Raw genomic sequence first — 57,671 nt, forward strand, 5'->3', positions numbered from 1 at the left:
GCTCATCCTGCGCCTGTACGGAACGGCCCGCGCCTACCACGAACAGGATGAAGCCTGGAAAGAGTACATCGGCCTGTTCCCCGCCATGACCGGTGCCCGCCAGCTCTTCGATATCGAGGTGGATTTGGTGCAAACCTCCTGTGGGATGGCCGTACCCTATATGGACTACGTGGAAGAACGGAATATGCTCAACGATTGGGCGGATAAGCGAGGGCGGGAAGGCGTCCGCGAATACTGGGAGCAGAAAAATCAGCTTAGCCTGGATGGACAACCGACGGGTATTTTTAGTCACCAGGCGGCCGATCGGGAATCCTGATCCCGTCGGCAAAACCTACCCTTATGATCTATCTTACCCAGCTGATCTACATTTATCCGGGGCGGGAAGCTATCCTGGATGAATTCGAAGCCCGGGCGATCCCGCTGATCGCTCACTACAACGGAAAACTCGAATTTCGAATCCGGCCGGATGCAGCTTCGGTCATCGAAGCGGGAGGAGAAGTACCCTATGAGGTCCACCTGGTCAGCTTCCCTTCGGATGCGGATTTTCAGCGCTTCGTGCAGGATAAGACCCGGCAGCAATTTCTGCATTTAAAAGAACAGGCCATCCGGACCAGTTTGCTGGTTAAAGGACAGTTGGTCGGGTAGGGGAAAAGAGCCGAAATGTCCTGGCGGCGTTACTTCAGGGCATTTTTTACCGGAGTTTGCTGCGAATTCAGCGATCGGTCACAACTATTGTTGCCCGGTCCGCTGTTCATTAGCGTAAAGCAAACACCCTGAACTATGAAGTCTCCATACTTTTCTTTTTTGTTTCTACTGGCCTTCGCGGCCTGTAATTCCTCCGCCGATAGCGCGCAGACAGCAAACGCAGACGATGCGTCTAACGCCAATCCCGGCAAAGCGCTGGTACGGGAAATGGTGGCGGCCATGGGCGGCCTGGATAAATGGCACTCCCTGCAGGATATCGAGTATACTTATACCTACCGGAATCCGGCTACGGGCCGGCAGGACGTTTCCACCGAGCGCTACGTTTACGACGGTGAATTGTCCTGGGCCCGATACACGGAGCACACCCAGTCGCTGATGCCCGATCAGCCGGGCGAGGTGATCCAGGGATTCGACGGCGAAACGGCCTGGCTGACCTACAAAGATTCTCTGATGACGGAGCCCCAATACGTGAACCGGGCGATGTTCTCCCGGAAAACGAACTTCTACTGGCTCAATATGATGTACAAATTGCTGGACCCCGGTGTGCATTACGAGCAGATGGAAGACCAGACCCTGCGAGGCAATAATTATCACCGCGTCAAGATCACTTTTGGTGACAATGTGGGCGATGCCCAGGATATCTACCTCCTCTACATCAATCCGGATACCAAACTGGTGGATTATTTCCTCTTCACCGTCATGGCCTACGGGCGTAGCGAACCGTTGCTGACGGAGGTGACTTACGAAACGATCGACGGACTGAAATTTCCGGCGATGCGTCGTTATGCTCCCGCCGACTGGGAGGGAACCGTAGCGGCGGATGCCAACTGGATGGAGGCCATTGTGCGGGATATCAAGACCAATTCCGGCTTCGAAACGGCGATGTTTGATCCCCCGGCTTCCTAAAGCCCGGCGGGCCTGCATTCGGCCGGTAAAACGGTCTCCAATATCTGACGGATTTTTTTTAGCTTCAGGCCATGAAGCTGACCCTTATCCTGTCTAAGATCCTTTTCCTGTGGATACTGCTGCTGCCGGCTCGTACGGGCCTGGCCCAGCCCCAGGAAGTACGTACCGGAATTTACCTGATCAACGTCTACGATCTGGACATCAATCAGCATTCCTATTACGTGGATTGCTACATCTGGTTCAAATGGAAAGGGGAACTGGATCCGATGAATATCGAGTTCGTCAACGCCGTGGAGAAATGGGGCGCTACGGTGGTCCCGTTCTACGAAGAGCCGCAAGTACTGGAAGACGGTTATTTCTACAACGGTATGCGCTACGAGGGCCGCTTTTACCACGCCTTTGATCTGGAGCGATTCCCGTTGGATCAGCACGCGCTGGATGTGCAGATCGAGAATATAGATTATTCCCAGGACTCGCTGGTGTACGTGGCGGAAGAGAACCCCACCTACGTTCGCGAAGACCTGGTCCTGCCGGGCTGGACTATTTTGGGCACCGAGGTGGAGAACCGGACCCACCGCTACCCGATCAATTTCGGCGAGACCGGAAAACCGGAAGCCATCTTCAGCAATTTCGTATTCGAGCTGCAATTGCGCCGGCCCTTCAATTATTTCCTGCTTAAACTGCTGTTGCCGCTCCTGATCGTGATCTGTGTCAGTCTGGGTGCATTGCTGATCAATCCGGTAAGCATCGACGCCCGGATCTCCCTGCCGATCGGTGGCCTATTGTCCGCCGTATTCCTGCAACAATCTTACAGTTCTGCACTTCCCGATGTCGGATACATGGTCCTGATGGACAAGATCTATCTGCTGGTATATGCCCTGATCGCGGCAATCCTGCTGCGCGTGGTCCTGATGGGCAACCGGGTCATCATCCGGAAAGAAGCGCTGGATATTGAGCAGGTACGCAAAAGCGACCGTCGGCGGATCGTGATCCTGACGGTTTTGCTGATTGCGGGGATCGGGCTGTTGCTGCTCTGATAGACCGGCCGTTGGTATTCGGTAGGTAAGTGGGTGCGATCGTTTTTGGGAAAGTACCCTTAAAGCTTTCCTTCTCAGACTCCTGTCGTCTAAATTGCCGACCCCGATAGTGGTAATTTGGGAATTTAAACTAACTTTACTAAGTCCTGCTTCCGCAGTTCGGAAGCGGCTTGCCGCCGCTCTGATGTTCCGGCCGGAAACCGGAAAGAAAATGAAAAACCAACCTATGCACCCTATTTACAAGTTATTGATAATTGGGGCTCTTCTGATGTCCAGTGTATTGCTCCCCGCCCAAAACCTGGAAGATCTCAAGATAACCGCTACTTTTGAAGCTACTCCCACCGCTGAGGTACTAAGTACCATTCAGGCAACCCATCCCGTGGCTTTTTACTTCCGGTCGGAGGATCTGCCGTCCGCGCCGGTGAGCATTACCTTTCAGGAAACTCCGCTTCCGGAGGTGATGAATCGCTTGCTGGCCCCCGGCGGGCTGGAATACCTGATCTATCGGGATTACGGTATTGTGATCTTTCCCGCAAATTACCTGACCGCAAATTATACCGCCGATTTCTATCAGGCCCTGGACCAGCAGTTGTCCGGTGGTGCGGACCCGGGCAATCAGGATCCGGACCGGACCATCGGTAGCCTGGAGACCATGCGGCCGTCCGGACGGGCCCGGATCAGCGGGCAGATCCTGGACAATCAGACCGAAGAACCCATTATCGGCGCTACCTTGTTCTTTACCGATATCAATGCCGGTACGGCTACGGATGTGGACGGCAATTTTCAGATCGAAGTCCCCAGCGGACGCCACGATCTGAGTATTGAATACGTAGGGTATCAGAAGATCATCGAATCCGTAGCCGTGCTGGGGGATGGTGAATTACGGGTCCGTTTGGAAAAAGAAGCGGTCAATCTGGAGGAAGTGCTGGTAAAAGCCGAAGCGCTCGACGTCAACGTGGAAAGCACCCAGATCGGGGTAGAGCAGCTGGATGTAAAATCCATTAATAAATTACCCAGTTTCCTGGGGGAGGTCGATGTAGTCAAAAGCCTGCTCCTACAGCCCGGGGTAAGCACCATCGGAGAAGGAGCCATCGGCTTCAACGTTCGGGGTGGAGAAGTGGATCAGAACCTCATTATGCAGGATGACGGCATGCTGTTCAGCTCTTCGCACGCGCTTGGATTTTTCAGCTCTTTCAATACGGAACTGATCAGTTTCGTGACTCTCTATAAGGGCAACCTGCCGGCGCAGTTCGGCGGACGCCTGGCCTCGGTACTGAATGTGGAGATGCGCGACGGTAGTTTCCGGGATTATCGCCTCAAAGGCGGAGTGGGCCTGGTATCCACGAAGGTGAGTTTTGAAGGGCCGGTCGTTAAGGAAAAAAGTTCTTTTATCACGGGCTTCCGGAGCAGCTATTCGGATTGGGTACTGAATTTTGTAAAACTACCCGAAATCCGCCGGAGTTCCGCCAAGTTTTACGATCTCAATTTTCGCTACACCCACCGGCTGGATGAGAAAAACACCCTCTCGCTGGCGGCCTACTCCTCCCACGACCGCTTTACCTACAACGAGCTTTTCGGTTTCGACTACAATACCCTGATGGGTCAGGCGATCTACAAAAAGATCTTTTCGGACGATCTCTTTTCCAAACTGTCCTTTACCGCCAGTCGTTACGAAAGCACCCAGCTGGACCTGGACGGCGCAGATGCTTCCGAACTGGACAACAATATTACTTACTACAAGATCCGGGAACAACTGACCTATACGCCTTCGCGCGAATTGCAGTGGGACGCCGGCATTTCCTCCATCCTCTACCAGGTAGAACCCGGTGCGATCAGTCCGTTGGGCAATCTCTCCCAGGTCATTCCCGGTGAACTGGAAAAAGAACAGGGCCTGGAATCGGCGGCTTTCCTCAACGGCAACTGGACGCTGAGTCCGGCCTTTTCCATCTCCGGCGGTCTGCGTTTTGCGGCCTATCAGTTTCTCGGCCCGAAAACGGTATTTGAATACGCTGATCCGGAAAATCCCAGCGGGGAGAATGTCGTAACGACCACCCGCTACAATAACGGCAAAGTGATCGCGGCCTACACCAGCCTCGAGCCGCGCCTGTCCATGCGCTACCGCCTGGGCCCCAGCGCTTCGGTAAAAGCCGGATACAGCCGCACTTCCCAATTTATCAACCTGATCGCGAATACCAATACGCCGACTCCGAACAGTCTCTGGCAGTTAAGCACCGATTACATCCGCCCGCTGCGCTCCCACAACTTTTCTGTCGGTTATTTCAAGAATTTCGATAACAACAACTGGGAAACCTCCCTGGAGACTTACGGCCGCCTGATCGACGATCTGTTCGATTACAAGGACTTTGCCGATCTGACGATGAACGACCAGCTGGAAACAGAGTTACTGGGCGGTATCGGCCGGGCTTACGGTCTGGAAATGAGCGTGCGGAAGCGGGAAGGTATTGTCAACGGTTCGTTGAGTTATACGTTGTCCCGGACCGAAAGGCAGGTGGAGGGGATCAACGAAGGCAACTGGTTTCCCAGCAACTTTGACAAGCCGCACGATTTGAGCATGGTCTTTAATTTTCAGCCCAACCAGCGCTATACCCTGACTTTCAACTTTATTTACGGTACCGGTCGGCCCACAACAGCACCGATCGGTTCGTACGTGGAGGTGAACGATCTGGTGGTGCCGATCTACTCGGATCGCAATCAGCTACGGGTACCCGATTATCACCGGCTGGATCTGGCCTTTACCATGGGACAGAGCCATAAAGTGAACAAAAAGGTCAAGACGAGCTGGACCATTTCGCTTTATAACATATACGGTCGGGCCAATGCCTTTTCGGTATTTTTCACCCAGCGGCCATTCAATACCCCCCGGGCCAATAAACTATCGGTGCTGGGCAATGTATTCCCGGCCCTGACCTTCAATTTTGAAACGATATGAGGGCGATGCAAGGGAGTGGGAACAGGGGTAGCTGGTGGATACTGCTGCTGGGCGCCTTACTGTTAGTGGCCGGTTGCCTGAGTGAAATAGACCTGGAAGTACCCGAAGCTGCTGATACCAGCATCGCCATCCGGGGCCGCCTGAACGTTGGAGAAATGCCCCGGGTGTCTATCCGGATCACGGATCTGGCCGGATTTAATGCCTCCAGTATTCCCCAGCCGGTTTCGGGAGCCTCCGTGGTGCTGATCGATGAATTTGACCGCGGTGTGGATGTGCCTATGGTTCGCCCCGGTATCTACGAGCTGGATCTGTCAACGGGTACCTCCGGCGTGGAAGTGCGTCCGGGTAGGGCCTACCGTTTATCGGTTTCCACCGCAGCGGGTGAAAATTTTGTGTCGGATTTCGAAACCCTGTACCCGGCGCCCGAGCCCGCAGAATTGCGCTACATCAGTACCCGGCGGGATGTGCTCAATGAGGTGAATAATATAGTGAACCGGGAATTTGTCCGCTTTTTGCTGACCACTCCGGTTGTGGCGGCGGGAAGCAACGATCGATCCTATCTCAAATGGGAATTTACCGGCACCTACAAATTTCCGGAATCCGTAGTGGCGAGCCCATTTCCTCCCGGTGCCAGAACCTGTTACATAACGGAGCGACTGCAGTTGGAGGATGTGGTAACGTTTGACGGCAGCCGGATCGACGGCAATGTACTACGGGATTTCTTTATACTGGAAGAACCTTTTGACTATCGCTTTTCGAATGGATTCTACCTGACGGTGCGGCAGCAGTCGTTGAGTGAACGCGCTTTCCGGTACTGGCAGGAAGTGGGGAAAGTGGTAGACTTATCCGGCAATTTTTTTGAAACGCCACCGGGAAAGGTCAAGGGGAATTTTCAAAATGTAGACGAGCCGGAAAAAGAAGTGTTCGGCTTTTTCTATGCCTACAGCGAAACCATCGTACGGCTGTATGTAGATCCGGGGAATGAACCGCCGATGCCCTTTTGTCCGCTGACGACAGCCAGTATCTCCAGTGTGGATACAACCTGTCTGAATTGTTTACTGCGGTCAGGGAGTACCCTGATCCGTCCGGCATTCTGGGAAGAATAAATGTATACTGCCCGGCAGCCCATTGGAGGGATATTGGGAAAGCAACTGCGTATTCAATACCCTTCACGGTGTTAGTTGATGAATTGAACGAAAAAATGAACATACATGTCATCTGAAAAATTTGTGTGCCCTTACCGGGCACTGGCCTGGGGACTTTGGCTTTTGTCCGCATTTTTAGGAAGCTGCCTGAGTGAGATCGAGCTGGAGGTGCCGGATAATGAAGGTGATCAAATTGCGATACGGGGTGTCGTCGTCGCTGCAGATACTTCGGAAACTTCCTACGTGGAAGTGAAGGTAAGTTATGTTTCCAGTTTCGAGGATACGGATGGTCCGGATTTCCTGGAAGGGGTAAGTGTCAGTCTGATGGACGATCTGGGCCACGAAGTAGATATTCCCCAAAGGGAAGCCGGAGGATTTTATCTGAGCTTTCGCGAGGCCCAAAACGGCCTGTTGCCGGAACCCGGAAGGTCCTATCGTATTCGGGTAGTTACTGCCAGCAGTACCTATCTTTCCGACTGGGATCTGTTACATCCGGTGCCCAAACCGACGGGGGTTACCCAATCGAGTGAGATCCGGAATGTGCTGAACGATGTCGGCAATCTGGTGGAACGCGAATTCCTGAGCTTTCAGCTCAGCACCCCGATCACCAGTGAAGGGGAAGGCGCTTACCTCAAATGGAGTTTTTCCGGAACCTACCAGTTTACGGAATCAAAGGACCTGCCGCGGATCTGCTTTATCTCCGAACCGCTTAACCTGGAAAAAGTAGTCGTGTTTAACGGAGCGGCCGCCCGGGAAGAAGAACTGACTGACTTTTTACTTCTGGAGAAACTGTATGATTACCGGTTCTTCGAGGGCTACTATCTGACGGTACGGCAGCAGTCCCTGAGCCGGGAAGCATTTCAGTACTGGGAGCGGATCGGAGAGGTAGTGAATCGCACCGGAAATCTTTTTGAAGCACCGGCGGGTAAAGTCCGGGGCAACATTCACCATACGGAGAATAAAGACGAAGAGGTTTTCGGCTATTTCTACGCCGTCGAGGAAGCACTGATTCACTATCGGGCCGGTCCCGGACAAACGACTCTGTACTACCTCTGTTCACCCCAGGTGTCACCGATGCATGATGCCTGCCTGGACTGTACGGCGCATCCGCGTGCAAGTCTACAGCAGCCGGCTTACTGGAAATAGCAGTTGAATCCAACAAATGCCTGGAATGAACAACTTTTTGCGTCGGCGCGTCCTGACCCTGGTGGAAAGATCGATCGATTACCACTAAAAATATTGAATATGCATTGTCCAACCTTTCTGAAATCGTTTATCCGGGTAGTGAGCGTGCTGCTACTCGGACAATGGGGATTGTTGGGATGCCTGACCGAGATCGACCTGGAAGCACCCGAATCGGTCACCGCCCGTACCGCTATAAGGGGCAAACTGGTCGCTTCCGATCAGCCATACGTACTGGTGGAGATCACGAATGTTTCCGATTACCGGGCTGCGGATATTCCCGAAGCGGTCATCGGCGCTGAGGTACTGCTGACGACGGATGCCGGTGAAGCCGTGCTGCTGCCCATGCGCAGGAACGGAGAATATTATCTGGACCTCAACCAACCGGGACCCCTGAGCCCGGATATCGGTGAAAATTTTCAGCTGACGGTTACCACTCCGGAAGGGCGGACCTATCAGTCGGATTGGGAACCGCTGCGACCGGTTCCCACCCCGGCCGGTATAACCCAGGTGAGTGAGACCAGAATGGTGCTGAATAATGTGGGTAATACCGTAGAGCAGGAGTTCCTGCGGTTTTTGGTTAATACGCCCATTACCAACCCGGAGGACGGGACGGGGGCTTTCTTAAAGTGGGAATTCTCGGGGGTATTCCGCATTACCGAATCCACTCTGGATCTGCCGATACCGCCCCAGGCCAAGATCTGCTATATCCGGGAAGTAGTCAACCTGGAAAACGTGGTGGTATTTAACGGCAATGCCGGCCGAACCGAACAACTGGAATCCTTTTTCCTGCTGGAAGAACCTTACGATTACCGCTTTTACGAAGGATATTATCTGACGGTGCGCCAGCAATCGCTCAGCGAAAATGCTCATCAGTACTGGGCAAAGATCAGTGAAGTGGTTAATCGATCCGGTAATTTTTTTGAATCGCCGGCCGGCAAGGTGACCGGCAATTTTCGGAACGTGGTCGATACGGAAGAGGAAGTGTTCGGCTATTTCTACGCAACGGAAGAGATCACCCTGCACTACCGGGTACAGCGGGGAGAGAAACGCATCTTTCCCCTGTGTCCCACGCTGGTCAAACCGGACGCGGACGGGGTAAATTATCTGTGTTTTAACTGCCTCGACCACCCGAAGAGCAGCGAAGAGAAACCGGCATTTTGGATAGATTAAAATGAACAAAATGAAAATCAAATACCTATTTGCGGCTCTTTTGCTATGGTCGCTGGCTCCATCTCTGAACGCCCAGATACCGGTCTTTCATCTGGATAAGCCCCTCTACGTAACCGGAGATATACTGCGGTATCGCCTTTATTTACCGCCGGCCTTTAGCGGACAGGACGTAGCGCTGAAGACGGCTCTGGTGGATGCCGGGGGTGAGCCGGTAGGCGCTTTCCACCAGCAAACCGGAGGAGCAACTGCGCTGGACGGTTATCTGAAGCTGCCCTACGATCTTCGTTCCCAGGTTTATCACCTGCTGGTACTGGGCACCGGACAGGAAAGCCGAAAAAAGATAAAACTGGCCGAGATCCTCGTACCGGTCTACAATGACCTCGGAGAGGAATCCCCTCCCGCCGCCGGACCGATCCCGGAGACCGGCGCGATGGCCGAACAACTGCAGGTCACTATTGAGCAGTCCGGGGGACCATTCCAAAAGCAGGAAGAGATACCCGTTCAGGTTCGGGTTACGGATCGCAACGGGCAATCCGTACCGGCTGATCTATCCGTTTCGGTGATCGATGCGGGGCTTTTTGGCGGGCGATCCAATGGACTGAGTACCCCGGTCAGCAGCACTCCGGCTCCAGCCAACGACCTCAGTGATCGAATGTACCTGAACGGGCGGATAACGGATGAGCTCGGGCGTCCGAGGGCGGAGATCAGCTTCGGCGCTTACGTGCACGATCTGGGCGAAACAATCATCGGAGAAACGGATGCATCCGGTGATTTTGCTTTGGAACTACCGACACTGACCGGATCGGCAGATATCCAGTTTGTCGATCTGCGTAACGACAGCCTCCGGGTGGTACTGGATGACGGGATCGAACTGAGCCCCACACCGCCAATCCCGTTTAACGAAAAGATTGAATCCTATCTTAAGTGGAGCCGCAGCCGGAAGGTGATTTATCAGCTCTACAATACGCTCGAGATGAATCTGGAGCAGACCTTGCCGGAGCGTCGCCCGAAACCGGTGGAACCCGACCAACGCATCGTGCCTTCTGAATATACGGCCTTCAAGGATATGGCGACTTTTTTTACAGAGGTAAGTACGCCCCTGAAATTTCGGATCGGTAAAGAAGGAAATCTTATCGCCCAAATGTTTAACCCCAATCCGCGAATGCGGGCCTTCTACCAGGGGACTCCCATCTTTCTGGTGGACGGCAAAATGACCCGTGATGTTGATTTTGTCCAGCAACTCGAACTGAGCCGGATCGATACGATCGATCTCTATTTCGACTTTTTAAATCTGAACCGGTATTTCGGGAAGGTCGGCAGCAACGGGATCGCGGTGCTGAAGACCAGTATTCCTAATCTACAGGTACCGCAGCCGGACGAAAACAGCATTTTTCGAATTGACGGATTACTGGCATCCGCCCGGGAACCGGCTTCCGACCAGGCGACCGACCGACGGCCGGATTTCCGGTCTAATTTATACTGGAATCCTACCTTGCCGGCTGCCAACGGAACTGCCGGTCTGCGTTTTACCCAGTCGGACGATCTGGGAACCTTTTTGATCCGGGTGGTGGCCCGAACGGCCGACGGTCGTACCGGTACGGCGGTCCAAACCTACGAAGTGCAATGGTGACCAGTGTACCCGAAGAACTGATCCAGCTCCGGCGGGACCTGCATCGTCACCCGGAGCTGTCGGGAGCGGAAGTGGAAACGGCCGGTCGTATCCGGCAGTTCCTGGCTGCTTACCCGCCCGATACGCTGGTGGAAAGGGTAGGGAGGCACGGTCTTCTGGCGGTTTATGAATTCGGCGAGCCCGGACCCTGTATTGTGATCCGCTGCGAGCTGGATGCTTTGCCGATCGATGAACCGAATGATCTGGCGTATCGTTCCCGCCGGTCGGGTGTATCCCATAAGTGTGGTCACGACGGGCATATGACCATCGTGGCGGGACTGGCCCCGTGGTTGCGACGTTGTCGGTTAAGCCGGGGAAAAGTGGTCTTGCTGTTCCAGCCGGCCGAAGAGAACGGTCAGGGAGCCAAAGCGATGCTGGAGGATCCTAAATTCGGGGCATTGCAACCCGATTACGTTTTTGCGCTCCACAACATTCCCGGTTTTCCCCTTCACCAGGTGATCCGGGTGGAAGGACAGTTTTCCGCCAGTGTGATCAGTGTGGCAATTCGATTCCGGGGACTGCAGGCCCATGCCGCTGAACCGGAAAACGGCCGCAATCCGGCCTGGGCGATGGCCGAGATCACCAACCGGATCCGGGAATGGATCGTGCCGGACCCGGCGCATCCGGACTTTACGCTGGTCACGCCCGTCTACACCACGATGGGCCAACCGGATTACGGGATCTCGGCGGGAGCGGGCGAGTTGCATTTCACCCTGCGTACCTGGACCGTGCAAAAGATGGATGAACTGGTTCGGAAACTGGAGCAACTGGTGGCCGGGATCGCCGGAGACTATGGCCTGGAAACAACTCTTGATTATTTCGATCACTTTCCGGCCAGCCCGAACAACGCAGAAGCCAATGATCTGATCGTGAACGCGGCCCTGGCCGGCGGCCTGGATCTGATCCGCAAGCATGTCCCTTTTAAATTTGGAGAGGATTTTGGCTGGTTTGCCCAAAAATACCGGGGAGCGATGTTCGGTTTGGGAGCCGGAATGGATACGCCGGTGCTCCATAATCCCAATTATGACTTTCCGGAAGCCCTGATCAGTAGTGGAATTTCCCTTTTTAAGGAACTTATCCGGGCCGTTTTAAATGACTGAAATCCTGTCTTTTAGGCCAAAATCAATAAAAAATAATTTTTTTTTGCGAGAAATGGCTGATAAAATAAAATTTTTCATCAACATTTTAAGGTTGTTAAAGTATTGATTTTTATGAAATTATGAATTTTAATCAATAAAAAATGGCAATGTTTTTTCAACAAATCCCAATTATTGTCTTTTGTTCTAAGTGGAAAGGGGTGCATATTTGTATTGTCAGAAGGAAATAACGAGGATGTGAGAAACAAAAACAAAAGGTCATCCCAAAAACCGATTTTTTAAAATTGATACTAAACCCACAGTTAAAGATAAAGAATTAGGTCGTCTTATTTTTTCATGAGATTATGATTTGTTAAAAGGCCCCCGACGGGGGCTTTTTTTTTTGCCCTGATTTTAGAGAGCGACCTGTACCCGCCGATTTCATCCACCAGCTAGTTTCAAGTTCGATCTTCCCTACTGTGGTCCATTACTTTCTTCCCATACTTTCATTTCATCCCGAAGAAAAGCCCGGGTATTTTCCAGTTCCCGAAGTAGTTCCTGCTGCAGTTCCGGCAATTGTGTCCAATCTCCATTCTGGTAAACTTCACGCGTCATTTGTAAAACTTCCCGCAGCCGGTCCGCTTTAAAAAGTTGCAGAGAGGTTTTGGTTTTGTGCGCGGCATCCCGGAAGGTCTGGTAATCCCGCAATGCTGCGGCCCGTTCGAGCTCAGTGGTCATTTCCCCGAGTTCCTGCAGAAAGGCCCGGTAGTACTTGAGCAGGCTCCTGCGGTCATTTTCGAATAGTTCCCTAATGTAGTCGGAGTTCAAGATGGAGTTGATTTAGAGGTTGTATAGATTTGGCATTCAGAAAGTCTTTTGTTTCAGTCGGGAAATGATCTGCCCGTTGATCTTATCTTCATTCAGCGGTTTTTCGAGGTAGCAGCTAATGGCGGGGTGGCTGTCTGCCCGTTCGGTATCCTGGGACCGGATGGAAGAGCTACACAAAAAAAATAGCATGCTGGGATTTTGGGAGAAGTACTTGTCCTGGAAGGCATCGGCAAATTGAAAACCGTCCATCAGCGGCATTTTGATATCGGAGATGATAGCGTCCGGCCACTCTTCTTTGGATTTGGCTTCCAGAGCCTCCAGGGCCGACATCGGATTGAAAAAGGTCTCTACCTCCAGAGGCAGTTTTTTGATACGTACCAGTAGTTTAAAAAACATTTGTTCCGTACTGCTGTCATCAACGAAAAAAATGCGGTGCATAGTGTCTATTTTTCAGTGTCGTATGGTTTGAGAAAAACGTGAAAAGTGCTCCCGCGGTTCGGTAAACTCTCCACTTCAATGTGCCCGCCGTTCTTGCTGACCACATTGTTGATGATACTCAGACCAATACCCGTTCCCTGGCGCTGAGCGGTAAGCCGGCGAAAGGGCTCGAAGAGAAAATGTCCGTAGTTCTCGAGATCCATTCCGATCCCGTTATCACTGACTGTGAACCGGATCAGATCGTCGTCGGTTTCCACGGCGCTTACCTTAATTTCCAGCGGGCGGTCTACCGAGCGGTATTTGATGGCATTGTGCACCAGATTGTAGACAATGCTGTGCAAATAGGCTTCAATATAATTGATGGTGATCCCGGCCGGGATCTGCTTGGTGATGTTTCCTCCGGATTTGATCAGGTGGGGGCTGAGGTCCGCAATCGTCTGATTAACGAGTTTCTTCAGATGGATCAGTTTGGGTTTGGGCCCTCCCTTACGTAAAAACTCGATGAGTTCGACCAGGCCGCCCAGTACCCTTTCCATGCGGGAAGCCGCCTGGTTGAGTTCGACGTAAATGGACTGCAGTTCTTCCGGGTTTTCCACTTCCGGTAATAATTCCAGAAATCCCTGGATATTGAGCAAAGGTGAGCGGAGGTCGTGGGCGGCACCGTGCACAAAACTATCCATGAAGCCGTTCATATTTTCGAGCTCCTTATTTTTCCGCTGCAGTTCGCGCCCGTTTTCTTCGATCAGGGCCTCAAGTTGCAGGTTGTCCCGCTTGAGTTCTGACTCCAGTCTTTTGGAATCTCCAATGTCCCTGGAAATGAGAATGATGCGCTCGATCCGGTTGTTCTCGAATACGGGAGTCATGATATTGTGGTACCAGTAACGCGTGCCGTCCTCTGCCACGAAAGTGGTTTCGTAAGAGGTAAAGTTGGAGCCGTTCTGAATTTTTCGCAGTTCTTTTTCGGCCTGTTCTTTCCCCCCTTCCGCTGCGATCTCCGTTATATTCTTTCCCAGGATCTCGGATTTGTTATATCCGGCATCCGTGAAATTGATGTCGAGGATCTCTCCTTCCGTCGAAAGAATAATGATATGCTCGTTGGCGTACCGGAAGATATTGGAAAAGATAGCAGCGCTCAGGCGAATATTCCTCTCAATTTCCCTGATCTGGGTAATATCCTTGGAAACACCCAGGATCCGAACGGCCTTTCCATCTTCCAGAATGGGCACCATACTGTTGGTGTAGTGCCGGATACTGCCGGTAGGATCGGGAATGGAAAAATCGAAATCGACGACCTGTTTGGTTTCCAGGCTTTTATTAAATGCCGACTGGGCTTTGGCTCTACCGGCTTTGGGTACCGCGATTTCGAAAAAATTATCCCCGATCATTTTTTGCTGGGTCATCCCTTCCGGGGCCCGGTTAATATCCTGTAAAATGCCATCCGGGGAGATCACACTGATAAAACTGTCCGAGCTCTGAAAGATCGCTTTGAACTGTTGGGCGGTCGTCTTTTGCTTGGAAGAAGCTTCCTTCATCTGATCTATATTGATGAAAGTAGCAACGGCGCCATCCACCTTCCCATCCACCAGATAAGGAGTCAGGCGCATTAGATAGACTTTATCATCCTTACTGACGACTTCTTCTTCCAGGTATTCGTTGTGCCGCATCACCCACTCCATCTTTTCTACGAAGTCGACATGCTTCAATAAACTGACGAAGGCCGTGATGGGACGCCCCAGGTCCTGCTCCTGCAACTGGAACTGATTAGCAATAGCCGGCGTAAATTTCCGGATCCGCAGCGTACGATCGATAAAAATGGTACCGATGTCCGTGCTGCGGAAGAGGTTGTCCATGTCATTGTTGATCTCGGTGAGTTCAATGACCTTGGCCTGCAGTTCGGCGTTGACGGTATAGAGTTCCTCATTGACGGATTGGAGTTCCTCGTTGGTGCTTTGCATCTCCTCGTTCGCCGCAATGAGTTCCTCGTTGGAGGCCTGCAGTTCTTCGTTGGTGGTTTCGAGGCGTTCTACCAGTAGGTTGCGCTCGTGGCGGGTCTGTTGTAATTCGATCTGGAGCGTCCGTAACTGATCCTCAAAGAAATTGTCCTTATCCGCTACGACGACCTGTTGCGTTTTTTCGTCTGCTTCTTCCTTTCTTAGAAACTCGATCACGTATACCGGTTCCGCGCGGCCCGGATCATGTGCACTGTCGAAGCGCAGGTCTACCGTGTACTGTTTGTCCTTCTTCCGAAAACTCACATCCTTAAAAAGAATCGATTCGCCGGCGTCCTTTATGCGGTGGATCCCGTTCTTGAAAAAGAGCACTTCTTCATTACCCGTCATATTTTCCAGGTTGAAGAGTTGCGGGCTCCGCGGAAACTGGAGCAGGTCCTCAAAATCGCCGTTGGCGTAGAGCAGATTGAGTTCCTGATCGATCACCAGGCTGGTCGGGACATAGCGGTCGAGCAACATGTCCACCAGACTTTCATTGGTCGGTGGTGAGCTTACGGGTTGTTGCTTCTGGATCTTTTGCGGTAAATTATGCCGCAGCGGGGAGCCGACTTTACCCACCAGGCCTCCCTTCATTTGCAAGGAGCTGGCCTTGCCATGGCTCAGATTTTTAAAGAGACTGATCCCCTCCTGGACCTGTTTGAAGGAATTGGAGATCTGCCCCAGAGCTTCGCTCGGACCCAACAACAAAAATCCTTTAAAGACCAGTGCGAACTGAAAATTCTGGAGCAGCCGTTGCTGAACGGGTGGTTCCAGATAGATCATCAGATTACGGCAGGATATGAGATCCATATTGATAAAGGGCGGATCGTGTAATACATCGTGTACGGTAAATACGATGTGTTTCCTTACCTGTTTGACGATCCGGAAACGCCCGTTATCCAAATGCTCAAAATACCGGCTCAGGTACTGTGCCGGGACGTCATTCCGGATCTGCGACGGAAAAGTTCCCCGGTTAGCGGTACGGATCGCATTTTGATCCAGGTCGCTGGCGAAGATTTTAAATTCCCGCCGAAGATTGTGGGTCTCCAGATAATCTTCCATAAGAATGGCCAGCGAATAGGCCTCTTCACCGGTGGAGCATCCGGCTACCCACACGCGTACACTCTCGGAATTTTTACGATCGGCAAAGATCCGGGGAATGATCTCTTCTTTCAGGTATTCAAACACCTCGGGGTCCCGGAAGAACTTGGTAACTCCGATCAGGAATTCCCTGGCGAGAATTTCCATCTCTTCCTTGTTCTTGCGGAGATACGCAGCGTATTGTTGCAGATTGGGCTGCTGGGCCAGCAGCATGCGCTTTTCAATGCGGCGAAAGATAGTCGTTTTGCGGTAGGGCAAAAAGTTGAATCCCTGTTCCCGGAGTATATCCCGCAGGATATCATTTACGATCTCTTCCGAAGATTCATTCCGGGGGAGGGGAGGATCGACACTGGCGTGGATCCTGGTGGACAGGTCGGACAGGGCGCTTACTATTTTTTTCGGGGAGAGGATGTTGTCTACCAGACCGGTATCAATGGCGGCTTTTGGCATCCCGTCGAAACGCGCAGATTTTAGCGATTGGACGAAGATAAGGCCTCCATTTTCCTTAACCGTCCGGATGCCCCGGCTGCCGTCCGTTCCGGTACCGGAAAGGATAATGGCAATGCCGTATTTCTGACGATCGGTGGCCAGTGAATGGAAAAATTCATCAATGGGCATATTGACCTGGGTACGGTCTACCCGGCCCACGGGCTTTAAAACTTTGTTCTTGATGATGATATTACTGCCACGATCAATCAGGTAGATATGATTGGGTCGGACGGGGGTATCTTCCTTAACAACCTGAATGGGCATTTTGGTGTGCTTGGCCAGCAGTTCGTCCATCAGGCTTTCGAAATCGGGTGAAAGGTGCTGGATCAGCACAAAGGCCATTCCGGTATCCGGTGGCATATTATCAAAAAAATCATTGATCGCTTCCAGTCCACCGGCGGAGGCACCTATGCCAACGACTATCTGATCCCTGTTCATTTTTTTAACTTAAAAATGTGATACCAAAAGTAAGCTGATAAAATCTCTTCTCTGCCCGGTCAGAGCCTCTACCTATTATTTAATTCCTTGCTCAAGCTGTCCATTATATCCGCCTGCAAGCGCCCCCAAGGAGCCCTCTGTACTAAGGTTAAGATCGCATCAGGTCAGGCAGCCACCTTGCGGAAGAAAATGCCGGTAGTGCCGCGGTCAACGACCATTAAGCAATAAAATATAGGGTTAGGTAATAGCTGACGGTGACGGGAGAACAGGCCGAAAATGAATAATTTTAATTGGCCAACTCGCTGGAATACAAAGGCCGTAGCTCAGGTCCCAGGCGTTGGCATTTTCGCGCTCAATAGCTCCATTTCACAATGCCACTATCTGCTACAAAATATTTTAGTGGGGATTAAATCCCCAGGGGATGGGGCCCATTTAAGCAGGCATCATAGTTGAATCCTGATATATTGGGGCAAAAAAGAGCAGCAAAATACGGCATTTCGGCCATTTCCAGCAAAAAATAAAGTGAGAAAATGATGAATTGCCCGCTTACTCTTCCGGTTGGTATTTCTTTCTACTGATCACAAATGGCTTCCAGATGAAACGCATTTTCCCTTTTTTGTAGCGGGCTTCGATCAGGATATTGATGAGATGGAAGCGTTTGGAATCGCCTTCCTGCATCTCTTCCAGAGAAACGTGCCGGTTGAAGAGGTTACCGATCGGCAGGGTGAACAGTACCCGGGTATTTTTATCTGCGCCGAGGCTGTAACGACCGATGGCCTTAAAATCGAAAGGACTGGAGTGGAGGTAGAAATTATCCACGTAAACGTCACTGCCGCGGATATGCGCGTTGAGTTCCAGCGTATCGAGAATGACGTGTTCCATTTTTCGTTTGCGGAACAGAAAGCCCGAGAGTTTGTCAAAAAGTTTCAGATCCACCAGTTCGCCGCCGGCGAGTTTGACTTTCATATCCCCGCTGATGCTTTCCGGCAGGATGGAATAGTTGGAGTTCACGTCAGCCTGGATGTCGAGGTTGGCGGAGATCAGCCCTTCCAGGTTTTTATAGCCCAGCTCTTTCTGGCCGAAGTTATCGAACTGGCGGAAGATCTCGCGAACGTTGTTCTCATCCATTTCGATGGAGACTTCCATCTTCGGTTCGTGGCGGACGATATTGGAGATGAGCCCCGCGATACTGAAGGTGCCGTCGGCGACGTCCATCTGCAGATTGTGCAACTGAACACTGTCCGGTGCGAGCGAAATGCGACCCCCGACCCGGTGGGCCGAAAAGTTTTCGTAAATCACTTCCTGAAAGTCGGTGCTCATTTCAACGGTACCCCGGTCGAGTAACTGGTCGATGTAGCCGACGGTTTGCTTGAGGGTATTGGTGGTGTCGGGCGTTTGCACCCCTGTGATCTGCGGTGCCAGCAATTTAGAGGCTTTGCGCAGCGTGCGCAGGGTGTCTTTGCCCAGGCCATGCGGAGCGGTGAAGCCACCAAAATCAAATCGGGGCGAACGGACGTCCAGAGCGATATGCGCCTGCTGGTCGGGAAGGACAAAGAAGGAGAAAAATTCGTTGGATCTCCCACTCGCGACGAGTTGGTTGCCGTTCACTTCCAGTGCGAGCTTTTTGATGTAGAGCGCCTTTTGATCGAAATGGAAATCGCCGGTCAGGTTCTTAAAGGAGAAATCGCGGTAGTTGTAAAATAACTCGCCGTTGACCAGTTGGGCGTTCCCGTCAATATTGGCCTCAAGCAGATAATTTTTGGCGTTCAGGGTATCGTAGAGTGGGGATTGGTATTGCAGGTCCATTAGGAATTCCCCGGACCTCATTTCGATATATTTGGAGGGAAGCAGTTGACCCAATTGGTGGAAATCCAGGCGGGCATCTACCCGGGCGGTGATCACCGGCTCGTCCGGGTGTTCGATCACGGCGCTGCCTTTGAAATAGTTATTTGCTTCCAAACCCAGGTTAAAACTGTCTACCCGGAACTGGTATTGATCCGGTCCGGCGGCGTCCGGGAGGATACGGCCGGTGACCTGAAAGGGCTGGATGGTACGTTGATCCGTCAATACCTGATTCAGATCCAGATGAACGGCTCCCGTCCCGTAATCGTATATTTTTTCCAATGACCGGAACAGTTCGGGCGGAGAGAGCATCTTGCTGCTACCCTTTGTAGTCGATGCGTTAGCTGAGCTCCCTTTACGCAGGTCAAGGGATCGTCCGTTCATCCGGAGGTCTATGGTTGCTTTTTGATCTGCGGCCCGGATGAAGGGGGCATAGTCCCGAATCGTGCCCGTCAAGGTGAACGGTTCGCCCCGGTAGTCAAACAGGATGTCCTCCAGCAGCAGTTGTTCACTGTCGAATCGGATGGGGCCGGAAATGCTCCGGACCTGTTCGGACCAGTCAGATTTGGCCAGTTCGATGCCGGTCAGAACGATATTGCCTTCGTAACGCAGGTCATTCGGTAATTGCTGTTGCTCAAATATCGAGCGCAGCGGCACCCGGGCCACCAGATCAGCTCTGGCCCGCCCCGCGGTGATCTTCATTTCCGGAGGCAGGAACTGGTTGGCAGCCCGCACGGCGATCGGTAACTCAACAATGGCTTCCACCTCCGGAGTCGCTTCCCGCGATACCTTCAGGCTGGCGAATATAGGGGCAGTGCCCATGAAATTGGCCCGCAGACTATCCATCCGGACCATCGATGAATCCGCATAGTCCTCCCGGCGGAGCGTAAACAGGCGGAACCGGGTGGTCAGATCGGTGAGGTATAAAGTATCATAGATCAATTTATCGATCCGCAGATGCATGCTTCCGTTGACGTTATTCGCGAGCTGCCGGGCAATTTCTTCCATGCGTTGCCCGTCGGGTGCCGGGCTTTTTTTGCCGGTGGATTGGGACGTGCCGGTCCGGGAAAAGCGGTTCAGGTCGAGCTGGTCAAAATGCAGTCCCAGGTTACTGATGAGGGTTTGGTCATCGTAAAAGAAAAACTCCGGCAGATTGCTGATCTGGCCGCTGAGCTGGATATTGGCCCCCATCCATTTCAGGTCGATATCTTCCAGAAGGGTCTGGCGCTGATCGAAAGAAAGGTAACCGGACAAGGAAGGCGAACTGATGCTGCGATCGGCGGTGGCCAGGGTGATCTCGTTGAAAATAGCGTCTCCTTCCACCCGCACATTGCGGTCTTCAAAGGGGGCGTCGATGGCGCTGAGCAGGGAACCATCGTAACGAAAGTTCACGATGGCCTGACCGGAGGCAAACGTTGCTTTGTTCTTTTCGGCAAGCAGCACGTTGAGGCGCGGCAGGTCAATGTCCATGCGGCCGGCCGCTTCCACCTGCGGATCTTCCATATTGTTGATCACGCCCTGCAGTTGGGTAGGCAGCACTCCGAATATATCTCCGTCCACCTGGTGCAGATTGATGCAGCTGGTGACCGGGTCGCCCAGGCCGTCCTGATCGCAATCATTGGAAAAAGTACCGCTGACGGCGGCCGAGGTCAGGTCCGTGCCCTGGTACCGGATGGTAGCGTCCCGCGTAAGGAATTCCACTTCAATAGCTTCTTTCCGATCCGGAACGATCAGATTAAATAAAGAAAAGTCCGTGCGAACGGGTTGATCCACCTGAATGCCACCCAGAGTGGTGTTGAGCTTGTCGGAGAGCAGCGGCAGCGCTTCGTCTACCATAATGCCGTCGGTGCTGATCTGCAACTGGATCTGGTTGGTATCCGCCCAGTGGTACTGTCCCCGGAGGTTAAAGGTATTGCGACCTACGGTTAGTTTCGAATTTTCCCACTGCAGCGTATGTCCGTCGTCAGTCACCGCAAATTCCATTTCCATACGGGCGGGCGTATCCATCAGGAAGCCGCCGTCGGCTTCTTTGAATACCAGGCCTTCAAAATGGCTGTCGGTTTTTACATACAGCCACCATTCGTCTTTTTCATTGGGCCGCGGTTCCATCTGTAAGCGGCTGAACTTTACCCATTGCCACTTGTGGCGGTAATTGTCTTCGCGGTGAAAATCCAGATAGTTGGCGCTGATCGCCGGCAGCTCGCTGAGCTCAAAGCTCACCCCCTGGCCGCCACGCGGGCGTTCCAGTTTTTCGTACTCCTGTTGTTGTAGAGAGTCATTGTACAAATGGACCCACGCGCTATCCAGTTTGAACGGATGAGCCTGGAAATCACCGGTTATCAGATCCCAGGGATTGAATTCCGACATGGCGCGGTTGATCCGCAACGTTTCTATCTTCGGGTTTCTTTTGGAAGCGATGCTCAGGCCGCGTAATTGAAAGCGAATGAGCGGGTAGGGACTGGCCCATTCCAGGCGGTAACCTTCCAGCTGGAGGTGGATATCAAAATAGGACAGGGCAGTTTCCTGGACTTTACGAATGACGAACTTATGGTCGGATCGCAGGATATGCCAGCCGATGACCAGCAATAAAAAAATGGCCGTCACAATGACCAGTATTATCCTGGACAGGCGTCTGAATCTGTAATTTGAACTCTGTTCGTCTTCGACCATAAGGCGGTTTACTCCATTCGGGCTGATTCCCAATTTATTGAACGCATTTGAAGTAGCAAATGATCGGTCCCCGGTGAAAATAAATATAAGATGGCAATGTAGAGGACCAGAGTACACATTTATTTAGCTAAAGTCGTGATCCTGTGGAACATATGGATATAGTTCTTTATGTGTTTTCTGCTCAGCAAGTTTTGCGGAACACTATCCGCTTACTTTGCCGACGCTAGATGGCCCGTCGCTGCATCCGGCGGAGGTGGGCATGCTGTTGGTGGATCTTTTTTCCGGCGAAGATCGCGGCTAAGTAGTCAGGTGAGCAAGACTAATTTTACAAATCCGCCAAAAAATTCTAATTTCCCAAAGTATTACACGGGAGCCCCATCTCAACGAAAGTGAATGGTAAATCAATCTTAATGCAGCTTATTGCTCGTCAGATGCTCTGCGTGTCTTTACTTTTCCTGCCGTTTTGGTCGGGGAACCTTCCAGCCCAAATACCAGTGGACTTGGGACCGTCTTCCAGAGGGGCAGCCGCACTGTACACCTATTTCCACAATCCGGTCACCTACAGCCAACAAAACGGATATCCGCTGGAAAGTACCAGCGTTGTGGTCAAAGATGACTACGGTTTTATGTGGATCGGCGGCCGGGGCGGTTTGCTGCGTTTCGACGGGGCTGCCTTTACGCGGATCCCTTTGTGCGTCGACGGAGACGAGGTCGAATCTGTTCGTGATATTTGGCTGGACGGGGATCGACAGGTACTATGGCTGGCTACCTGGGGATACGGCATCCTGCAATTGGACCTCGAAACCTACACTTGTTCGACCTTTGCGGGCGGAGAAGGACACTTCAACCGACATGTCAACTGGTTGCAGGTCGATACCGAAGGCTTATGGATGGGTAGGGGGTAGGATTGGCTTTCCGACCGTTTGAGCGGGATACCTTACTGCAATTAACCTATACGATCCTCCCGGAAGAAAAGGAGCAGGTCGGCGTGCAGCGGGTGAACACCCTGCTTTCCCGTAGAAAGGATATTCATAACGATTCCATACTCTGGATCGGAAGCATTTCCGGTCTGCTGCGCTTCAATGTGATCACTCATGAATTTCGCCGTTTCTTTTTTGACCTGGGAGCAAATCTGAATAATGCGGTCAACAGTATCCGTACGATCTATCAGCACCCCACGGGATTTTTACTGCTGGGTACCTGGGGTGGGGGAGTGGTGCGTTTTGATCCGGAACTTCAGACCTTTTCCCAGCCGGCCGGTCTGCTCAAGGATCGCCACCACGGCCTGATCGACGCCATTGTCCCCGTAGACGAAAAGACGCTGTGGATAACGAGTGCGGGAGGTATCCAAAAACTACATCTGGATAGCTGGACTTTGGGGAAGTATCTGGAAAATGACTACCAGAGCTTCCTGATCTACGGTTGTAAATATGTCGATGATCAGGGGCGCATCTATACCTGGTCCCAGGATATTTTTACTTTTTTTGATCCCCTTTTGCAGCAATTTACCGAACATCAACTCCCGCCGGATCTGATCCCGGAATTGGGTGGTGACGTAAAATCGATCGCACGGGATGAAAAAAGGAACGCGCTTTGGTTAGCGGTCTATGGAGGGAAAGGTATTTACCGTTATGACGAAAAGGAGAGGGATTGGTCCGTATTCGAAATTCCGGCTCTGGAAGAGTCCGGTCGTATCTTTCCAACTTCCCTGCATCCCCTGAGTAACGGAAAGATTCTTTTATTGACCAATCAACACCGCCTGCACTTATTTGACCCGGGGAGCCACAAAATGGAATCTCTGGATATCTGGCCGGATCCGCGGGTAAGCGCCGATGTATTTCTGGAACACTCGGATGGTTCCTATTGGTTCAGTTCCCGTGATCACGGTCTGATCCGGTGGACGTCGACTGGGAAGATCCGTTACGTCGAGGAACTACAGGATACACTGTATCCCGATCATTACATCAGTCTGAGCCATCTGGTTGAAGATCGGCGCGGAAATGTGTGGATCAATTCGATTACTGGTTTCAGTGTGTACGACTACGCACGCGATACGATCTACAATTATCCCTGGGCCCTGCAGGATACTGCTACCATCATTGATTTTGTAGACGTACTGGAGGATGCGAACGGGCGGGTGTGGTTCCTCAGTGATCACCACGGTTTGATGGAAGTTTCTCCTGACCATCCGGAAGCCGGCATTGTACAGGTAATTGATCTGCCGTGGGGAAACCAGTTATGGAGCGGTGCCGCCGATCAGCGGGGAAACCTCTGGCTGCGTAGTATTACGGGGCTATCCTGTTTCAACCCCCAGACCCGGAGTTTTCGAACTTTTGATAAAACCTACGGACTTTCCGACCGGGCCGTTAGCTTAAATGGACTGGACGACGGCCGTATGTATTTTGGCGAACCCGGAGCCTTTCAGCTTTTTCATCCCGATTCGCTTTTGCTGAATGAACAGCTTCCCGCTCCTTATCTCGAAGGCTTTGCCGTATTTGACCGGCCCCTGGCGACGGAAGCGCCTTTACACCTCCTGTCGCAGATCGACCTGGCTCCCCAGGAGAATTTCTTCTCGATCCGGTTCTCGAATATTAACTTCACCCTGCCGATGCAAGACTCCTTCGCCTATCAACTGGAAGGCGTTGATCCGGACTGGGTCTACACTCAGGACCGGAGGGAAGTGTTTTACACGAATGTGCCCAGCGGGGATTATACTTTTAAACTGAGATCCGCCAATAATGAAGGACAGTGGAATCCCGAAATACTCACCTTTGATCTTAACATTGCCACCCCCTGGTGGAAAACGGGCTGGGCTATTCTCATCTATATTTTGCTGGCCACTTATCTGCTGTATGCGCTATATCGTTTTCACCTTTCCCGCCAATTGGCCCGGGAGGAAGCGAGAAGGTTGCAGGAACTGGATGCTTTTAAATCGCGCTTTTACGCGAATATCACCCACGAGTTTCGTACACCGATCACGGTGATCCTGGGGATGTCGGAGACGATACAATCCACGAATGAAGACCGGCCGAAAACGCTCCACGCTGCCGAAATGATCAAACGCAACGGAGCAAGTCTTTTAAAGCTGGTCAATGAACTGCTGGAACTGGATAAATTAAGACACGGCAAAATGCACTTGCAGTTCGTGCAGATGGACATTGTTCCCTACATCAAATACGTTTGTGAAAGTTTCCAGTCCCTGGCGAAGTCGCAGCGAATCGATTTTTGTGTCGATTCGGAAATTGACACGCTGGTTATGGATGTCGACAGTGAAAAGATAGCCATCATTTTGTCGAACCTGATTTCCAATGCGATCAAGTTTACGCCGGAAAACGGGAAGGTGAGCGTTCGTTTCCGACTAGCCCGGGAACTGGAAAAGTCGTTTTTATACCTGGAAGTAAAAGATACCGGGATCGGCCTTTCTACCCAGGAACAGGAAGCTGTTTTTGAACGCTTTTATCAGGTCCAATCGACCGAAGAGTCGACCATTGGCGGTACTGGTATCGGGCTGACGCTCACCAAAGAACTGGTGGAGCAAATGGGAGGGCGGATCGGTGTCGATAGTCAGGCCGGCCGGGGCAGTACATTTTGGGTTCAAATACCGAAAACCCGTAAGGCCCCCATGCTCAGTAAGCAAATTCCTGTTTTAAGGCCGAAAGAAACAGAGGCGTCAGGTTCCCCGGTGACCGTTTTGCCGAAGGAGACTTCAGCCGAGCTTTCCTCCGTTCTCATTATCGAAGACAGCGCCGATGTAGCGGAATATTTACAGCACTGTCTGGTTGGACAATACAGCCTGCTGTACGCTCCGGATGGTAAAAAGGGGACCGAACTGGCCGTCGAACACATTCCGGATATCATCATCTCGGACGTAATGATGCCCGAAATGGATGGTTTTGAGGTATGTGAGCGGTTGAAAAATGATGAGCGCACTAATCATATCCCCATCATCCTGCTGACCGCCCGGGCCACCGTTACGGATAAAGTCACAGGCATCCGCCAGGGAGCGGACGCCTATATGATCAAACCCTTTGCTAAAGAAGAACTGCTGGCGCGCCTGGATCAATTATTGGCGCTTCGGGCTACTTTACAGCTAAAATACACCACTGCGCTAAGCGGACATAAGCCGGATGAACCCCTGCCCGCCGACCCGGTGGATGCCTTTATCGCCCGGGCCGAAAGTATTACCCTGGAGCACATGGAAGACGAATCCTTCTCGGGCGCCGACCTCGCAGCACATTTGCACCTGAGCCCCTCCCAGACCTACCGCAAGATCAAGGCACTGACGGACATGTCCACTGCGGTGTACATCCGCCACGTTCGACTGCAACGGGCAAAAGAACTGTTAGCGGACGATTCGCTAACGGTATCGGAAATTGCCTTCCGCACCGGCTTTAAGACCCCCGCTTATTTCTCCCAGTGTTTCCGGGAAGTTTTTGGCGAAAGCCCTACGGCATTCCGGGACAGGCAGGGGGCATAGGCTCATTTTGACCCCGGCACTTTACGATCAGCTGTTTCCTCTGCTCAAAATGTTTATGAATTGCTATCTAAAACATCAGTCATCCTGAATTTTTTCAGGACTCAAAAATGACCTCGTAGAGGTTAAACATTCGTAGAAAAATAGTCGAAATGCTGGTTTCGACCTCGGGGAGGTCGCACAACATGGAGCAATGTGGTAAATGTGCGACCTCCCTGAGGTCGGAAAACGCTTGTCCAGGCTAAATTCTACGAATATTCGACCTCTCTGAGGTTATACACCGCCTTTATAAAATTCGGGGTGATTCATGTTTCCCAAATTCGGCTGGTTTACCTCAATTTCAAAGATCAGATCAGGTAGCCCGGTTATGCCGCTCGGCAGATAATCTCTACCGGGTCAGCACCATTCGTTTGGTATCCAGTACTTCACTACCGACGATGAGGGAATACAGGTAGGTACCCGCCGGAAAGCTGCCCGCTTTGAGCTGCACCTGGCCTTTCCCTTTTTCCGTCAGAGGAAGCACCGTCAGTAACTGCCCGCCCAGGCTGTAGACCTCCAGCCGGGCATTTGCGGCGTCTGTCGGTAAAAAGTAATCAATGGTAGTGGTGGCGTGGAAGGGATTTGGGTGGTTTTGGGACAGTTCGGCTGACTTGTGGAGTTCCAGTTCCTGTACGGCCGGTTGATTGGCCGCTACTAATTGCCGGACCATGTCCTGCAAATCCTCGATCTGCTGTTGCTGTTCCTCAACAACGGTCCGCAATTGATGCACGGTCTTTTTTTGTTCATCGTTCTGCTCCGCCAGTTCCTGCGCGGCATTGACGAGCATATAGATCACGGCGGTGCCGTTATAGCTGAGGAACTCGCTACTGACGCCGCTCTTCTCATCCGTATCGCGGTAAGGCGTGACGGTATAGGGCGCCACCCGTTGCATTTCCTGGGCGATAACGCCGACATAGCGCTCTCTGGTCGGCATATTGTAATCGCCTTTGAACCGGTACCAAACCGGCCGGATCTGACGGATCTGTTCCAGGCCATCCCGGAAATCCTCCACGTCGGTTTTCAGGCGTTTGTCGGAAGCGTCGCTCCACAGGCCGCCACCGGGTTTGCCGGCCGTACCGACTACCTCCAGTTTGAAATCCGGGGAGGAGTCATTACCGATGCCGACATTGCCGTTAAACTGTTCCATCATAACCCCCTCTCCATTGTTGCTGGATAGATAGAGTTGACCGCCATTGGAGGAAATGTCGAGGGCGTTTCCATCCGTACGAAAGTCCAAATACTTTTGGTTGTTAGCAGAAGATACCAATCGCATGCGCTTCCCTACTACTTCCAGTTTGACGCTCGGTGCACTGGTACCAATACCTACATTAGCATTATATCCCAATACCATACTATTACTCTGGGCGACCTCGGCATAGTAACCGATAGCCGTTGCATTGGTCAGATCATCCGAACTTACATTGGCTCTCGATCCCAACAAAGTAATAGCGTTGCCGTGAATGTTTCCATAACCGGCGGATAAACCAATAAAAACATTTTCGCTACCATCCACATTGGTGTTTCCCGTTTGTCCGCCAATAAAAACATTATTGTGTCCTTCCGTATTTTCATATCCGGAGAAAGCGCCCAGAAAAGTATTATAACTTCCCGACACGTTTTTGAGTCCGGCTGAATGACCGAAAAAACCGTTAGCGATCCCGTTACTGGTGACAGAACCGGCACTTTTACCCACGAAAACATTGGTTCCGTTCTGGGCAAGCTCCAGGCGGCCCAGGATTTGCGCGTCACCTGCAACTTTAAGCTGAAATTGTGCGGAAAGCGAAAAGGAAAATAATAAGCTCAAAAAAAGAATAGTAGATTTTTTCATGTTAATCAGATTTTGTCAGCTATCGATCCGATAGCGATATGAATAATGGGGCTTCGTAAGCCGAAAGATTGAACCCAACCTGCTGTGATCCGGCGCAAAGCTTGCGATAGCGAATACCTGCAAGGTATAGGCAAGGCCGGGGAAGGGCCACCTCCAGCTAGTGAACGTGACAGTTTTATGCGTCAACAGGCTGACTTAATGCTTGGCGTAAAATGTGATAATTGGAGATTGGCGGTCTTGGGCTATTGGGAATCTCAGGAAATGACGGAAAACGGTATTTTTGGATGCTATGGTGTCTCCACAAATCAACACCATAGCACCGGAAAACTTAGCTGCCAATTATCGGCTGTAATTCATCGCATTAGTACGATCGCTCTTCCTTAAAATGGCCCAGCTGGTAGCCGAATTGATCGGCCAGATCCAGGGTCAGCCAGACATCCTCCGGCCGTACGGATCCGATGGAACCGGAAAAGTGCTGGCAAGCGTCCAGGCCCATCACCACGGTCTCTCCCATGCAGGCAAAGATGTGGCCGCTGGGTAGGGGAATACCTCCAACGATGAAATCATTCGGCTCTGGCAGGCGAACCACTCCACCCATGATCTGTAAAAGATCCGGATAGATTAGCCGGACGGATGGATCCACATCCTGCGGCACCGCCAGGTCACAAATGATCTGGCTGCGGCTGGAAAGATGTTCCGGATGGATGACCGGGCGGGCCGAATTGGAAGAAGTCACCACAATAGCCGAATCTTTGATAGCTTCCATCTGATCGGTGATCGTGATCTTCAGATCCGGATTGTATCTCAGTAACCTTTGCTCCAGATCGGCAATGGCCGGATTGTTGAGTTTGCGCGGGATCAATACCATCTCTTTCGCTTCTCCGGCCAGCAGTTCGGCGTAGGTATTGGCGATGTTGCCACCGGCTCCGACGATCGCTACACTAGAATCTTCGATGGCCACCTGCTTGCGTCGGGCGGCTTCGTAGATCGCTTTCAGGCCGAAACCGACGGTCAGGGAATTACCGGTAGTAACCCGCATCCTGCGGGTTTTTACCCAACGGCCGTTCCGGGTCAGGATGGAAGTAAAGCCGCCCAGCCCCAGTACCTGACAGCCGGCCGCTTCGGCAATATCGGCGGCGTGCTGGATCTTCTCCACGATCCACTGAAAATCTTCGGAGCGGTAAGCGCGCTCGATCTCGCGGGAATCGATGAACAGTCCGATGAAATTCAGGTGGACACTGGCGCCGCCGGGAGCTTTGACGTTGATCTGATCAAAAATGACGGGGTCCAGAAATCTAGCCGTCCGGCTGATGAGCTTTTCCAGTTCCGGAACGGACCAGTCGACAAAGGACTGATCCCACAGGACCAGATCTTCCGCCTTGATGAAGTGACCGACAAAGGCTACTTTCTGATCGCCCGCCGGGGGCTGATGTTCAAAAATGTCGACTTGCCGATAATCCGTAATCCGCTCCACCAGGCGATCGACCAGATAGCTCAGCAGACTGCCGGCATCCGCCTTGTCAATGATCTCACAGACCGCTCTCAGCCCGTTCAGGAACCTATAAATGTTCCCCGCTGAGATATAGGCGGACGGTTGGATCCGCAGGGTATTGGGGTTACTCAGGGTCGGCATCACGCGGAGCCCGTGTTCGTGCAGCAGATGCCCGGCGATGACGTATCCGTAATAGCCGGATCCGAAAAGGATGCGCAGCAGGTTGGACGCGGACTGTTCCTGGGACCCAAACTCAATACCGAGCATCAGACCCTCTCCCCGGATCTCGCGGATGACGGAAGGGTAGTCGGCCTGTACCTTCAGGAGTTCCGTTTTCAGCAACGCTCCTTTATCCCGGCATCTGCCCGGCAAGTCTTCCTCGGCAATGATCCTGAGCACTTCCGTAGCGATGGTCGTACTGAGGCCGTCGTCGGCAAAAGTAGAGGTGTTCAAAATGGAAAATTCCTCCACGAACCGCTCCTCACTTACCAGCAGGGCACCGATCTTGGCCACGCCTCCGCCCAGGGCTTTGGACAGGCAGATGTAATCTTTGCGCAAACCGATCTGATCGGCGGCCAGCAAACTGCCGGTGCGCCCCAGCCCCGTCTGGATCTCGTCGACGATAATGGGGATATTGTGCTGGGCGGTGACCTGATTCAGCCATTCGACGAAAGCCGGGGGTAAGGGAATAATGCCGGCCTCTCCGCGGATCGGTTCGACGATAGCGAAAGATACCTCATCGATGGTATCCATTGCCCGTTCCCAGGTTTGCGGATCGTAGGGATCCAGAAAATCTATTTGCAGATCACTACGCCGGAAGGGTTCGTTGTGTACTTCCGAAAAGGAAAGGGTGGCCAGGGATTTACCGTGGTAGGCGTTCACAACGGCCAGGCAGCGGGGTTTACCGTTTTCCAGGATGGCGTGTTTGACGGCGGTTTCTACGGTCTCCGCACCGGTATTGGTCAGGATGACCCGATAATCGCCGATCAGGTCCCGTAATTGCCGGTTGAGGGCCTCCGCCTCCGGCCCGATGGAACCCTGAATAAAAATGGGCAATTGTTGCTGAAAAAAATCGGAAATGGTGGCGGACAAACGGGGGTGGGAATGCCCCAGGAAGTTCGCTCCATAACCGCCGACCAGGTCCAGGACCTGTGTCTCGCCCCCGGCAGTTTTCCGGTACAGCAGATCGCCTTCTCCGCGGATGTAGCCGACATCCAGTCCTAAGGCGTGTAGTTTCTTTTGAAGTTTACTTCGGTATCCTTGTGGGGTGTTTTCCTTTGACATGAAACTTGTTTTACTGGTGTTTATGAATGAAGTTGTTTAAGGTTTTCTGCTTTCATCGAGCGCAATGGCTTGTGGTTACTGACGAAGCTCATTTTGAGTTTCGTACCTGGAAGGTACGGAGCGAAAAATAGCTGAAGTCAGGAGCCGCAATGCTTTGTGCGTAGGTAAGTGAGGAAACTTTAAACAACTTCAATACTGGGTGTACTACAAGTTTACAGGTCTGGGGCTTTGACCGAAAAGGAAAATGATTGGAAGTGCCGTCCCGGCGAGCGAGCGACAGCCACGGATGATCCCGGTCCGGGAACAAGCGCCGAATGCCGCAAACGGCGTTTCAACAGTCTAAAATGGCCGGTCACTCAAATTTTAGGGGCAACTACGAAGTCTAGAGGGAGGTGACACGGAGATAAGGAGATGGGGAGAGAAGGGAGCGACTTGGAAGCTTGCTTTGGTAAGCATCATCTGTTTGGTGTACATTACCCCATCTCCGCTTAGGAGCGAATGCAAAAGGTAGGGGGCCGGCAGTAATGGGATCGATTCGATCAGTTTCCCCGCTACCGTATAAATATCCAATCGGGCGTTTTGGAGGTTTTCCGACAGGAAATAGTCAATTATTTTCAAAGACATCAGCAATGAAAAACTGGAGACTACCCGCAAAGAAGGTTAATTTGCTTGCCGGAACTTTGATCCCTTCAACCTTAATTTCTCCGTCAAATAATATGATTAACCCTTCTTTAGGTTCACCATAGCCGTTGTCTAAATGAACAGCGTGAATTTTATAGCCTTCCTCGGGTAATACATAAAGCGTAATTGGGATTCCATAGTAGCCTTGTTCAAAATGATTGGGATATTCCTGGAAGGTAATAGCACTACATTGTCGCCCAAATAAATATTTCTTGGCAACTCCATCTAATGGGATTGCTCCGGCACTTTTTAATGCTAAGGGTATGCTAAAATGAAAGGTGTGATGTTCTTTATAGGTTTGGGCATAATATTCAGATAAACTGTATGGATATTTTTGATATTTCTCCGGGATTTCATCTGCCGTATATGCTTTTCCATTTATAGAAAAGAAAGATGACCCGTTTTCAACACCTTTTATATAAACTCCATCTTCACGCGTCCTGATACAGGTGTAAGTATCAGTATTGTTATTGATCGCTATTTCCTGGAGCGTTAGCACTCCATTCATTAAGGAGGTCATTTGCATTTGACCCGAAAATCCATTCCAAATCCCATCGGGATCATAATATTGGACGATTTTTTCAAAAATTTGTTGGGCATTCAACTCTTCACCTGATTGAGTAAATGACCATTGTGGTAATGTCAGAAAGGCAAGGATAAATGATAGTACAACCTTCTGTTTGTTAAACGAACATCTTCTTAAATACATCATTCTGATTTTTTTAAATTATCTGTACATAGCCTGGCAATGCTTAGGTCTTCCAGGCTCTTTTAGGGTGGAACCAACTGAGCATAGTAGCACCCTTTACTCAATGGGTCAATATCATCCGTTTGGTATCCAGGACCACATCTCCGCTTACCAGCGAATACAGATAGGTGCCCGCCGGCAAACGCCCGGCGCGGAAAGTGATCACACCGTTGCCGGACTGCGATAATGGAATCGATTCGATCAGTTTTCCCGCTACCGTATAAATATCCAATCGGGCATTTTGGACATTTTCCGGCAGGAAATAGTCTACTTGCGTATCCTCGTGAAAAGGATTAGGAAAATTTTGAGAGAGGCGCGCTTGTGGTTTGGGTTCTCTTACTGGGTTTTGTACTGGAGTTTGGTTTTGCCCGGTCAGCAATTGCTCCACCAGGGCGCGTAGTTCAGTGACTTCGGATGTTAGCTCGCTGATTTGCTGCTGTTGGCGCTGAATTTCCTTTTGCTGTTCTTTTGCGGCTTCGATCAATAGCGGGATCAAGCCGGTGTAGTTCACCGCTTTGTAGCCGTCCGGTCGCTCCTGCACCAGTTGCGGCAATACTTCCTCTACTTCCTGGGCAATCAGGCCGATCGTCGGTTCCGAAGCGGATTTTTGCCCTTTCGTGTATTCGGACTTATAGCGGAAAGAAACGCCCCGCAGCTGTTGTATAGTGGACATCGAATTGTGGATCGGTTGAATATCGGACTTCAACCTCCGGTCGGAGTGGATCAGCGAGCCGTTTTGGAAGATTCTTCCATCCGTCAGCATGATAAATTCTCCGAAGAGACCATCGGGCATATCGATATAATAATAGGGCTCGCCGACATCATAGAAATATCCAATATTGGCCCCGGAAAAACCGCCTCTGTATTCGTAAGCAAGGAAAGCATTGTCTCCATTGGAACGAAGGGTAAGGAGTTTATTTTCGTCCTGAATTATGGATTCACCGCGCACGTGTAATAGAGCTTCCGGACTCAAATTTCCGATACCAACACGAAGTCCTGTCGAGGGAGTATAACGCATACTAATAGCCCTATCGCTACTTATAGCCCCCCTATCCGTATTTACGAGAAGAAAAAAGTCTTGGAAGTTAGTACCCAAGCGGTCAATGTCAAAATAAGAATTAACGGTATTGTTTTGTATCTCCAATCCACCGCTAAGTTGGGCAAAACCATCTACTTTCAGCTGAGCGCTTAGGGAAAGCGAGCCCAGCAATAAATAAAAAAAGGGGTAAACACTTTTCATGGTATGGCATACATTTTTGCTGCTTTAAAATTAGACCATACCGCTTGCAAGCACTTTCGCTATTTATGCAAAGGCTTTCGTTATTATTGCACGAGGCCATCAATAGCCTTCCGTTCACCAAGGATATATTGGATTGCTGCCACCTGGCCGTAGGGAGGAAGTAATATTGCTTTTATAAGCGACTTCGGGGAAGTCGCAGCTTGGTTGCCCGTAAGTAATGCCCCGGTTCGACTTCGGAGAAGTCGTACTCAAAACCCATGTCTTGACATCTCTAGCCAATCACCATATCTTTATCAAAAAAAACGCGCTATGGCTGATGTCTTTTCCCAATTGTACGTCCATATTGTCTTTACTCCCAAACACCGGCAGGCGCTCATCCAGCCGGCATGGGAAAATCGATTACACCAGTATATTACGGGTATCGTTCGGGAACGCGGACACAAGATGCTGGCCATCGGAGGCATGCCTGATCACATCCACCTGTTTGTAGGGCTTAAACCGAGTGAGTCGGTTTCCAGCCTGGTTCGGGAGATCAAGAAGGCCAGCAACGCCTTCATTAAGGATAATCGTTTGTCAAAATTTCCTTTTTCCTGGCAAAATGGATATGGTGTGTTTTCCCACAGGCATTCCAATAAGAAAAGGGTCATTGACTATGTACCTCGTCAAAAGGAACACCATCAAAAGAGCTCTTTCCGGCAAGAGTACGAGGCCCTGATTGACGAATTTGGGATTGAAAGGGGCAAGAAAATGGTTTTTGAATGGTTGGATTGAATGTGGCTGTTTTATCGTAATGAACAAGGATGTACGACTTCTACCAAAGTCGGATTGATCCATTCTCTATGGCAACCGAGCTTCGACCTCTCCGAAGTCTTCTATATGAGTGGCAGTCAGTACTACCGAAGCCTGCTGTTGCGAAGTTTTGTCCCGATTACCGCGACTTCGGAGAAGTTGCAGCATGGTTGCCTATAAATGATCTCCTGGGTCGACTTTGGAGAAGTCGCACACCAAGCGGTCGATTTTACAAAATCTTTCTCCCGTGCGTGTAGCAGATCAATGCAGCGAGTATGATCTTCGAAGCAGTCTGTACTTGCCGTAGTGCAACATTACTGTATCTTAGGCCATCATTTCGTCAACACCATCCGTTTGGTATCCAGCACTTCATTGTCGACGACGAGGGAATACAGGTAAGTCCCCGCCGGGAACCGAGCGGCCTTGATCTGTAACTGTCCTTCCCCCGTTTGGGGCAGTGCAATTGTTTCGAGCACTTTGCCGTCGATGGTGCGGATCTCCAGCTGCGCCTGGTGTGCAGTCTCCGGCAGGTAATAATCAATCAGCGTACGTTCGTGGAAGGGGTTGGGGAAGTTTTGTGAGAGGCGCGCCTTTTGCTCAAGTGTTATCTCCCGGACTTGATCCGGAGTTTGGTTTTGTCCAGCCTTTAGCGCTCTGACCAGCGTATGCAGCTCAGTGATCTCGGACTGTAGTTCAGAAATGATCTTTTGTTGCCCGTCTACCTGATCGGCTAACTCCTGCGCTGCATTAACGAGCATATAGATGACGGCCGTACCGTTGTAGCTGAGGAAATCGCCGCTCTTTCCGCTCTTTTGATCGGTATCCCGGTAGGGCGTGACCGTATAGGGGGCCACCTTTTGCATTTCCTGGGCGATGACACCGACATAACGATCTTTGGTCGGCATGTCGAAGTCTCCCCTGAATCGATACCAGACCGGGCGGATCTGGCGGATCTGTTCCAACCCGTCTTCGAAATCCTCTACATCGGTTTTCAGTCGCTTGTCGGAAGCATCGCTCCACAGGCCGCCGCCGGGTTTGCCGGCGGTACCGACCACCTCCAGTTTGAAGTCCGGGGAGGTATCATTACCGATGCCTACATTACCGCTAAATTGCTGCATCATCACGCCAGCTCCGTTATTACCCGTCAGAAATAACTGTCCGCCGGTAGCGGTGACGTCCACGGCGCCGCCATCCGTACGTAATTCCAGCAATTTTCCCGAGTTGGTAGCTGATACCAGGCGTATTCGATTACCCACTACTTCCAGTTTGGCGCCCGGACTGGAAGTGCCGATACCTACATTTGCATTGTTGCCCAGAACCAGACTATTGTCGAGGTCGACCTGGGCATTGGCCCCAATGGCTGTGGCGTTAATCAGGCCTGAATAACCTACATTGGCTGCCGTTCCTATCAGGGTGATCTCACTGCCTACGCTATTAATCGAGCCGGTTAAATTGCCCACAAAGGTATTGGAATTGCCCTGCTGATTGCTGTAACCACTTTGATAGCCGAGGAATGTATTGTTGGTACCACTCTGGTTATTGTAACCTGATAAATTACCGATAAAAGTATTTTGGTTACCGGTTTGATTTAATCTCCCCGCGGATAGACCCAGAAATACATTACCGGCATTAGATCCGGGATCCATTAATCCCGCATTGGATCCGATGAATAGATCGTTACCGATGGCGATGTCAAGTCGCCCGGAAATCTTCGCGTCGCCCTCTACATTCAGGCGGAGTTGCGCGAGCAGAGAAAAGCAAGAGCAAAAAGAGCAGATAAAAAGTAAAGTGACAAACCTCATGATGTTTATGGAGTTTTAGGATAAAAAAAATCAGGCAATAAACTGGCCTTGTATCCGGTCGTGTCCAAGCTGAGATATCTGAAATTGCCGGTCAACTATTCGAATGCGGAACAGGCCAGGTATTTTTTTATGTTTTCAAGTTAGGAGATTGCCGGTGTGAATACCACGCCCTCTGAGCCGTCTTTCAATCCGGCCGAGCGAAGCACAGATTTAAATTATTCCTTATGGATGGTTTTTTCGATCTGTTTATTACTGATCCAAGCCGAGGCCATATGAGATCCAATGCTTTTACTGGAGATTGCCGGGGTTGTTGGGCTAATGGACGGTGAATCAGTTCATCAACGTCAGGCAAAAGGAGTGTGTTTTTTTGATTACTTTGTAAGCTTACCTGCAACTTATTAAAAATGAAAAATACCTCGATCCTTACCCTGACCTTATTCCTTTTCACCGTGGTCCTCTTTTCCCGCTGTAGCCAGGAGAACGACCCCGTAGACTCCGCAAAACCAAACGTCATTTTTATCATGGCGGACGACCTGGGCTATGGAGATGTCGGTGTTTACGGGCAGGAAAGGATCCAGACACCAAGACTTGATCAGATGGCGGAGCAGGGCCTGAAATTTACCCAGTTTTATGCCGGTACTTCCGTCTGTGCCCCTTCCCGTTCGTCATTGATCACCGGACTGACCACCGGGCATACCGAGATCAGAGGCAACCTGCAAAATGGGCGCAGAAACGGTCAGCAACCCCTGTCGGCCGGGACGTATACCATTGCCAAACTAATGAAAGAAGCCGGCTACACCACCGGCATGATCGGGAAATGGGGGCTGGGTAATCCCAATACCTCCGGTAATCCTTTGCGGCATGGCTGGGATTTTTTTTACGGCTATACCGATCAGGTACTCGCCCATAATTACTATCCGGAATACCTCTGGAAGAACAATGAAAAGGTTTTTCTGGACAATGAGGTGAACTACCTGGATACGTCGGCCTGGCACGGTGGTCTGGGAAGTTATTCCACTCAAAAACGGGAATATTCCGGCGATCTGCTGTTTGAGGAAGCGGAAGCCTTCATTCAGCGAAATCAGGATACGCCTTTCTTTTTGTACCTCCCCATCACCGCCCCGCACGATAACGGAGAGCAGCCGGACAGTATGCGGTTTGAAGTGCCGGATCAGGGCATTTACGAGGATCGCCCTTGGCCGAAAACGCACAAAGATTACGCCGCGATGATCACCCGTATGGACAGCTGCATCGGTGCACTGCTGGATCAGCTCGACCGCCTCGGCCTGGCGGAAAATACCCTGATCCTATTCACCTCCGATAACGGCCCGTTCAACAATCATCCGACTACCGATTTTTTTGATAGCAACGGCCCGCTCCGGGGAGCCAAGCGCGATCTGTACGAAGGAGGGATGCGCGAACCGATGATAGCCAGGTGGACGGGTAAGATCGAACCCAATACCACTTCCGATCATTTGGGCGCATTCTGGGATCTCATGCCTACACTTGCAGAACTGGTCGGGGTAGCCCCTCCGGAAAATACCGACGGGATCAGTTTTGTGCCGACTTTACTGGGTGAAACAGAGCAAAAAGAACACGCCCATCTTTACTGGGAGTTTCACGAAGGTACCGGTTCTCAGGCCATTCGTCAGGGGAAATGGAAAGCAGTCAGAACCGACGCGATCACCCATCCCGAAGGTGGCCTCGAACTTTATGATCTGAGTACTGACCTGGGCGAAAGCCAAAACCTGGCCGATGAATACCCCGAAAAAGTTCGTGAGCTGGATTCGTTGATGACTGCTTCCCGGACGCATTCCGACCTTTTTCCATTTGGCCGGGATGACTAATCCAGGTGGAGCGCAACCTTTTAGCTGTTGAAAAGCCTTTAGCGTAAGTCCAGAGGTCAACCCATACGGTATCCCGGAGAACTGGCCGGATAGCGCACACCACCAATCTGACCAAAGTAATGACCTGGCCCATGATGTGTTAGCGGGGCGCATTAGCTCAGAATGAAATCTACGGCTTTTTTAGCATGTAAATAGGTGGTATCCAGTAAAGGTAGATCGAAATCTTCCGGCTTGATCAACATCGGCAACTCAGTACAGCCCAGGATAATACCGTCTGCTCCATCGGCTTTGAATTTTTGCATTTCCTTTAGATAAAATGCCTTGGTTGTCTCTTCAAAAATACCCCGGGTGAGTTCTTCTGCAATAGTCCGATGGACCTCTTCCCTGATCTCCCCATCTGGGATCTGCGTGCGGATCTGGAATTTATCTTGCAATCTCTTTCGTATAAAATCTTCCTCCATTACCGGTTGGGTCCCTAACAATCCCAGCCGGTTAAGACCAAGATCCCGGACCGCTTCGCCGGTAGCGTCGGCAATGTGGATGAAGGGGATATCCAATACCGGTTCGATGTGCGGAACTACTTTGTGGGGCGTATTGGCACAGATCAGGAGGGCATCCGCTCCGGCGTTCTGTAAAGTCAGTGCTATTTTTTGATAGGCTTCATTGATCTCCTCCCAGTCTCCCCGTCGCATAAGATCGACATTCAGGCTGTATAATAATAAGGGTGGATTGGCGGGTGGAGTGCCCGTTATTTCATTGACCAATTGATTGATATATCGATAGTATTCGATCGTGGAGTGCCAGGAAGTACCTCCGATCATCCCCAGTGTTTTCATAGGCTTTGGATTGGCAGTATCGTAGTGTTTGGTAAACGGATTTATTCATTGTAAATAAATTGATCTGGAATATGTTCAAAGCGCCATCTTGTTACGCTCCAAAAACGCCTGCCCGCTTGTAAACCGGAATCAGTCACCAACGACCAATTCCGGTTTGCAGGAAAATGCTGATTCCAAAATCAAATTAACCAAGTTTCAACACTTGCTCAACCCCTTAAGCTGACGCTGGGCACAAAATATCTCTAAAGCCGGCTTAGTCTTTCGCCCCGAGTGCCTCGTTCAACATATCGGCCAGCCGGTAACCCGCCGCGGTCAGGCGTTCGCGTACCACGCGTTGCCCGGCTTCCAGGTAGCGCTCGGAGGGTGTGCCACCCGGCTCCAGATACACGAAGCGGCCGCGATCATTTTCTCCGTTCACGCCGCGGTAGCCATATTTTACGGCCAGTTTGTGGCTCTCCAGGGCCCAGAAATCCGGATCGCTCCATTCAATGCCGGTAATGGCCGAGCGGGGAAATTCTTTCATCAGGTCCTGGGCCAGTCCTTCGATGCGTTGGAGCTGCTCGTCCGTTAATGGCTTCTTGGGTTCCCGGTAGGGAGCAATATCATTGTAACTACTCAGAAAACCACAACCGTCGTCCCAGAGGGCATGCAGGTTATTCCAGGTACCTTCCAGCGGGAAGGCATTGCCACCGATATTGCCGGCGGGTTGCTCGTTGGTAAACACGGAAGTAGAATGCAGCGGCTGGTGGATATCGCCCACAAAGTGGACCAGAAAAGCCAGACTGCGCGCTGCTTCCAGATCGCGGGGACGGTTGTCTTCCAACTGCCGTACCATCTGGTTAATGGCCCAGAGGATATCGATCTCCGGCTGGTCCGGTATCGCTACATTATCCCGCATCCAGGGGAGGTTGGTATAGTGCCAGGTGTCGTAGGCCCGAACGCCCTCCACCTTCAGGTCATCCGGCCAGGGACCGGTGGTGATGAAGTGGTTCATGTAGGGGTAATCCCGCTGCAGAACGCCGGTGAGCTCGTCTACCCGGGCTTTGGCGTCTTCGTTCAGGTTCATGTAGGCGATCATCGCCGTTACGAGGTGTCCCGGATCCCACCAGGCATTCAGGCTGATACAATACAGAGAAGCGATCAGCAGTACCTTAATTTTCTTCATAAGTTGAGTGATAGCATGATGAACCGTAAAGTTAGCAATAATGCTACGATACTCTATGGGAATAATGCGGTGATGCTGCAATGCAGTGCTTCGGCCCGGCACCACCACTCCGGCTGATCACCGGGTCCGGTCCACGGAGTTCTCGATCACCGGGATGGTTTTCAGGTAGGCAAAAATGGCCCTGATCTCATCGTCGGTCAGATCCGTATATTTCGGCATCGGTACCCTTACCGGATATTTGGGGCCTTTCCCCCACTTGACCGCATCGATGAATTGCTGCTCGCTCCAGTTGCCGATACCGGTTTCCGGGTGCATAGTGAGATTGGCCGAATAGATATCCTGGCCGGCGGCATCTTTCAGCAGGTTACCGCCCCCGTAGTAACCGGCGGAATTGACGGGCGTGTATTCATCAATCGTGGTAAAGTCCGCCGAATGGCAGGAAAAACAACCGGCTACGGCGTCCGCTACGTACTGTCCCCGGGCTATCTGGTCTCCGGCATTTGGGAGCGCGATCTCCTGCTGCGGATAGGGGAAAGGTTTGAAAGCTACGTGCGAAAGGAACTTCACGAGGAAGCTGGGCCTGGGAGCCGGTTGGCGGACCTCCGAAGGTTGCAACATGGGATGATCCGAACGCAGGAAGGCGATAATGTCCCGCAGGTCTTCGTCGGCCATGTTGGGAAATTTAACCATCCACGGTGGAGCGTATTTTCCATCTTTTTTTACACCGGTGCGCAGCAGGTAGGCCAGTTCTTCGTTGGAATAGCTTTTCAGGCCGGTCTCCGGGTGGTTCAGGTTGGCGGACCAGACCTCGCCGAAGGAGGCCGGCACGTCGAACATCTTTTTCCCTTCCAACAATTGATTTTCGTAATTGATATGGCAGTCCATGCAGGTTAGCCGGACCAGTTTTTCTCCATTGGTCAGGCTGGCGCTGTCGGCACTGACCGCGTAATTTTCCGGAAGCTCTAAGTCGTAAGACGGAATACCGGTGGCGTTGATGTAGAGCGCGAAACCTCCGATCAGTACCAGCACAATGCCAAGAATGATACCTGCGATCTTTAATACTTTTTTCATAATTTCAGTTTTAGGTTATACGATTAGTCTGTGGTCCTGGCCGGTCCCACGGAGACACCCGATACAGCCGGAAATCTGGAATCAATCTGGCGGAACGGAGTAATCTGACTCGGAAGATGAGATCACCATCCGGGACGGGCCTGAAGGACAGGACAAAAATAGGGGCCCACCTCCGGCGGAAATTGTACAAATGTCGCATGCCTTAAAAAATTGTAGCACGGTAAAGGCTGCGGTAGTCTGCGGTTTCGAGTTTGTTTTTTTCCCGTTCGGTTACTATTTTTTCAAATAGGGAAGATTTAATCCCAAATTGTGGTTAACTTTGAATGTAAGGACCCGGTGGGAATCAAAACCGTTTTGGTTGGCTTGTTGCCTGGTCCTCTAATTCGCACCCGGACATTATCGAACCGGGCGAATCGTCCAACTTCCTGATCCTATCCATACAATACATCTGCCTCACGAACCGGTCGCCGGTTCGGAGCCCCTCTATTAGATCATGGTAATTAATCGTTTATTGATAATTAATTCAAACCCTATCCTTGTATGAACTATTCTACTAAAGATTCTTTTGCTCCCGTAGTGAAAGGTATTTTCGGCCTGGTCGTCATCCTGTGTACGGCTTTTTTGCCATTAACGCTCTCCGCTAATAACATCTACCAGGCGATGTTAAGGGGGCGACACGAAGTACTGCCGGTCACTACCCCTGCGTCCGGCATGATAACCGCTACTCTGGAAGAAAACGTACTGACGGTGGAGGGCTCCTTCTCCGGTCTTTCGGGTGATTTTGCCTCCAACGTTGCCGGCGGCAGTCACATTCACATCGCTTATGCCGGCCGGAACGGTGGCATTGCCCTGTCGTTGACCGCTACGCTGGACCCGGATCTGCGCGGCGGCACCTTCCGGGCTCAGGACAACAATTTCTCGCTTACCGAAGAACAGATGCAGGCTCTGGCCGAACGGAGGATGTACGTCAACATCCACTCTACAGCCAGCACCAGCGGCGAACTGCGGGGGCAATTGCTACCCGCAGCCGAGGAATACTTCTTCACCAATTTGCTGGGCAGCAATGCCGTGCCGGCGGTGATGTCCGGTGGCAGCGGCGCTCTGGCCCTCGAACTGAACGGAAGAACCCTCACGGTGAGCGGCTCCTTTCAAAATATGGAGGGAACTTTGTTTACCCAGGCGGCCGGTGGCGCTCACCTGCATCTGGGTTACGCCGGGGAAACGGGTGGCATCGAGGTCGGCCTCAATCCCAGTGCGGGAGAAGACGGAAACGCGGCCGTATTTACCGCTGCGGATAATACTTTTGAGCTGACTCCACCACAGGTACGCGCCCTGCGGGATCGGCGACTTTACGCCAACATCCACTCCAGCCAGGTGCCCGGTGGCGAACTCCGGGGACAGGTTGTCGGTATGGCGCGCAACGTTTTCCGGGCGCACCTTTCGGGCAGCAACGAAAATCCGTCCGTTACCAGTCTGGCTACCGGCGTTGTGCTGGCTGAACTAATGGCCGATAACCGGCTGATCCTTTCCGGTAACTTCAACGGTCTGGAAAGTAAACTGGCCGTGAATACCGGCGGCGGCGCTCACATTCATCGCGGACTGGCGGGCTCCAACGGTCCGGTAATGTTCCGCATTTTCGTGAAAACCGGTGGCGGCTTGCTCAATGGCGTGGTCGAAATGGACCGCAATATCAATGAGTTATCGGAAGAGCAGGTAGCGGCCCTCTACGACCGGGCTTTCTACGCGAATTTCCATACGCTCATCAACGGCAGTGGTGAGATCCGCGGACAACTGCTGCCCGAAAGCCAGATGTACTTCAGCGGCTTTTTGTCCAGTATTTTCCAAACCAACGGGGCCATCAGCACCGGTACCGGCGGGGTAAAGGCAGAGTTATCCGGCAACCGGCTCACGCTGAGCGGATCTTTTGCCGAATTGCGCAGCGCCGTGGCGACGGAAATTGCCGGCGGTGCTCATATCCACCGCGGGATGGCCGGTTCCAACGGACCGGTAACCCAACCGCTGGTACTCACGCTCGGTGACGATAGCCAGTCGGGAACTTTCGCGGCGGATCAGAACGTATTCGAGCTGGAAGCAGCCGAATTGGAAGACCTGCGGGCCCGGGGAAAATATGTGAATATCCATTCGCTGGATAATCCTTCCGGAGAATTGCGTACGCAGTTGTTACCCGAAGCGACCACCTATTTCGTAGCCCCACTTTCCGGTGCCAGCCAAACCGTTCCGGTGAATACCGATGCGGTGGGTATGACCATCCTGGAAGTTACCGGGAATATCGGTATTACCACCGGATCGTTCAACAATCTGAGCGCTCCTCTGGCTACGGCTATTTCCGGCGGCGCTCACGTGCACCAGGGCATGGCCGGTCAGAACGGATCCGTGATCTTTCCCCTGAATTCAAGCACCGAGGACGGTATGCTGAGCGGGACCTTCGCGGCGGAGGATAATGTACAGGCCCTGAATAAAGATTTCATCAGCCGCCTGCGCAGTCGTGGTTACTACGTGAATGTGCACAGTCAGCAATACCTGCCGGGTGAGATTCGGGGACAACTATTACCGCTGGCCACGGCTTACTTTACCGCCAATCTGGCCGGATCGAACGCCGTACCGCCCAACGCTTCGATGGGCCGCGGCCAGGTGAAGGTCGAATTGCGGGGAACTGAGATCGTCCTGAGCGGAGCTTTTTCCGGTCTAACGGGCGAATTTGACGCGGCGGTTGCGGGCGGATCCCACCTGCACGCGGCCTTTGTGGGCCAGAACGGACCGATCAAGTTTTTTACGAACGCCCGCTTGAATGAGGACCTGAAAGGTGGTCGTTTCCTGGCGGTAGAAAATGTATTTGATCTTGATTTCCGCAATTACTTCGATCTGATCAACGGATTTCTGTATCTGAATATTCACAGCAGTACCCATCCGGCCGGAGAGATCCGGGGGCACGTACTGGGAGAGATCAATCAATATCCGGAACCCGACGCGACTATCACGTCCCCTATGCCGGGCGAAACCCTCACCGTAGAGGGTGATCCACTGACGGATTTCATCCTCAACTGGACCCCCGCTACCGATCGGGATTATCTGGGTTATGTCTGGCAGGTCTCTACCGGGGTAGCTTTTCAAACCCTGCTCCTGAACCGGAATGTCGGCTACAGTGATTTTTACGCGACCAATTACGCGCTGCTGGATAAATTACTGGCCAATGCGGGTGTGGCAGTCGGCGAAACCGTGACGCTTTTCCACCGCATAGTAGCTTCGGACGGCAGCCTGGCTACCGCCGGCCCGACCAGTAACCTGACGCTCACCCGCGGAGTGCTTGATCCTCTGGGGGGCAGCCGGATCGCCTTACCGGGGAACGACGAAGAAGTGGTGGCGGATTTCCGGGTATTCCCCAACCTGCTCCGGAGCGGTCAACTGGTTAACGTACAGGTGATGGCCGGTGCGGATCAACGCGCTCTACTGGTGCTGGTCAACCAACTGGGGCAGCCACTGCAAAGACGGCCGGTAGAACTATTCGCCGGAGAAAACCGGATGGAGTGGTCTCTGCCGGATCTGGCGGCCGGCTTTTACTTTATCCAGTTGCAGATGGAAGGGCAGTTACTGCCGCTGCAGCGGATCGTGGTGAACTAGGCCACAGGGATGCGGAGATTGAGCAATGGAAGGAAGGTGATTGAAAGCCTGCTACCAACTTCCCATGGCTCTGCCGATCCAATTAAAAAAAGCCTGTCAGTAGCCCGACGGTCATATAGGAACGACCGTCGGGCTACCTGCAGGCTCTAACCATACAAACGGGTAGGATCCTGAAAATTGCCTTCCCGCCGAGTCATCTTCCTTTCTTCGCCGCTCAGGCGACCCGGTCGCTCACCGGGACCGGCGTTTCCCGGGGCAGTTCTTTTTTCCTGAATCCCGGTATCAGCTTGGGAATACGGGACTGGTAATTGCTGTAGACCTTACCGTGAAAATTTACCAGGTCTTTCTCTTCGAAATAAATACCCACTAAAGTATAAGCGGTAATGATGACGGCGAACGTCAGATGTGTGGTCGTCATGACCGGAGTAGCCCAGGCGCCGATAATAAAGCCCAGATAAAGCGGGTGCCGGACGTACTTGTACAGGTAGGCGGTAGTGAATTTCAGCGGCTCGTAGGACTGATTGCGAAAATACCGCCACACCTGACGCAGGCCGACAAAATCAAAGTGATCGATCATAAATGAACTCGCCAGGATCAGGGTATAACCCAACAGGCTGACGGCGACCAGCAGGCCGCTCAGAAAAGGGGAGGAGAGGCTCCAGATGACACCCCCCATAGGTTGCCACTTCCAGATCAGCAGGATGAGTACGAGGCTGGAAAACAGCACATAGGTACTCCTTTCGATAGGGTCGGGAATGACCTGGGTCCACCATTTTTTGAAACCCTTACGGGCCATTACACTGTGCTGGATCGCAAAAATACCCAGCAGTACCAGGTTATTGAGCAGGGCATTGATCCAGGGTAATTCGGGATGGCCGCTGATGGTCTTGGGCACGAACAGGTTCGTTGTGAACCCGACGGTATACAAAAAGGTCGCTAAAAAAAGCAGATAGGCAATCCCTCCGTAGATTAGAAAAAAGAATCTGGACATAATCTTTGGTTTTAAATGTTAGTGCAATATTAGGGGCCTGGCGGCCGGTAGTAAAGGCCAAATGAGGGAAGGCACAGGTTTCCTGCTTTGATCTACGGATCGGGATTTTCGGGAGGAAATCTGCTGAAAAATGCATTTGCACAGGCTGCGGGTGGTATTGACGCAGAAAAACACCCCATTCACAAGCTGAACCCTGACATTCAATCAATTGGGTCCCGGGACTGGGGATTTTTGCCTAAATTGAACATATTTAACAGTCCAAATCCAGTGCCGGAGCCGGCGAAAGTACGGCTCGTTCGGTGCCCTGGATCTTTGAATAAAGCTAATGGTGCCCACCATAACTCCATACCGGACCTACACTCGACGCAAAGTGGTTTGGGGTTTGTCCAGGCCGCTTCGGGCAGTATTCGCTGCACTTAAACGGGTTTGGAACTCCCGAAAGGATTTTACGCCGGTTTACTTTACCGCCTGCCTGCTGGTCCTGAGCGTTCCCCTGACCCAGGCCCAGTATTACTTCGACCGCTACGTCAATATCGGTGGGGAAGAAGACATCCGGGGCATTCTGCAGGAAGGCAGTGACGGGTTCATTTGGATCGGCACGGCCAATGGACTGTATCGTTACGACGGCCGGAATTTTAAAGTCTATCACCACCAGCCGGAAGATTCCACCAGCCTCCAGCATGATAATATCTACGCCATGCTCGCCATCGGAGATCAACTCTGGATCGGCACGGCCATTGGCGTTTCCGTCATGGACCTACATACCCATACTTTCACCAACTATACCTTTTCCAGCAACAACTGGCCCGAATGGCAGGGGGCCAGTTCCTACAACCGCGTGCAGGCCATTTTCCGGGACCGGCAGGGAGAGATCTGGATCGGCACCCACATTCAGGGGCTGTGGCGGTTTGATCCGGTCACCGAAACCTTCATCCCGTATTCCGAAAGGGCCTATCCCCAACTGCCCTCTCCTCTGGAAAAACCCTATCTGATCTGTTCGCTTACCCAATCACCGACCGATGATTCCATCATTTGGGTCGGTACCGGTGCGGGACTGCTGGAACTGAACAAAGTTTCGGGAGCACAGCAACTCCACCTCTACCGGGATGAGGACCTGCTTAAAGAAACGGCAGTCAATGTTGTCCTGAACGTTTATGCCCACGATGACGGCCTGGTGTATCTCGGCAACTGGACCGAGGGGGTTTACACCTTCGATCCGGCTACCGGTCTCTTTGCCCCGCTGGCGGCCGGTAACGATAGCGAGAACATTACCGTTAAGTCCCATATCCGAGGATTGCACCGGAAAAACGCCGAACAGATCTGGATGAGCACCTCCCGCGGAGTGGCGGTTTATAATTCCCACACCCGGACCTTGGATTACGCCAAATCCAACGATTTTGAAAAAAAGGCATTCTACGGCATTTCCATGATCGATAAACGGGGGCGGATCTGGTACGATAATACCTTTGGGATCTACCTCTTTGATCCGCATCTGCAGCAATTTGGTAACCGCTCTTTTCGCGATCTCTACGACCGTAAGGATCCTGCGCTCAATATCTACGTCGAATACGATACGGTCCGGGACCGGATCGTGGTCTGCCCCCGGCGGGCGGACGGCTTGTACCGTTACGAACGGAAAACTGAAAAGTGGGAAAAATTGGCGCTCGATCCGGGCGACAAACCTTATCTCGAGGTCTTTGGCTTCAGCATGCTGGGCGACGGTCAGTATCTGCTATCTACGCGGAGCGGACTCCAGTTATACGATGAACGTACCGGAGCCCAGCGGGTGATCGAGATCCCGGATGACATTCTCTATTCTGATCTGCGGGATGTACTCCTGACTTCCAGCGGAGAGATCTGGATCAGCGTCAATCACCGGGGCATTTACCGGACGGACCGGGATCTTCGTTCTTTCCGGCATTACCGGGAGGAGATCGACTACAGCGATATCGGCCTGACCCATATGGGCATATTGTACGAAGATAGCCGGCAAAATATCTGGATCAAACGCCGTTTTGGCTTTAGTGTTTACCACCACCAACAGGACACTTTCCACAATTTCATCTATCCGCTCGACCCCGACATTAGTTTTACCATGGTCAACGATTTTGTGGAAGACCGGCAGGGGCGGGTGTGGACCAGTAACGGGCACGGCATGCTCGGATATCTGGAAGCAGACCATCCGGAAAAAGGCCTGATCCGCAAGATCAATTTTAACGATGTCGGCCTGCCGGGCTATATCAGTCGGCTCGAGACCGATTCCAAAGGAAATGTCTGGGGGATCACCGAAGACGATATGATCTGTATAGAACCGGATAGTCTGCACATAAGCAGCTACAGTTTTCGCTACGGTGCCCGCGATTTTACCTACTACGGTTTCCGGATCCTGCCGGATGATAAAATGTACATCGGGAGCTGGGTATCCCTGCTGGAAACCGATGCGGGCCGCCTGCGCAAAAACGACGAACTACCGATCCCGTACCTGTCCAGCATCAGTATTCGCAACGAAACCGAAACCGAGCCCTATCCGCTTTTCGGCAGGAAACCCCTGGAGCTGAAACACCACCAAAACTTTTTTACGCTGTATTATTCGGCGCAGGCCTATACGCTGGGGCAGGATGTGAATTTCCGGTACCGCCTCCGGGGATTTGACGAATGGAAGGAGGTCGGGCACAGCCAGCTTGCAACCTACACCAATGTACCCAGCGGCGATTATGTCTTTGAGCTTCAGGCAGCCAATAACGAAGGCATCTGGAATAAAGAGGCGCTGCTGATCCCCATTGCCATCGGCAAACCCTGGTACGCGACTACCTGGTTCTATCTGGGCACGGGTGGGTTTTTCGGACTGTTTTTCCTTTCCGTTTACCAATACCGGGTGAATCAGATCCGGCACGAGGCCCGCCTCAAAACGGATTTCGACAAGAAACTGGCCAGTGTGGAAATGAATGCCCTGCTGGCCCAGATGAATCCCCACTTCATCTTCAACAGCCTCAATTCCATCGATAGTTTTATCCTGAAAAACGAATCGCGGCAGGCTTCGGAATACCTCAACGATTTCGCCCGGCTGATCCGGCTGATCCTGCAGAATTCCCGCTCGGAATCCATCCGGCTGAGTGATGAGATCGACACCCTGGAACTCTACCTGAAGATGGAACAGTTGCGCTTCAATGGGAAATTCGAATACGTCATCCATATCGACGATTCGGTGGATGTGGATCAGGTAGAGATCCCACCGATGCTAGTGCAGCCCTACGTGGAAAATGCCGTCTGGCACGGGCTACTGCATCTGCCCGAAGACCGGTCGGGCAAACTGCGGGTGGACATCGATCGTAAGGGCGGGATCCTGACCATCCAGGTGACGGATAATGGGGTAGGGCGGGTCCGCTCCCGCGAGATCAAACAACGGAAGATCAAACACAAAAAGTCGATGGGCATGAAGATCACCCACGACCGTATTGACTTAATAAATACCTTATATAATGCCAATGCCAGGATCGATATCGCCGACCTCTACAGCGAAGACGAAACGCCGCAGGGCACCAAAGTTTTTATCACCTTATCCACCTGATGCCATGATCAAGACCGTAATCATCGATGATGAACAACACAGCATCGATACCCTAGTCTGGAAACTCAACAATTACTGCGAGGATGTCGATATCGTCGCTACTTTCACCAATCCCGTACAGGGAATTAAATACCTGAAGGAGGAAGCGCCGGACCTCCTTTTTCTGGATATTGAAATGCCGATGATGAACGGTTTCGATGTATTGGAAGAGTTGGGGCCGGTGATCAACTTCAGCGTCATCTTTGTGACGGCTTACGACTCCTTCGGCATTAAAGCCGTCAAGTTCAGTGCGCTGGATTATATCCTGAAGCCGGTACATAACAAAGAGCTGGTGGGTGCGGTCCAGAAGTTCAAGGCGGTCAACAAGCAGGATTCCATCGTCCGGATCGACAATCTGCTGTCCAATATCCAGGCCGAACGGCAACGCAAACCGGTGAAGATCGCGCTGGCTTCCCGGGAAAGTATCGAGTTTGTCGCGCCCGACGATATCATTCTTTGCGAAGCGGACAGTAATTACAGTAAGGTATTCCTGATCAACGGTAAGATGCGCCTGATCTCCAAAACCCTGCGCGATTTTGAGGAAATGCTCGAACCCCAGGGCTTTTTCCGGCCCCACAATTCCTTTGTGATCAACCTGGAATACGTGCAGGAATTCCAGCGGCTGGATGGCGGCTATCTGGTGATGAAGAATAAGATGAAGGTGCCGGTGTCCAAGCAGAAGCGGTCGCAGGTACTGGGTTTGCTGGGCGGGTAAGTAGACCTTACCTTATTCAATGAGATTGATCAACGTCCCATAATCATCAAAATAGGCATTCCCCGTACGCATTTCCAGCAGGTCCATCAATTCGGCGCCGTAGTGCTCATCCAGCGCTTCGGCTGTCTGTTCGCAGCGGATCTCGATCTTGCCCGCTTTGATCTGTTCCATCCGCCAGCGATAGGTGGCTTCCATCTTTTCCAGGATGCGTTCGTTCACCTCCCGGTGGTCGGTATCCGGACTGACGGCGGTGATCTGCTGGAATGCCAGCTCGTTGCGACTGATCATTTTGCCGTCCTCCATCACGAAATAGGCAGTATGGGCCCAAGAGTCTTCCGCGGTGAGCAGGCGGGAATATAGTACGAGTTGCAGATCCTCCTCGTTGCGGATCTGCCGTTCCCGGCGACTGCTGCCCCGCCATTTCAGATCGACCACAGCGAGTTCGCCGTCCCGTTCCAACACCAGATCGGCACGTCCCCTGACGGGAATATTTTCAAATTTACCCTGTAGTTCCTGCTCGGTGCCCCGTACCGACCAGCCGTTCTGCTGGATGAGATTCACGAGGCTCCAGGCGGCGTATTTTACCTTATTGATAAAAGCCAGTCGTTCCGGTTCGCGTCCGTAGAGCAGTAAGCCGGCGCCTTCCTGCCCGAGTAAGCGGCGGGATTCGCCTTCGATCCAGCGGTGGACGGCGGCCTGGTCCCATTGTTCCTGTTTCTGGTTGAGCAGCCGCTGGAAAAAGCGGTGCGCCAGATTGCCCATCAGGGTCCGGTCCGGGACCACGCTGAGAATGGCGCTTTTGCGCAGATGGATCTGGTGCCGCAATACCCACTGGTAGGGATAGTAGAAGAGGGTTTCCAGGCTGCTGAGGGTCTCGGCTTCCCGCTGGGCGGCCAGGTCAATACCGGTGATCTCCAGGAAGGGTTTCGGCCGCCCCAACTGCCGGATGTCCAGCGGACGGTAGGAGGGCAGGTCGAAGATAGACGCAAAAGCCTCTTCTCCGCGACCACTTTCCAGATCGTAGGTGATAGCGCTCAGGTCTTTGAACGCGGCCTCCAGCGGCCCCATCAGCGGATGCGGCTCATTGGCGCGGCCGGCTGTATTGTCCGGTACGATGAGAATGAGCTGATCCCGCGTTTGCAGAATGGGCCATTTGCGCTGCCAGATCAGCCGACCGTTTTCATCCTGCGGTCCATCGGGTACCACGGCCCGTTTTTCGAGCCAGGAACGTTCGCTGTCGTACCAGCGGGAAAAGAAGTGTTCGGCTTCCTGCTGGGAAAAATTCCACCACAGGAGCCGGTCCGTAGCGCCTACCATGGCCGACGGCCGGAGCACAAAGGGCAAATGCCCCACTTCCGTTTCGCGAAACTGTACCGGTGCGGGCTCGTAAATGGTGCGTACGATACGCTCCAGTTCCAGGTGGGATAAGCGATCTTCCGGCACCGCCTGCAGCAATTCCACGACACGTTTGGCCTGTTCGGCCAGTACCATGAAAGAAGGATTGTTCGCCCCTTTGTCATCGTACACCTGGATGGCCCAGCGTTGCAGGTAGGCGAAGATCTCGATAACCTCTCCCTTGGGAACGGCGGCCGAACGATCGTAGCGCTGGCGTTCAAACCAGAAATTGTACTGGCTGCGCACTTCGGCCGGTTTGATGCTTTTATCTTTTTGGGCCAGCGTATCCAGCTCGTCGAAGTAGCGGTTGATCATGATGTACCAGCCCTCTCCGCGCAAGCCCGGGGTCTGCGCCATGTGGATGGCGATGCGGTGGGCCAGTTCGTCCTCCAGTGGTTTGACCGCCAGGGAAACAAACTCCATGATCTTATACGGATCGATCGGATCCCAGAGAAATACACTCACCAGCTTGAGTACCTGCAGGGTGGGGCGGGCCAGCGATGCGGCCGGCAGGCCCATGCCGGGCAGACCTTCCAGGGTGAGGTAATCATCGAGCAGGCGACTTTTATCACCGATCAGGCAGAGTGGACGCAGTTCTTCGTTGAGTCGGAAACAGGCGGCGATCCAGGCCGCCAGACTGGCTTCGTTCTCGCCCCGCAGGATCAGCAGGCTACCGTCACCGGCAGTATCTTTTTTGGCTTTGGTCAGGCCGTTAACAGCGTGTTGGAAATGCCCCAGATCGGTGTGCGCGTGGGTATCGGGCAGCCCGATCTGGCGAATGACAACGCCCTGGTCCCGGAACCGGTCAAACAACTGTCGCAAATGGGGAGGGAGTTGTTCCCGGGGCTCTACGAGGGCCACCTCCCGGATCGGGTGGCGGCGGCGGTCGAGCATGCGGAGGATCGCGCGCCAGCGGTCGGCTACGCCCATGGTGAGGTGGACCGGATTGCCGGTGCGGAGTTCTTCCTCGATCGCAGCCAGGCAGGCCAATCGTTCCGGACTGTTTTCATCCGCTTGAAAATCCCAGCCGGCCAGCAGCAGTTCGTCGCGGCGGGAAAGCAGTTCAGCCGCGGTGGCCATCTGGTCGGCCCGGAAGGAATCCGCAAAAAAAGCCCGGGGCTGTTCTTCCAGGTATGCGCTGAGCGCCTGCCGGTACTGGGCCGTACGCAGGTAGTCAATATTATTGGCGTGACCGATCAGGCCAAGATGTGATTCCAGGGTATGCAGGAGGCCGTGCGGGCCCAGATATTGCACATTACCCTGCGTGCCGTCCGGCAGCGGGTAGACACTATCATCGAGCGCTAAACCGAAATAAATGATCATAGAGTAAAATCGTGAATCAGTGGGTCAAAAGCCGTAAGTTGAAGAGCTTAAAGTCGTGAGTCGGTGGTGAGGCAGACTGGGGACTTGCGGGTTACAACGGGCGAATGATCCTGACCTAACCGCCAGTTTCCGTGCGCAGTTGGGAGATCTGGGTAGCCCAGAGCTGTTTTTGGTCGGCCACTTCGTCGGAATCACAAAAATCGGTGATCGTGAGAATGGTCTCGCCGGTCACGGGGGACTTATCCATACGAAATTCCAGGTATTCTCCTTCGTCAGCGTCTTCCCATTCAAAGCGAACTCGTTCGTCTTCGATATCGTCAATGAGTTCGGCAACTTCTTCGCTGCCGCTCCACACGAAAGTGAAGGTATCCCCTTGGATATCGACTTCGTCACAGAACCAGCGAATGAGGGTAGAGGGAGTGGTTAGAAATTTATAGAGTATGGTTGGAGAGGCCCGAAAAATGAATTCCATGTCTATTTGAACTCTTTCCATACCGAAGCTATTAATTTGAAAATCTTTTTGTTAGATAATGGTGCGTAATTGCGAAAGATAATATTTTTCTAAAGCCTCTTATGCCCCGCACAATAAAAAATAAAAAAATGATTTTTCCAAATTAAACTCTTTTTTTCGTTGGTGGCCAGGATTTTTCTTCGTAGATTGTTTGTGTCCATTTGACACTAATTTTAACCCTAATGAAACCTTTCCCTTGACAGCTACGTTAAATTCCTGTAAATTTGCTCGCTGAATCCGGACAAATACCATAGGCATTGAAACCCAAACAGATGTTAAAACCTTTCGATACTGCTTTGTGAAAGCAACATCCCTATACCTAAATGCCTGTCCAGGACATTTCTATTATTCCCATAACATACTGAAGAACAAGAAGAAACGAAAAGGACTGCTTTAATAACCGTTAAAAGAATGTAGTGGATGAGACAGCTTAAGATTACCAAATCTATTACCAATCGCGAAAGTCAATCACTTGAAAAGTATCTGCAGGAGATCGGAAAAGTCGATCTGTTGACCCCCGAGGAAGAGGTAGATTTGGCCAAGCGGATAAAACAAGGAGATCAGATAGCTCTTGAAAAACTGACCAAAGCCAACCTTCGATTCGTCGTATCTGTAGCCAAACAGTACCAAAACCAAGGGCTTTCCCTGAGTGACCTGATCAATGAAGGTAATCTTGGCCTGATCAAGGCCGCACAACGTTTCGACGAGACCCGTGGTTTCAAATTCATTTCTTACGCAGTATGGTGGATTCGCCAGTCAATCCTGCAGGCACTGGCCGAACAATCCCGTATCGTTCGCTTACCGCTGAATAAAGTAGGTTCTCTCAATAAGATCAACAAGGCCTTCTCCGAACTGGAGCAGGAATACGAGCGCGAGCCTTCTCCGGAAGAGCTGGCCGATACCCTCGAGATCCCGACCGAAGAAGTAGAAACAACTCTGGGCGTTGCCGCCCGCCACGTATCCATGGATGCGCCTTTCGTAGAAGGTGAAGACAACTCCCTGCTGGATGTACTGGAAAACAGCAGTACGCCGGATACCGACCAGGCGCTGGAATACAATGAGTCGCTGCGCAAAGAGATCGAACGTTCTCTGTCTACCCTGACGGATCGTCAATGCGATGTTATCAAATTGTACTTCGGCATCGGCGTAGAGCACCCCATGTCTCTGGAAGATATCGGAGAGCGTTTCGGACTGACCCGCGAGCGGGTACGTCAGATCAAGGACAAAGCCATTAATAAACTGCGTTCTGCGAATCGCAGTAAGCTGTTGAAACACTATCTGGGCGCTTAAGACTTAAGAACACTAACTATAACAAACGCAAAAGAGCGATATCACCGGGTGGGTGGTATCGCTCTTTTCGTTTGGGCCGCCGCTATTCGCAAACTACTGTTGCTGCTGCTCCACTTCGTTGATCTCGTCTTCCTCTTCCAGTATATTGAGCGGCCGGTTGATACTCTCTTCCAGCGAGATGAAGGTTTCCGTGCGCTGGATACCGGGAATGCGCTGGATCTTGTCGTGCAATACCTCCCGCAGGTGATCGGTATCGCGGCAGATGATCTTGGCGAAGATGTTGTACAGTCCCGTCGTGTAGTGGGCGTTAACGATCTCCGGGATCTTTTCGATCTCTTTGGCCACCTGATCGTACAGCGAACTTTTATCCAGATAGATCCCCAGAAAAGCGCAAATATCGTATCCCAGCTGATTGGGATCTATGGAAAGGTGGTACCCCTTAACGATGCCTGCCTCCGTCAGTTTATTCATCCGCACGTGGATGGTGCCCCCGGATACATATAGCTGCTGGGCAATTTCGGTATATGCCTTTTTTGCGTTGCGCATGAGCAGCGATAGGATCTGCCGGTCGAGCTTATCTATTTCTTTCATTGCAAGCGTATTGTTGTATTAAAATAAGTTGCTAACTCCGTAGCATAGAGCAAAGCGTAGAGCGCTGAGGGATACACTGATGTATAAGTGTATTGGGCTTCTCCATTATCGAAACGGGTCTCTTGGCTCTGTACACGCTACCCTTTACTAAATCATTAGTGAAAGTTTAACAAATGTAGGTTCTTGTTTTTTTATTTTCAAAATAGTGGCCTGTTTTTTTTCTTCTTTTAATAAATTTGTAATGTTATACTGCGAATTTCTTAAAAAGCGTTTTGGGAGGGTAAAGCGCGAACTGCGGACCTTTGCGGACAATAATTTTAAATATTTTCTTTTTTCCCGGAAAAGCACTCATTTTTACAACAAACATCCTAGATAAAGGTGTTATAAAGAACATTGCTGGCTACCGGGAAGCAGAAGACTTAAGACGGTCAGTTTGCCCGGCTTGTGAAAACGAACATCCGGTAGAATAGTGATTAAGATTATAAGAAGAGACTATGGATCAGAAGCATGAAAACAATTCTATCGGTGCGAAGGTATGGTTGCCTCTTGCCTTTGCACTGGTATTGATCGGGGGTATGTTTATCGGTATGCAATTGCAATCTGCGGCTCCGCCAATGGTCGTGGAGCGCGGCAATCTGGCCGGTAACAGCGTGGGACAGGGCAAGATCGAAGAGCTCATCCGGTACATCGAGGCCAAGTATGTGGACGAAGTGGACCGCGACAAACTGATCCAGGAAGCCATTGATGAAGTACTTAGTAAGCTGGACCCGCACTCCACCTATTTCACCGCCGAGGAACTCCAGGAGGCAACCGAACAACTGGAAGGCAGTTTTGACGGCATCGGAGTGGAATTCATGGTTGTGGACGATACCATTGTGATCGTCAGTCCGCTGGCCGGCGGCCCGTCCGAAGCGGTCGGTATCCTGGCCGGAGATAAGATCATCTCGGTGGAGGATTCCATCATCGCCGGTTTGGAACTGACCAATCGCGACATTGTCAACTTCCTGCGCGGAGAACGGGGCAGCGAAGTGCGTATCGGCGTCAAAAGAGGCAACGACTCCCGTATCCGGCATTTCAATATTACCCGCGACAAGATCCCCATGAACAGTGTGGATATCGCCTATATGCTGGACGAAAAGACCGGCTACATCAAAGTCAACCGTTTCAGTGCCACTACCTACGAAGAATTCATGCAGGGACTGGAAAAACTGGTAGAGAAAGAAGATATGGAAGACCTGGTGATCGACCTCCGGCACAATCCCGGCGGTTACCTCCAGCAGGCTACCAATATTCTGAGCCAGTTATTTAAGGATAAGGACAAGCTACTGGTCTACACCGAAGGCCGGGCGGTTAGCCGCAACGATTACGAATCTTCCGGTCGCGCCTTTTTTGACGTCGACGATATCGTGGTGCTGATCGACGAAGGTTCGGCCAGTGCCAGCGAGATCCTGGCTGGCGCCGTGCAGGACCACGATCGCGGTATCATCGTCGGCCGGCGTTCTTTCGGCAAAGGCCTGGTACAGGAGCAGTACCGCCTGCGCGACGGATCGGCCCTGCGGCTTACCGTTGCCCGCTATTATACTCCTTCCGGCCGTTCGATCCAGAAACCGTACAATGATCTGGACCAATACAATCAGGATGTCATCGCCCGCTATGAGTCCGGCGAACTGACGGAGGCGGATAAGATGTCTATCCAGGATTCTACGAAATACTATACCGCCGACGGCCACGTCGTGTACGGCGGCGGCGGATTATTTCCCGATGTATTCGTACCGATCGACACCAATCTGTTTAGCGACACCTATTTATTGCTGCGCCAGTATATTCCCGAATTTACCTTCGGTTATGTAGAAGATAACAATGCGCAGTTCAGCGAATACACCCTGGAAAAATTTGTGGAGCGTTATACCGTGAGCAATGCTTTGTTTGGGGAGTTCATGGACTACGTTCGCACCAAAGGGCTGAAGGAAGAACTGCCCAATCTGAAAAACGTCAGAAAAGAACTGGACCTGTTGATCAAGGCGCGGATCGCCCGTCAGCTTTTCGGTGATGAAGGCTTCTTCACCGTACTGAATTCCAACGACGAAATGGTGCGGAAAGCGCTGGAGATCCTGAAAGAGCCGGATCCACTGGTCCTGCTGAAGGACGAAGAATAGTTATCAGCCCGGGAGATTTCCGGGATTGGACTTACTCGGTTCCAGCAGATCCCAGAGGTTGCCGTAGAGGTCTGCAAAAACGGCAACCTTTCCGTAGGGCTCCACTTTCGGCGGGCGTACAAAATGTATACCTTTTGCCCGCATGGCCTCGTAATCCCTCTCGAAATTATCGGTAAATAAAAATAGAAATACCCGGCCGCCGGATTGACGGCCGATCGCCTCTTCCTGTTCGGCATTGGCCGCTCTGGCCAGCAGCAGGCAACATTCTCCGGCTCCGGGCGGAGCTACCAGCACCCACCTCTTTTCCTCATCGATCCGGGTATCCTCGATCAGCCGGAAGTTGAGCTTTTCCGTGTAGAAGGCAATGGCTTCATCGTAATCTTTTACGACCAGGGCGATGTGGGCGATGTGTTGGTGCATGGGGGGATGGTTGACGGTCGAGGGTTGACGGTTGATGGTCGATGGTTAACGCCGGCTGGTAAGCAGGATCACGAAGCGATCGTTCTGTACCATTTCCGGT

36 protein-coding genes and 1 pseudogene (2 of these 37 cut by a window edge) are annotated in these 57,671 nt (G+C 52.0%); 19 read left to right on the top strand and 18 right to left on the bottom strand.

What is annotated here, in order from left to right:
* The 10 genes from CRP01_RS03940 to CRP01_RS03985 all read left to right on the top strand — a co-directional run.
* A protein-coding gene (locus CRP01_RS03940) for a pyridoxamine 5'-phosphate oxidase family protein (protein WP_099148703.1) crosses the window boundary here: on the top strand, positions 1-316 show its 3' portion. The gene continues 251 nt to the left of window position 1, outside the view; 316 of the gene's 567 nt are visible here — the last part of the coding sequence; its start codon lies beyond the left edge, outside the window; its stop codon occupies positions 314-316.
* A 23-nt stretch (positions 317-339) separates the two neighbouring features.
* A complete protein-coding gene (locus CRP01_RS03945) occupies positions 340-645 on the top strand; it encodes a DUF1330 domain-containing protein (protein ID WP_099148704.1) in 306 nt (101 codons plus the stop codon).
* 135 nt (positions 646-780) lie between these two features.
* A complete protein-coding gene (locus CRP01_RS03950; RefSeq protein WP_099148705.1) occupies positions 781-1,611 on the top strand; it encodes a DUF6503 family protein in 831 nt (276 codons plus the stop codon).
* Between the two features lie 71 nt (positions 1,612-1,682).
* Entirely contained in the window at positions 1,683-2,648 is a 966-nt protein-coding gene (locus tag CRP01_RS03955) for a ligand-gated ion channel (RefSeq protein WP_099148706.1), read from the top strand.
* Positions 2,649-2,859: 211 nt separating this feature from the next.
* On the top strand, positions 2,860-5,598 hold the full coding sequence (locus tag CRP01_RS03960) for a TonB-dependent receptor (protein WP_170110209.1): 2,739 nt from the start codon (positions 2,860-2,862) through the stop codon (positions 5,596-5,598).
* Positions 5,595-6,704 carry a DUF4249 family protein gene (locus CRP01_RS03965; RefSeq protein WP_099148708.1) on the top strand — a complete coding sequence of 370 codons (1,110 nt, stop codon included), beginning with the start codon at positions 5,595-5,597 and terminating at the stop codon, positions 6,702-6,704. Before CRP01_RS03960 ends, CRP01_RS03965 begins: the two co-directional genes overlap by 4 nt.
* 105 nt (positions 6,705-6,809) lie before the next feature.
* Positions 6,810-7,889, top strand: coding sequence for a DUF4249 family protein (locus CRP01_RS03970; RefSeq protein ID WP_099148709.1), 1,080 nt, complete (start codon positions 6,810-6,812; stop codon positions 7,887-7,889).
* Positions 7,890-7,988: 99 nt separating this feature from the next.
* Complete coding sequence (locus tag CRP01_RS03975) at positions 7,989-9,098, top strand: DUF4249 family protein (protein ID WP_099148710.1); 1,110 nt, start codon at positions 7,989-7,991, stop codon at positions 9,096-9,098.
* 10 nt (positions 9,099-9,108) lie between these two features.
* Positions 9,109-10,728: a hypothetical protein gene (locus tag CRP01_RS03980; protein ID WP_143473259.1), complete on the top strand. Its 1,620-nt coding sequence runs from the start codon at positions 9,109-9,111 to the stop codon at positions 10,726-10,728.
* The gene (locus CRP01_RS03985; protein WP_099148712.1) at positions 10,722-11,867 is read left to right on the top strand and encodes an amidohydrolase; all 1,146 of its coding nucleotides are present in this window, start codon (positions 10,722-10,724) and stop codon (positions 11,865-11,867) included. Before CRP01_RS03980 ends, CRP01_RS03985 begins: the two co-directional genes overlap by 7 nt.
* 450 nt (positions 11,868-12,317) lie before the next feature.
* Here the strand turns inward: CRP01_RS03985 and CRP01_RS03990 are convergent, their stop codons facing one another.
* The 4 genes from CRP01_RS03990 to CRP01_RS04005 all read right to left on the bottom strand — a co-directional run bounded on the left by CRP01_RS03990 (position 12,318) and on the right by CRP01_RS04005 (position 21,571).
* A complete protein-coding gene (locus CRP01_RS03990) occupies positions 12,318-12,671 on the bottom strand; it encodes an Hpt domain-containing protein (RefSeq protein ID WP_099148713.1) in 354 nt (117 codons plus the stop codon).
* Positions 12,672-12,707: 36 nt separating this feature from the next.
* Positions 12,708-13,109 carry a response regulator gene (locus tag CRP01_RS03995; protein WP_099148714.1) on the bottom strand — a complete coding sequence of 134 codons (402 nt, stop codon included), beginning with the start codon at positions 13,107-13,109 and terminating at the stop codon, positions 12,708-12,710.
* 5 nt (positions 13,110-13,114) lie between these two features.
* Positions 13,115-17,125 (bottom strand): CheR family methyltransferase, encoded by a 4,011-nt coding sequence (locus CRP01_RS04000; RefSeq protein WP_099148715.1) that lies wholly within the window; start codon positions 17,123-17,125, stop codon positions 13,115-13,117.
* A gap of 546 nt (positions 17,126-17,671) precedes the next feature.
* Positions 17,672-21,571, bottom strand: a complete 3,900-nt coding sequence (locus tag CRP01_RS04005) for an AsmA-like C-terminal region-containing protein (protein ID WP_170110210.1) — start codon at positions 21,569-21,571, stop codon at positions 17,672-17,674.
* A 476-nt stretch (positions 21,572-22,047) separates the two neighbouring features.
* Between CRP01_RS04005 and CRP01_RS04010 the strand changes: the two genes are divergently transcribed.
* Together CRP01_RS04010 and CRP01_RS04015 are read left to right on the top strand one after the other, a co-directional pair.
* On the top strand, positions 22,048-22,542 hold the full coding sequence (locus tag CRP01_RS04010; protein WP_143473260.1) for a hypothetical protein: 495 nt from the start codon (positions 22,048-22,050) through the stop codon (positions 22,540-22,542).
* Positions 22,543-22,544: 2 nt separating this feature from the next.
* Entirely contained in the window at positions 22,545-26,114 is a 3,570-nt protein-coding gene (locus CRP01_RS04015; RefSeq protein ID WP_099148718.1) for an ATP-binding protein, read from the top strand.
* Positions 26,115-26,499: 385 nt separating this feature from the next.
* Here CRP01_RS04015 and CRP01_RS04020 read toward each other — a convergent pair whose 3' ends face one another.
* The 4 genes from CRP01_RS04020 to CRP01_RS04035 form a co-directional block, all read right to left on the bottom strand.
* Positions 26,500-27,978 carry a tail fiber domain-containing protein gene (locus CRP01_RS04020; protein ID WP_099148719.1) on the bottom strand — a complete coding sequence of 493 codons (1,479 nt, stop codon included), beginning with the start codon at positions 27,976-27,978 and terminating at the stop codon, positions 26,500-26,502.
* A gap of 361 nt (positions 27,979-28,339) precedes the next feature.
* Complete coding sequence (locus tag CRP01_RS04025) at positions 28,340-30,754, bottom strand: aminotransferase class III-fold pyridoxal phosphate-dependent enzyme (protein ID WP_099148720.1); 2,415 nt, start codon at positions 30,752-30,754, stop codon at positions 28,340-28,342.
* Positions 30,755-31,358: 604 nt separating this feature from the next.
* Positions 31,359-32,147: a DUF6503 family protein gene (locus CRP01_RS04030; protein ID WP_099148721.1), complete on the bottom strand. Its 789-nt coding sequence runs from the start codon at positions 32,145-32,147 to the stop codon at positions 31,359-31,361.
* Positions 32,148-32,244: 97 nt separating this feature from the next.
* Complete coding sequence (locus tag CRP01_RS04035) at positions 32,245-33,156, bottom strand: tail fiber domain-containing protein (protein ID WP_170110211.1); 912 nt, start codon at positions 33,154-33,156, stop codon at positions 32,245-32,247.
* Between the two features lie 576 nt (positions 33,157-33,732).
* Here CRP01_RS04035 and tnpA point away from each other — a divergent pair.
* On the top strand, positions 33,733-34,194 hold the full coding sequence (gene tnpA / locus CRP01_RS04040) for an IS200/IS605 family transposase (RefSeq protein ID WP_099148723.1): 462 nt from the start codon (positions 33,733-33,735) through the stop codon (positions 34,192-34,194).
* A 350-nt stretch (positions 34,195-34,544) separates the two neighbouring features.
* Here the strand turns inward: tnpA and CRP01_RS04045 are convergent, their stop codons facing one another.
* Positions 34,545-36,014, bottom strand: a complete 1,470-nt coding sequence (locus CRP01_RS04045) for a tail fiber domain-containing protein (RefSeq protein WP_099148724.1) — start codon at positions 36,012-36,014, stop codon at positions 34,545-34,547.
* A gap of 404 nt (positions 36,015-36,418) precedes the next feature.
* Between CRP01_RS04045 and CRP01_RS04050 the strand changes: the two genes are divergently transcribed.
* The gene (locus CRP01_RS04050) at positions 36,419-37,861 is read left to right on the top strand and encodes an arylsulfatase (RefSeq protein ID WP_099148725.1); all 1,443 of its coding nucleotides are present in this window, start codon (positions 36,419-36,421) and stop codon (positions 37,859-37,861) included.
* Between the two features lie 152 nt (positions 37,862-38,013).
* Here the strand turns inward: CRP01_RS04050 and CRP01_RS04055 are convergent, their stop codons facing one another.
* The 3 genes from CRP01_RS04055 to CRP01_RS04065 form a co-directional block, all read right to left on the bottom strand.
* Entirely contained in the window at positions 38,014-38,697 is a 684-nt protein-coding gene (locus CRP01_RS04055) for an aspartate/glutamate racemase family protein (protein WP_099148726.1), read from the bottom strand.
* A 253-nt stretch (positions 38,698-38,950) separates the two neighbouring features.
* Complete coding sequence (locus CRP01_RS04060) at positions 38,951-39,862, bottom strand: S1/P1 nuclease (RefSeq protein WP_099148727.1); 912 nt, start codon at positions 39,860-39,862, stop codon at positions 38,951-38,953.
* A 117-nt stretch (positions 39,863-39,979) separates the two neighbouring features.
* Positions 39,980-40,933: a cytochrome c gene (locus CRP01_RS04065; RefSeq protein WP_099148728.1), complete on the bottom strand. Its 954-nt coding sequence runs from the start codon at positions 40,931-40,933 to the stop codon at positions 39,980-39,982.
* Positions 40,934-41,473: 540 nt separating this feature from the next.
* On the opposite strand from CRP01_RS04065, the gene CRP01_RS04070 reads away from it, so the two are divergent.
* On the top strand, positions 41,474-44,572 hold the full coding sequence (locus tag CRP01_RS04070) for a CHRD domain-containing protein (protein ID WP_099148729.1): 3,099 nt from the start codon (positions 41,474-41,476) through the stop codon (positions 44,570-44,572).
* A 214-nt stretch (positions 44,573-44,786) separates the two neighbouring features.
* Here the strand turns inward: CRP01_RS04070 and mddA are convergent, their stop codons facing one another.
* Positions 44,787-45,563 carry a methanethiol S-methyltransferase gene (gene mddA, locus CRP01_RS04075; RefSeq protein WP_099148730.1) on the bottom strand — a complete coding sequence of 259 codons (777 nt, stop codon included), beginning with the start codon at positions 45,561-45,563 and terminating at the stop codon, positions 44,787-44,789.
* Between the two features lie 382 nt (positions 45,564-45,945).
* Between mddA and CRP01_RS04080 the strand changes: the two genes are divergently transcribed.
* Together CRP01_RS04080 and CRP01_RS04085 are read left to right on the top strand one after the other, a co-directional pair.
* The gene (locus CRP01_RS04080; RefSeq protein ID WP_170110212.1) at positions 45,946-49,131 is read left to right on the top strand and encodes a sensor histidine kinase; all 3,186 of its coding nucleotides are present in this window, start codon (positions 45,946-45,948) and stop codon (positions 49,129-49,131) included.
* Positions 49,132-49,135: 4 nt separating this feature from the next.
* A complete protein-coding gene (locus CRP01_RS04085) occupies positions 49,136-49,885 on the top strand; it encodes a LytR/AlgR family response regulator transcription factor (RefSeq protein WP_170110213.1) in 750 nt (249 codons plus the stop codon).
* A gap of 150 nt (positions 49,886-50,035) precedes the next feature.
* Here CRP01_RS04085 and CRP01_RS04090 read toward each other — a convergent pair.
* Both CRP01_RS04090 and CRP01_RS04095 read right to left on the bottom strand, forming a co-directional pair.
* Positions 50,036-52,603, bottom strand: a pseudogene (locus CRP01_RS04090) (PD-(D/E)XK nuclease family protein); the annotation flags it as partial.
* Between the two features lie 115 nt (positions 52,604-52,718).
* A complete protein-coding gene (locus CRP01_RS04095; RefSeq protein ID WP_099148734.1) occupies positions 52,719-53,096 on the bottom strand; it encodes an START-like domain-containing protein in 378 nt (125 codons plus the stop codon).
* A 438-nt stretch (positions 53,097-53,534) separates the two neighbouring features.
* On the opposite strand from CRP01_RS04095, the gene CRP01_RS04100 reads away from it, so the two are divergent.
* Positions 53,535-54,404 carry a sigma-70 family RNA polymerase sigma factor gene (locus tag CRP01_RS04100; RefSeq protein ID WP_099148735.1) on the top strand — a complete coding sequence of 290 codons (870 nt, stop codon included), beginning with the start codon at positions 53,535-53,537 and terminating at the stop codon, positions 54,402-54,404.
* Positions 54,405-54,497: 93 nt separating this feature from the next.
* Here the strand turns inward: CRP01_RS04100 and CRP01_RS04105 are convergent, their stop codons facing one another.
* Positions 54,498-54,995, bottom strand: coding sequence for an Lrp/AsnC ligand binding domain-containing protein (locus CRP01_RS04105; RefSeq protein ID WP_099148736.1), 498 nt, complete (start codon positions 54,993-54,995; stop codon positions 54,498-54,500).
* Between the two features lie 494 nt (positions 54,996-55,489).
* On the opposite strand from CRP01_RS04105, the gene CRP01_RS04110 reads away from it, so the two are divergent.
* Positions 55,490-57,151: a S41 family peptidase gene (locus CRP01_RS04110; protein ID WP_099148737.1), complete on the top strand. Its 1,662-nt coding sequence runs from the start codon at positions 55,490-55,492 to the stop codon at positions 57,149-57,151.
* Between the two features lie 3 nt (positions 57,152-57,154).
* On the opposite strand, the gene CRP01_RS04115 is transcribed toward CRP01_RS04110, so the two are convergent.
* Positions 57,155-57,571 (bottom strand): VOC family protein, encoded by a 417-nt coding sequence (locus tag CRP01_RS04115; RefSeq protein WP_099148738.1) that lies wholly within the window; start codon positions 57,569-57,571, stop codon positions 57,155-57,157.
* Between the two features lie 45 nt (positions 57,572-57,616).
* Positions 57,617-57,671, bottom strand: partial view of a pyridoxal-phosphate dependent enzyme gene (locus tag CRP01_RS04120; protein WP_099148804.1) — the end only. 995 nt of this gene lie beyond the right edge of the window; 55 of the gene's 1,050 nt are visible here — the last part of the coding sequence; the start codon falls outside the window, past its right edge; it ends in the stop codon at positions 57,617-57,619.

Origin of the sequence: Flavilitoribacter nigricans DSM 23189 = NBRC 102662, from assembly GCF_002646595.1 — a bacterium.
Lineage (GTDB): Bacteria > Bacteroidota > Bacteroidia > Chitinophagales > Saprospiraceae > Flavilitoribacter > Flavilitoribacter nigricans.

Bases quoted from the DNA above. Each gene is read 5' to 3' on its own strand.
- CRP01_RS03945 (WP_099148704.1), top strand. From the start codon at position 340: ATGATCTATCTTACCCAGCTGATCTACATTTATCCGGGGCGGGAAGCT.
- CRP01_RS03950 (WP_099148705.1), top strand. From the start codon at position 781: ATGAAGTCTCCATACTTTTCTTTTTTGTTTCTACTGGCCTTCGCGGCC.
- CRP01_RS03955 (WP_099148706.1), top strand. From the start codon at position 1,683: ATGAAGCTGACCCTTATCCTGTCTAAGATCCTTTTCCTGTGGATACTG.
- CRP01_RS03960 (WP_170110209.1), top strand. From the start codon at position 2,860: ATGAAAAACCAACCTATGCACCCTATTTACAAGTTATTGATAATTGGG.
- CRP01_RS03965 (WP_099148708.1), top strand. From the start codon at position 5,595: ATGAGGGCGATGCAAGGGAGTGGGAACAGGGGTAGCTGGTGGATACTG.
- CRP01_RS03970 (WP_099148709.1), top strand. From the start codon at position 6,810: ATGTCATCTGAAAAATTTGTGTGCCCTTACCGGGCACTGGCCTGGGGA.
- CRP01_RS03975 (WP_099148710.1), top strand. From the start codon at position 7,989: ATGCATTGTCCAACCTTTCTGAAATCGTTTATCCGGGTAGTGAGCGTG.
- CRP01_RS03980 (WP_143473259.1), top strand. From the start codon at position 9,109: ATGAAAATCAAATACCTATTTGCGGCTCTTTTGCTATGGTCGCTGGCT.
- CRP01_RS03985 (WP_099148712.1), top strand. From the start codon at position 10,722: ATGGTGACCAGTGTACCCGAAGAACTGATCCAGCTCCGGCGGGACCTG.
- CRP01_RS03995 (WP_099148714.1), bottom strand. From the start codon at position 13,109: ATGCACCGCATTTTTTTCGTTGATGACAGCAGTACGGAACAAATGTTT.
- CRP01_RS04000 (WP_099148715.1), bottom strand. From the start codon at position 17,125: ATGAACAGGGATCAGATAGTCGTTGGCATAGGTGCCTCCGCCGGTGGA.
- CRP01_RS04010 (WP_143473260.1), top strand. From the start codon at position 22,048: ATGCAGCTTATTGCTCGTCAGATGCTCTGCGTGTCTTTACTTTTCCTG.
- CRP01_RS04020 (WP_099148719.1), bottom strand. From the start codon at position 27,978: ATGAAAAAATCTACTATTCTTTTTTTGAGCTTATTATTTTCCTTTTCG.
- CRP01_RS04025 (WP_099148720.1), bottom strand. From the start codon at position 30,754: ATGTCAAAGGAAAACACCCCACAAGGATACCGAAGTAAACTTCAAAAG.
- CRP01_RS04030 (WP_099148721.1), bottom strand. From the start codon at position 32,147: ATGATGTATTTAAGAAGATGTTCGTTTAACAAACAGAAGGTTGTACTA.
- tnpA (WP_099148723.1), top strand. From the start codon at position 33,733: ATGGCTGATGTCTTTTCCCAATTGTACGTCCATATTGTCTTTACTCCC.
- CRP01_RS04045 (WP_099148724.1), bottom strand. From the start codon at position 36,014: ATGAGGTTTGTCACTTTACTTTTTATCTGCTCTTTTTGCTCTTGCTTT.
- CRP01_RS04050 (WP_099148725.1), top strand. From the start codon at position 36,419: ATGAAAAATACCTCGATCCTTACCCTGACCTTATTCCTTTTCACCGTG.
- CRP01_RS04055 (WP_099148726.1), bottom strand. From the start codon at position 38,697: ATGAAAACACTGGGGATGATCGGAGGTACTTCCTGGCACTCCACGATC.
- CRP01_RS04060 (WP_099148727.1), bottom strand. From the start codon at position 39,862: ATGAAGAAAATTAAGGTACTGCTGATCGCTTCTCTGTATTGTATCAGC.
- CRP01_RS04065 (WP_099148728.1), bottom strand. From the start codon at position 40,933: ATGAAAAAAGTATTAAAGATCGCAGGTATCATTCTTGGCATTGTGCTG.
- CRP01_RS04070 (WP_099148729.1), top strand. From the start codon at position 41,474: ATGAACTATTCTACTAAAGATTCTTTTGCTCCCGTAGTGAAAGGTATT.
- mddA (WP_099148730.1), bottom strand. From the start codon at position 45,563: ATGTCCAGATTCTTTTTTCTAATCTACGGAGGGATTGCCTATCTGCTT.
- CRP01_RS04085 (WP_170110213.1), top strand. From the start codon at position 49,136: ATGATCAAGACCGTAATCATCGATGATGAACAACACAGCATCGATACC.
- CRP01_RS04095 (WP_099148734.1), bottom strand. From the start codon at position 53,096: ATGGAAAGAGTTCAAATAGACATGGAATTCATTTTTCGGGCCTCTCCA.
- CRP01_RS04100 (WP_099148735.1), top strand. From the start codon at position 53,535: ATGAGACAGCTTAAGATTACCAAATCTATTACCAATCGCGAAAGTCAA.
- CRP01_RS04105 (WP_099148736.1), bottom strand. From the start codon at position 54,995: ATGAAAGAAATAGATAAGCTCGACCGGCAGATCCTATCGCTGCTCATG.
- CRP01_RS04110 (WP_099148737.1), top strand. From the start codon at position 55,490: ATGGATCAGAAGCATGAAAACAATTCTATCGGTGCGAAGGTATGGTTG.
- CRP01_RS04115 (WP_099148738.1), bottom strand. From the start codon at position 57,571: ATGCACCAACACATCGCCCACATCGCCCTGGTCGTAAAAGATTACGAT.